This is a genomic window from Paenibacillus piri, assembly GCF_004354045.1.
Classification (GTDB): domain Bacteria; phylum Bacillota; class Bacilli; order Paenibacillales; family NBRC-103111; genus Paenibacillus_S; species Paenibacillus_S piri.
This window is the reverse complement of the sequence record NZ_SMRT01000001.1, coordinates 749,731-807,401: the sequence shown is the minus strand read 5'-3', so window position 1 is coordinate 807,401 and position 57,671 is coordinate 749,731. Positions and strand designations below refer to the sequence as shown.

The 57,671-nt window shown below is 53.5% G+C and carries 44 protein-coding genes and 1 pseudogene (1 of these 45 running past the window's edge); 14 read left to right on the top strand and 31 right to left on the bottom strand.

Annotated elements, in window-relative coordinates:
• Positions 1-128 precede the first annotated feature (128 nt).
• Complete coding sequence (locus tag E1757_RS03430) at positions 129-1,142, bottom strand: CobW family GTP-binding protein (RefSeq protein ID WP_133225400.1); 1,014 nt, start codon at positions 1,140-1,142, stop codon at positions 129-131.
• A 164-nt stretch (positions 1,143-1,306) separates the two neighbouring features.
• On the opposite strand from E1757_RS03430, the gene E1757_RS03425 reads away from it, so the two are divergent.
• Positions 1,307-1,663 (top strand): (2Fe-2S) ferredoxin domain-containing protein, encoded by a 357-nt coding sequence (locus E1757_RS03425; RefSeq protein ID WP_133225399.1) that lies wholly within the window; start codon positions 1,307-1,309, stop codon positions 1,661-1,663.
• A 452-nt stretch (positions 1,664-2,115) separates the two neighbouring features.
• On the opposite strand, the gene E1757_RS03420 is transcribed toward E1757_RS03425, so the two are convergent.
• Positions 2,116-2,997 carry a carbohydrate ABC transporter permease gene (locus E1757_RS03420; protein ID WP_133225398.1) on the bottom strand — a complete coding sequence of 294 codons (882 nt, stop codon included), beginning with the start codon at positions 2,995-2,997 and terminating at the stop codon, positions 2,116-2,118.
• 18 nt (positions 2,998-3,015) lie between these two features.
• Positions 3,016-3,990 (bottom strand): ABC transporter permease, encoded by a 975-nt coding sequence (locus E1757_RS03415; protein WP_133225397.1) that lies wholly within the window; start codon positions 3,988-3,990, stop codon positions 3,016-3,018.
• A gap of 62 nt (positions 3,991-4,052) precedes the next feature.
• Here E1757_RS03415 and E1757_RS35650 point away from each other — a divergent pair, with 62 nt between their 5' ends.
• Positions 4,053-4,199 (top strand): hypothetical protein, encoded by a 147-nt coding sequence (locus E1757_RS35650; RefSeq protein WP_165971938.1) that lies wholly within the window; start codon positions 4,053-4,055, stop codon positions 4,197-4,199.
• 19 nt (positions 4,200-4,218) lie between these two features.
• Here E1757_RS35650 and E1757_RS03410 read toward each other — a convergent pair whose 3' ends face one another.
• The 8 genes from E1757_RS03410 to E1757_RS03375 all read right to left on the bottom strand — a co-directional run bounded on the left by E1757_RS03410 (position 4,219) and on the right by E1757_RS03375 (position 19,702).
• Positions 4,219-7,002 carry a hypothetical protein gene (locus tag E1757_RS03410; protein WP_133225396.1) on the bottom strand — a complete coding sequence of 928 codons (2,784 nt, stop codon included), beginning with the start codon at positions 7,000-7,002 and terminating at the stop codon, positions 4,219-4,221.
• A gap of 20 nt (positions 7,003-7,022) precedes the next feature.
• Entirely contained in the window at positions 7,023-8,207 is a 1,185-nt protein-coding gene (locus E1757_RS03405) for an iron-containing alcohol dehydrogenase (RefSeq protein ID WP_133225395.1), read from the bottom strand.
• A 120-nt stretch (positions 8,208-8,327) separates the two neighbouring features.
• Positions 8,328-9,416, bottom strand: coding sequence for a mandelate racemase/muconate lactonizing enzyme family protein (locus tag E1757_RS03400; protein ID WP_133225394.1), 1,089 nt, complete (start codon positions 9,414-9,416; stop codon positions 8,328-8,330).
• Positions 9,417-9,465: 49 nt separating this feature from the next.
• On the bottom strand, positions 9,466-11,613 hold the full coding sequence (locus tag E1757_RS03395) for a beta-galactosidase (protein ID WP_133225393.1): 2,148 nt from the start codon (positions 11,611-11,613) through the stop codon (positions 9,466-9,468).
• Between the two features lie 52 nt (positions 11,614-11,665).
• Positions 11,666-13,231 carry a type 2 periplasmic-binding domain-containing protein gene (locus E1757_RS03390; protein WP_133225392.1) on the bottom strand — a complete coding sequence of 522 codons (1,566 nt, stop codon included), beginning with the start codon at positions 13,229-13,231 and terminating at the stop codon, positions 11,666-11,668.
• A gap of 169 nt (positions 13,232-13,400) precedes the next feature.
• The gene (locus E1757_RS03385) at positions 13,401-15,731 is read right to left on the bottom strand and encodes a helix-turn-helix domain-containing protein (RefSeq protein ID WP_133225391.1); all 2,331 of its coding nucleotides are present in this window, start codon (positions 15,729-15,731) and stop codon (positions 13,401-13,403) included.
• Between the two features lie 145 nt (positions 15,732-15,876).
• Positions 15,877-17,895: a beta-galactosidase trimerization domain-containing protein gene (locus E1757_RS03380; RefSeq protein WP_133225390.1), complete on the bottom strand. Its 2,019-nt coding sequence runs from the start codon at positions 17,893-17,895 to the stop codon at positions 15,877-15,879.
• A gap of 196 nt (positions 17,896-18,091) precedes the next feature.
• Positions 18,092-19,702 carry an extracellular solute-binding protein gene (locus tag E1757_RS03375; protein WP_165971937.1) on the bottom strand — a complete coding sequence of 537 codons (1,611 nt, stop codon included), beginning with the start codon at positions 19,700-19,702 and terminating at the stop codon, positions 18,092-18,094.
• A gap of 251 nt (positions 19,703-19,953) precedes the next feature.
• Between E1757_RS03375 and E1757_RS03370 the strand changes: the two genes are divergently transcribed.
• From E1757_RS03370 to E1757_RS03355, 4 genes are all read left to right on the top strand, one after another.
• Positions 19,954-22,161, top strand: a complete 2,208-nt coding sequence (locus tag E1757_RS03370) for a helix-turn-helix domain-containing protein (protein WP_133225388.1) — start codon at positions 19,954-19,956, stop codon at positions 22,159-22,161.
• A gap of 34 nt (positions 22,162-22,195) precedes the next feature.
• Positions 22,196-23,164, top strand: a complete 969-nt coding sequence (locus tag E1757_RS03365) for an ABC transporter permease (protein WP_133225387.1) — start codon at positions 22,196-22,198, stop codon at positions 23,162-23,164.
• A gap of 257 nt (positions 23,165-23,421) precedes the next feature.
• Positions 23,422-24,300, top strand: coding sequence for a carbohydrate ABC transporter permease (locus E1757_RS03360; RefSeq protein ID WP_133225386.1), 879 nt, complete (start codon positions 23,422-23,424; stop codon positions 24,298-24,300).
• Positions 24,301-24,337: 37 nt separating this feature from the next.
• Positions 24,338-25,345: a D-2-hydroxyacid dehydrogenase gene (locus E1757_RS03355; protein WP_133225385.1), complete on the top strand. Its 1,008-nt coding sequence runs from the start codon at positions 24,338-24,340 to the stop codon at positions 25,343-25,345.
• Between the two features lie 464 nt (positions 25,346-25,809).
• Here E1757_RS03355 and E1757_RS03350 read toward each other — a convergent pair whose 3' ends face one another.
• The 3 genes from E1757_RS03350 to E1757_RS03340 are packed head-to-tail and all read right to left on the bottom strand — an operon-like array spanning position 25,810 to position 29,981.
• On the bottom strand, positions 25,810-27,249 hold the full coding sequence (locus E1757_RS03350) for an FAD-linked oxidase C-terminal domain-containing protein (protein ID WP_133225384.1): 1,440 nt from the start codon (positions 27,247-27,249) through the stop codon (positions 25,810-25,812).
• Between the two features lie 4 nt (positions 27,250-27,253).
• Positions 27,254-28,618 carry a (Fe-S)-binding protein gene (locus tag E1757_RS03345; protein ID WP_246078992.1) on the bottom strand — a complete coding sequence of 455 codons (1,365 nt, stop codon included), beginning with the start codon at positions 28,616-28,618 and terminating at the stop codon, positions 27,254-27,256.
• A gap of 1 nt (position 28,619) precedes the next feature.
• A complete protein-coding gene (locus E1757_RS03340) occupies positions 28,620-29,981 on the bottom strand; it encodes an FAD-binding oxidoreductase (protein WP_165971936.1) in 1,362 nt (453 codons plus the stop codon).
• Positions 29,982-30,446: 465 nt separating this feature from the next.
• Here E1757_RS03340 and E1757_RS03335 point away from each other — a divergent pair, with 465 nt between their 5' ends.
• A complete protein-coding gene (locus E1757_RS03335) occupies positions 30,447-31,883 on the top strand; it encodes an MATE family efflux transporter (protein ID WP_133225382.1) in 1,437 nt (478 codons plus the stop codon).
• 260 nt (positions 31,884-32,143) lie between these two features.
• Here E1757_RS03335 and E1757_RS03330 read toward each other — a convergent pair whose 3' ends face one another.
• The 4 genes from E1757_RS03330 to E1757_RS03315 all read right to left on the bottom strand — a co-directional run bounded on the left by E1757_RS03330 (position 32,144) and on the right by E1757_RS03315 (position 36,124).
• A complete protein-coding gene (locus E1757_RS03330) occupies positions 32,144-33,025 on the bottom strand; it encodes a carbohydrate ABC transporter permease (protein ID WP_133225381.1) in 882 nt (293 codons plus the stop codon).
• Positions 33,026-33,099: 74 nt separating this feature from the next.
• Entirely contained in the window at positions 33,100-34,059 is a 960-nt protein-coding gene (locus tag E1757_RS03325; RefSeq protein WP_246078991.1) for an ABC transporter permease, read from the bottom strand.
• Positions 34,060-34,080: 21 nt separating this feature from the next.
• A complete protein-coding gene (locus E1757_RS03320; protein ID WP_133225380.1) occupies positions 34,081-35,604 on the bottom strand; it encodes a type 2 periplasmic-binding domain-containing protein in 1,524 nt (507 codons plus the stop codon).
• 181 nt (positions 35,605-35,785) lie between these two features.
• Positions 35,786-36,124, bottom strand: a complete 339-nt coding sequence (locus tag E1757_RS03315) for a YlbF/YmcA family competence regulator (RefSeq protein WP_133225379.1) — start codon at positions 36,122-36,124, stop codon at positions 35,786-35,788.
• A 220-nt stretch (positions 36,125-36,344) separates the two neighbouring features.
• Between E1757_RS03315 and E1757_RS03310 the strand changes: the two genes are divergently transcribed.
• The 5 genes from E1757_RS03310 to E1757_RS03290 all read left to right on the top strand — a co-directional run bounded on the left by E1757_RS03310 (position 36,345) and on the right by E1757_RS03290 (position 42,761).
• Entirely contained in the window at positions 36,345-37,709 is a 1,365-nt protein-coding gene (locus tag E1757_RS03310; RefSeq protein WP_133225378.1) for a YheC/YheD family endospore coat-associated protein, read from the top strand.
• A 16-nt stretch (positions 37,710-37,725) separates the two neighbouring features.
• Positions 37,726-38,907, top strand: a complete 1,182-nt coding sequence (locus tag E1757_RS03305) for a YheC/YheD family endospore coat-associated protein (protein ID WP_133225377.1) — start codon at positions 37,726-37,728, stop codon at positions 38,905-38,907.
• Positions 38,908-39,068: 161 nt separating this feature from the next.
• Positions 39,069-40,436, top strand: a complete 1,368-nt coding sequence (locus E1757_RS03300) for a YheC/YheD family endospore coat-associated protein (RefSeq protein ID WP_133225376.1) — start codon at positions 39,069-39,071, stop codon at positions 40,434-40,436.
• Positions 40,437-41,633, top strand: coding sequence for a YheC/YheD family endospore coat-associated protein (locus tag E1757_RS03295; RefSeq protein WP_133225375.1), 1,197 nt, complete (start codon positions 40,437-40,439; stop codon positions 41,631-41,633).
• Positions 41,634-41,648: 15 nt separating this feature from the next.
• Entirely contained in the window at positions 41,649-42,761 is a 1,113-nt protein-coding gene (locus E1757_RS03290) for a YheC/YheD family endospore coat-associated protein (protein ID WP_246078990.1), read from the top strand.
• Between the two features lie 188 nt (positions 42,762-42,949).
• Here E1757_RS03290 and E1757_RS03285 read toward each other — a convergent pair whose 3' ends face one another.
• The 5 genes from E1757_RS03285 to E1757_RS03265 form a co-directional block, all read right to left on the bottom strand.
• The gene (locus E1757_RS03285; RefSeq protein ID WP_133225686.1) at positions 42,950-43,597 is read right to left on the bottom strand and encodes an HAD family hydrolase; all 648 of its coding nucleotides are present in this window, start codon (positions 43,595-43,597) and stop codon (positions 42,950-42,952) included.
• Positions 43,598-43,779: 182 nt separating this feature from the next.
• Entirely contained in the window at positions 43,780-45,411 is a 1,632-nt protein-coding gene (locus E1757_RS03280) for an extracellular solute-binding protein (RefSeq protein ID WP_165971935.1), read from the bottom strand.
• Positions 45,412-45,473: 62 nt separating this feature from the next.
• Positions 45,474-46,349, bottom strand: a complete 876-nt coding sequence (locus E1757_RS03275; protein WP_133225373.1) for a carbohydrate ABC transporter permease — start codon at positions 46,347-46,349, stop codon at positions 45,474-45,476.
• 12 nt (positions 46,350-46,361) lie between these two features.
• A complete protein-coding gene (locus tag E1757_RS03270) occupies positions 46,362-47,315 on the bottom strand; it encodes an ABC transporter permease (RefSeq protein WP_133225372.1) in 954 nt (317 codons plus the stop codon).
• 239 nt (positions 47,316-47,554) lie between these two features.
• Positions 47,555-49,780, bottom strand: a complete 2,226-nt coding sequence (locus E1757_RS03265; RefSeq protein WP_133225371.1) for an AraC family transcriptional regulator — start codon at positions 49,778-49,780, stop codon at positions 47,555-47,557.
• A gap of 314 nt (positions 49,781-50,094) precedes the next feature.
• Here E1757_RS03265 and E1757_RS03260 point away from each other — a divergent pair, with 314 nt between their 5' ends.
• A complete protein-coding gene (locus tag E1757_RS03260) occupies positions 50,095-50,514 on the top strand; it encodes a DUF6526 family protein (protein WP_342774509.1) in 420 nt (139 codons plus the stop codon).
• 353 nt (positions 50,515-50,867) lie between these two features.
• Here E1757_RS03260 and E1757_RS03255 read toward each other — a convergent pair.
• Positions 50,868-51,029: pseudogene (locus E1757_RS03255) on the bottom strand (manganese catalase family protein); the annotation flags it as partial.
• A gap of 194 nt (positions 51,030-51,223) precedes the next feature.
• On the opposite strand from E1757_RS03255, the gene E1757_RS03250 reads away from it, so the two are divergent.
• Positions 51,224-51,943 (top strand): hypothetical protein, encoded by a 720-nt coding sequence (locus E1757_RS03250; protein WP_133225369.1) that lies wholly within the window; start codon positions 51,224-51,226, stop codon positions 51,941-51,943.
• A 59-nt stretch (positions 51,944-52,002) separates the two neighbouring features.
• On the opposite strand, the gene E1757_RS03245 is transcribed toward E1757_RS03250, so the two are convergent.
• From E1757_RS03245 to E1757_RS03215, 7 genes are all read right to left on the bottom strand, one after another.
• Complete coding sequence (locus E1757_RS03245) at positions 52,003-52,572, bottom strand: manganese catalase family protein (RefSeq protein ID WP_133225368.1); 570 nt, start codon at positions 52,570-52,572, stop codon at positions 52,003-52,005.
• Positions 52,573-52,615: 43 nt separating this feature from the next.
• Complete coding sequence (locus tag E1757_RS03240) at positions 52,616-52,918, bottom strand: spore coat protein CotJB (RefSeq protein WP_133225367.1); 303 nt, start codon at positions 52,916-52,918, stop codon at positions 52,616-52,618.
• Entirely contained in the window at positions 52,887-53,105 is a 219-nt protein-coding gene (locus E1757_RS03235; RefSeq protein ID WP_133225366.1) for a spore coat associated protein CotJA, read from the bottom strand. The genes E1757_RS03240 and E1757_RS03235 overlap by 32 nt, the downstream gene beginning before the upstream one ends.
• 155 nt (positions 53,106-53,260) lie before the next feature.
• Positions 53,261-54,304: a sporulation integral membrane protein YtvI gene (gene ytvI / locus E1757_RS03230; RefSeq protein ID WP_133225365.1), complete on the bottom strand. Its 1,044-nt coding sequence runs from the start codon at positions 54,302-54,304 to the stop codon at positions 53,261-53,263.
• Between the two features lie 16 nt (positions 54,305-54,320).
• Complete coding sequence (locus E1757_RS03225; protein WP_133225364.1) at positions 54,321-55,670, bottom strand: hemolysin family protein; 1,350 nt, start codon at positions 55,668-55,670, stop codon at positions 54,321-54,323.
• 94 nt (positions 55,671-55,764) lie between these two features.
• Positions 55,765-56,901, bottom strand: coding sequence for a radical SAM/CxCxxxxC motif protein YfkAB (gene yfkAB / locus E1757_RS03220; protein ID WP_133225363.1), 1,137 nt, complete (start codon positions 56,899-56,901; stop codon positions 55,765-55,767).
• 175 nt (positions 56,902-57,076) lie between these two features.
• On the bottom strand, positions 57,077-57,671 hold the 3' portion of the coding sequence (locus tag E1757_RS03215) for an HD-GYP domain-containing protein (RefSeq protein WP_133225362.1). Its footprint extends 509 nt past the window's final position; the window shows 595 of its 1,104 coding nt (coding positions 510-1,104); its start codon lies beyond the right edge, outside the window; the stop codon is at positions 57,077-57,079.

Here is a 57,671-nt window from a genome sequence, read left to right as displayed (position 1 = left end):
GTCTGTAACAAGCTTCGCAACAAAGGCTGCGCACTCCGTCCTATGGAGCTGCCGCAGCCTTCTTCTGTATTTATGGTAAAAGCCGGAAAGCTGTGAGCTTCGCCGGCCAAGCGATCTTTTACCCGTATTTATGTATTCGTCGTGACGGCCGCACAACCTGCGAACTGTCGGCGGAACCACGCTTCGTCCAAATTGCGGCCAATGACGACGAACTCGCTGACCGGCGTTTCATCCGGCTTCCAGTCCCGGTCGGGGTATGAGCTGAACAGCATATGAATGCCTTGGAAAACAACGCGCTTTTTGACCCCGTTAATATGCAAAACGCCTTTGTACCGAAACGTGTCTGTCCCGTGCTCCACGAGCCATTCATTGATGAAGCGCTCCAATTTGTCCAAATCGAGCGGCTGTGTTTCACGCAAAAAGACGGACGCCACTTCATCGTCATGATCATGAGCTTCTTCGACGAGAAATCCGGGATCAATTTCAAGCTTTTTGTCCAAATCAAAGGCGCCGATGCCCAAAATCTGATCCATCCGGATTCGGGATTGCTGTGTCCGGTACAGCTTGGCGGCAGAATTCATCGCTCGCAGGCGCTGCTCCAACTGCTGCAGCTCCTCAACGGGAACAAGATCCGTCTTATTCAAAAGAAGGACGTCCGCGAAGGCGACTTGTTCCTGTGCCTCATGGCCTTCATCCAAATGCTGGCCGGCATGTTTGGCATCCACAACCGTAACGATCGCATCCAGCCTATAAAACCCGGCAATTTCCTCATCTACGAAAAATGTCTGGGCTACCGGCGCAGGATCGGCCAAGCCGGTCGTTTCGATCAGCACCCGGTCGAAATCGGCTTTGCGACGGCTTCCTTTGCCCAGCTTGGCATCCATTAACTCACCAAGGATGCGGATGAGATCGCCCCTGACCGTGCAGCAAATGCAGCCGTTGTTCATTTCAAAAATTTCTTCGTCCGCTCCGACGACAAGCTGGTTGTCGATGCCGACTTCACCGAATTCGTTGACGATAACCGCTATTTTTTGTCCATGCTCCGCAGTCAGCACATGATTCAGCAAAGTCGTTTTGCCTGCGCCGAGAAAACCTGTAAGCACTGTAACGGGGATACGGGTATCGGCTTGCTGGTCTGGCATAAAATCACTCCTTGGGGTTGATTTATCGACGTGTTTAATTGTAATATTTACTATTATGAGTATAAATTTAAAGCGTCTGTTTGTCAAACGTCTATCCGTGCGAAAATAACCGTCGGTTTCCGGGGACATTTAACCCGAGACGGCACAGTAGGAGGAACATGTTAATGACTACATGGAATTTGCAAGAGACCCGGCTTCATTTGCTTATTTGCAACGGGGGCAGCTGTATGAAGCGGCAGGGAGAGGAAGTAACGCAGGCGATACGGCAAGAAATTGCCCGGCTTGGAGCGGAGCAATGGATCCATACATCCCGCACCCGATGCAACGGGAGATGCGCGGACGCTTGCGTCGTCATAGCGTATCCCGAAGGCGTATGGTACAAAGCTATCACACCCGAAACAGGTAAATTACTGGTTCGAAAACATCTGTCCGGAGAGCGATTGGAAACTCATCTCGTCTATTCGTTTCATGACCGGTTTGCGGCTTCCGGCCTCTCGGTCGAAGGGCAGCCTAAAGCGTAAATTTTTCCTTTACACACGAACGTATGTTTGGTATGATTTGGAATACAGCTCGTTGAAGGGATGGATCGCAGCCAATAAGCCGCAATCGCGATGAAGAGCTAGGGGCAATTACCGTATCGAACGAGAACTTGCAGAAATTGATCAGGGTGAGGTTTGACCGGGGCAACTATTTTACGCAGCGAAACAGAGGCTGGAGGAACGATATATAAGCACAACAGGCCCTATCCGACCGGTACATCCACCTATATACTGAACTGTTCAGCTTAACTGACCCGTGAGGCGTTGCTGCATCACAGCCGTCGGCAGTGCAACGAATAAGAGCGTTGTGTCGAATCGATTGGGGCGCGCGGCACCGGCGTCGCTTGACCGGGCATTGCGGCGCAAACTTCGGAGCCAGTAAGCCGCGGTCCATTCCGCTATATGCCTCGCACCCCCAACATCTTTCTCCATGCCTACCCTTTAACCGAGCCGAGCATAACGCCTTTGGCGAAATGTTTTTGCAGGAACGGGTAAACGACAAGAATCGGCGCCATTGACAGCATAATAGAAGCCATGCGGATCGTTTCCTGCGGCAGCACTCGGTCGTCTCCCCCGGCGCCCGCCTGACCGACGCCATTGGAGTCGGAATCGATGACGAGCGTTTTGACGAGCACCTGGAGCGTCCACTTTTTGGAATCGGAAATATAAATAAGCGCATTAAAGTAGGTGTTCCAGTGGGCTACCGCAAAAAACAGCGTAAACGCCGCGATAGCCGGCATGGACAAAGGAATGACAATCCGTAAAAACACGCCGAGGTCGGAGCAGCCGTCGATCCGCCCCGAATCTTCAAGCTCCGGCGGCAGCGATTCGAGAAAGCTTTTGATCACAATGAGGCTCCAGGCGCTCGTCAATCCCGACCAGATGAGAGACCAGTATGAATTGAGCAGTCCCAATGATTTTATCAAAATATAGCTCGGCACAATGCCCGCGTTAAACACCAGCGTGAAAATGACGGCGCTCATCATGATCGTGCGGCCGGGCATCGTTTTCTTCGTCAGCGCATAGGCCATCGAGAACGAAACGATCACGTTCAGCACGGTGCCGACGACCGTAATGAAGACGGTACTTTTCAAAGCGTTGATAAAGCTGTTGGTCGATAATATATACTTGTAGGCGGCGAGCGACCATTTTTCCGGGAATAAGTAAAATTGCAGCGGGATATAGGCTTTCGGATCGGTAAAAGAAACGCTGAAAACATAAATAAACGGAAAAATACAAACAAGCGATATGACCGCGAGCAGCGAATAGTTCACCCAATCAAACAGCGTCAGCCGTTTGCGCGCAACAAAGCTCATATCAGACTCCCCCTTTCCTTAGTAAATACCTTCGTGTCCGAGCTTTTTGACTACATAGTTAGATGCCAGGACCAATACGAGACCAACAACACCTTTAAACATGCCGACGGTAACCCCCGCGCTGATCTGTCCTTTTAAAATACCGTGCGTATAAGCATACGTGTCAAACACCTCCGATACCGACAGAACAAGCGGGTTTTGCATCAGCAGCACCTGCTCGAAGCCGACATCGGCCATATGCCCGAGCCTCAAAATGAGCAAAATGATGATCGTCGGACGAATCGCCGGCAGCGTGATGTGCCAGATTTGCCGCCAACGGTTCGCTCCGTCAACGACAGCCGCTTCATACCGCTGCGGATCGACGCCCGCCATTGCCGCCAGGAAGATGATCGTTCCCCAACCGGCTTCCTTCCACATGCTTTGCGCCGTTATGAGCCCCCAGAAATAGTTCGGGTTGGACAAAAACGCCACGCTCTCATGTCCTGCTCCCGTGATCAGCTTGTTGACGATGCCGACGTCGGTGGACAGGATGAAGAAGGTCATACTCGCCACCACCACCCACGATAAAAAATGCGGCAGATAGACGATGGACTGATTGAGCCGTTTAAACGCCTCATGCCTGACTTCATTCAGCATGAGCGCGAGCACGATCGGAACCGGAAACATAAAGACGAGTCCGATCAAATTGATCGCAAACGTATTGCGCAGCATCATATAAAAAGCGTTGTCGGTAAACAGCTCGTTAAAATGCTTCGCCCCGACCCACGGGCTGCCCCAAAAGCCGCCGAACGGGTTATAATCCTTAAATGCGATCAACAATCCCCACATCGGCGCAAATTTAAACAGGATGAAATAAATCAGGCCCGGCAAAACAAGCAAATACATATACTTATGCTGCAGCATTCGAATCCCGAGCCGGGACCAGTAACCGGTTGTCCGCCGGCCCTTGCTTGCGGGCTTCGCCTTGTTTGCCGCTGCTGCGGGTTCCAGCATGCCATGCACCTCACTTTTATGTTCATGTTTTTTAGCCGGCGGCTGACGGCAGGCTCCCGCAGATGGAGAGTCGACCGCGAGACGCCATCGGCTCTCGGAGAAAGAAAGACCGGAAAGACCGGTCGTCCGCCATTCCGCTCGGCGATGCGGAAAGCACGGCCGCCCGCCGCTTCCCGGCGCTGCGGCAAGGAACGGCGAGCGGGCCCTAGCTTCCGCTGCGGTACTACGTTACTGACAACGAAGCGAGTAGTACGGCTGGTTGGACAAATCCGTCCTCAGCCCAGGAGCCAGCCACGCGTTCCCGCTGCTGTCCCGCAGCTCGAAAAAGTAAACAAGCGGGTAATCGGAATCCGTATAGGATCCCGGTATGACTGCGGTAAAGCTCCCGGGCTGCCCGTCTGACGCGGCCATCGCCGCGGTCTCATAAGACTCTGCTTGGTGAGCATGTCTGTAGAGCAGGCTGATCTCCACTCCTGACGCAGCCCCGTCAAGCGTCACCTGCAGTTCAACGGGTTCGCCGCGGTTAAACGATGCGGGAGGGACGTGGAGGCAATCAGGGCGCGACTCAGCTTGAACCGAGCCGGGTACTGCGCCAGCGGAGGCCGTCTCCGGCGCCGCCTCATCGGTGACGGCGGCAGCACTACGGTATACCTGCTCCATCGCGGCGATATCTTCGTCAATCCCTGCCAGTCGATCGGCCCAGTGGCCTTTCATAAACGGCTTATAGCCGAAAGCTATGTCGTCACGGTACACGTCCCGGGTAGCTGCGACAATCTCCTCCCAGGCCGAGCGCGCCGAGCGGTAGCTCTGCAGGGCGTGCCTCAGCTGCTCCGGATTACCGGTACGTTCGAACAGGGCATACGCCGTACCCGCGCGCAGCTTGCGGGCGAAGAAATGGCCTATTCCTGCCTGGACGGCCGCATCGACGGCCCAGCGACGGTAAGCGGCGTCCTGCGGATCGCCGATTCGGGCGGCCGCCCGGGCCAGATGCCGTTCAGCTGCGTCCGCAAGTGCGTCCAGCCGGTCCGCCACTTCGAGCGGCGAATATTTGCCGCGCCGCTTGCCCTGCACGGAGTCGTCCGCGAACTCGTCAATCGCGTAAAACATGGCGGTGTCGAGCGGACTAACCGCGCCGAACGTATGCGGGGCGGGCGTATCGAATGCCGTCTCCGACAGCTTCTCCGTCTTCATAATCGCCAGATTGTTATACATTTCCGGCCAAAAATAATTGTTGGACGCCGACGGCAGATGAGCCGTTGTAATCAGCAGCAATATCCGGCTCGCGTAAGCAAGCGCCTGCCCGCAGTCCTCTCCGGCCGCCTGAAACTGCTGCCGCAAATAGCGATGCCATTGACCCGAATCCGCATCGGGGTTGTACATCGCCCTTCCCCATACGCGATACGTGTAGGCGTACTTTTGCCAGCCATGACCTCCCAGCTGCAGCGCAGCCTCCTTGTATAACTCCCGTCCGCCCGGCGTACCGCTCGTCTTCCGCGCTTTGAACGACATCGGCTCGCACAGCTCGACGCCGAGACTTCCGCAGAAGCTGCCGCTCCGCCCGTAACCGGCGGCAGTAACCGGATCGCCCCACAACAGCACCCGCTGCGTTCCGGGCCAAATCCGGTGCAGGACGCCGGTTTGGCGGTTTTCGTTCAAATAATCGGCGTAGCCGTAACGCGTGAAGCGCCTATAGGTGTTGGTCACGCCCATCAGCTCGGCGCGTTCCGTGGTGGCGACAGGCAGCTCTCTGGCGCGGATCGCCGCTTGATGATAGGGCAGCCCCATATGCTCGGCCCAAAATTTGGGCGATACGATGACCGGCATGCCGGTGCCGAGGGCAACCTCAAGCATTTGCGCGTCGACACCCTTCGGATGCATATCGATTTCCACCTTGCGTCCGCAGCCGGTCAATCCTTTCATCACCTCGCCCCAAAACAGGTGAGACGGCTCGGGAATACCACCCTCGTAATGGGTGCGGATCGTCACGCCGTCGATATCCGGGCACAATTTCAACAGCAGGCCGAGCGCATCCCGGCAATATACCGCATGGTTCGAACCGTCAACGCCTTCGACCGTATGCAGCTCGTTCGGGCTGTCCAGCATTTGGTAGGCATGATTCCACAATCCGAGCTGGAAATGAAGACCGCGCAGCTTAGCCTCCCGGCTAATATACTGCAGCATCTCCAAATTTCGCTCCCGTTCCCCGTCCGCCAGCTCGCGAACACGCACCTCATAACCCGGCACGGACACGAAGAACGGATAAGCGAAGCCGAAGTAGTTATCCCGCACATTCGGATCATGGCCGTAGTCGTACGATATGCCGAGCGTCAGATGGAGCCGGTTAAACCGGTGTGTCGCCAGCTCGGTCAAGTACTCCTCCCAGAACCGCTTGTCGTAAAACCATGGCTTATCTTCAATTTCGCTGCAAAACGAACGGCTAATGCTGCGGATTGTATTCGCCGGCTGTTCGCCGTACGTTTCGATACCTTTCAGCTCGGTCAACGGTTCGCCGCTGCAGCGAACCCGATCCGCCAGCTCCAGCACGCCGTAGATCAGGCCTCTCGCGTCGGCGCCGATAACGGCAACCGTCGCATGCTTGGAGGCGGCCGAAGATGCGGTTGCGTCACCGGCTTGCGTTCCTTCCAAGGTCATGGCAGGCACGCTCACGATGACGAACGACTCCGGAACGTCAGGCCTGAAGGCTGCGTCCTTCCCGTACGATTCCAACAGCTTCTTCGCCCCTTCGGAGTCACCTCCTGCAAGGACGATTCGCAGCGCCGAGCCCGCGTTTTTGCTTGCGGACGCTTCCCGCTCGCCGTCGGCTTCCTCCACGTCGATTCCATGCCGCTGCAACGCATCCGATAAGCGGGAAGCCGCCCACGCGGCCGAAGCTCCCGCAGACACGGCATCCGATAAACCGCGAACGATGATGACCGATTCCTCTCCTTGGCTGTTGCCGCCGTTGCCGTTAAGACCGTTTAAACTGCCGTTGCCGTCATGTACAGGTTTCATCCGTTAACATCTCCTTCGCTTTAGTTAAAATCATAATCGTAGCAGCGTTTATACAGCTCTATGATTTCCGTGCGATCCGGTATGGTCGGATTGTTGGCCGGGCTGCCGCTTTTAATCGCATCGTCCGCCATTCTGGGCAGCGCGCGGAGGAACGCTTCCCGCTCGATGCCCCATTGCCGCAAATTCGGAATTTGCATGGCCTTGCACAGCCGTTTAATTTCCGCAATGACCGCAGCTGCCCATTGCGCCTCGGTCGGCCGCTCAGCCGTCAGCTCGGGCAGCATCGCCCGGCCCAGCTCGGCCAATCGCGGCAGCGCGTCCCGGAGGCTGAATTCCAGCACAGCCGCAAACAGCATGGCGTTGGAGATGCCGTGCGGCACATGAAACTGCGCGCCGATCGGCCTTGACATCCCGTGGACAAGCGCTACGGATGCGTTGGAAAAAGCGGCCCCGGCTATCATGGCGCCGGTCATCATTTTTTCCCGCGCGGCCAGATCGCCGCCATGCTCATAAGCGCGCAGCATATTCGCGGACAGATCGCGGGCCGCTGCCAGCGCGAGCGCATCGGTTAGCGGATTCGCCTTCCGCGACAAGTACGCTTCGACCGCATGGCACAGCGCATCGATCCCCGTCGCGGCCGTCGTGGCCGGCGGGCAGGAGACGGTCAGCAGCGGATCGACCAGCGCCGTGTGCGGGAGCAGCTCCGGCTGGGCGATCATCATTTTTTCATCCGTCGCCGTGCTTGTGATGACGGTCACTTTCGTCACCTCGGAGCCGGTACCGGCAGTTGTCGGGATGGCGATAAGCGGCAGAGGCGGCTGCTCGAACCTCCGCTTTCCGCCCGCATAATCGCCGATATAGCCATCGTTATTAACCATCACGGCAACGGCCTTCGCCGTATCGAGACAGCTGCCTCCGCCTACAGCGACGATAAACCGGCATGCCTGCTCGCGGCATCGTTCAAGCCCTTCGGCCACATGCCGGTCCGTCGGCTCCGTATCTACGCCCGTATAGCTTGCGCTGGCTATGGACGCAGCTTCAAGCAGCTGCGCGCAGCGCCGTACGAGGCCCAGCTTTTCCATTACCGGATCGCTAATGATCAGCGCTTTGCTTCCCATTCCCGCTGCGCAAGCCCCAAGCCGTTCGAACGCATGGGCGCCGCATACGATCGTTTCCGGAAGCAGCAAACGGTTGAATAGGTTCATGGTTACATAATCCTCCTTGTTTCTGCCGCGACTTGCCTTCGATTGCAAGCAGCTGCCACGCCGCATATGCTGAAGCTTGCAGGCGTATTCGGTTGAGGCTTACGGCCCGGCAATTCCGGCTCAAACCTGAGAAATATGATATTCCGCCTTGTCCAGCCAATCCGGGTTGACCGTCACGCCCCAGCCCGGGCCGTCCGGCACGTTCACCTGGCCGTCTCGCACTTCCAGTCCGGTCGTAAACAAGCCTTCGGTCCATTTGTCGGATTCAATGGAAAATTCCATAAATGCTCCCGCATTCGGAATGGCGGCGACCATATGCAGGGTAAACACGGTAACCATCGAATGATTGGCTGCGTGAGGCATGCAGGTCATACCTGCATATTGCGCCAGTCGGGCCACCTCCATTGCCCGGCTGAAGCCTCCCGTATAGCATATATCCGGCTGTACGATATCAACCGCATGCATCGCAATCATCCGTTTCCATTGCGCAATGTCGGTATCCTGTTCGCCGCCTGTGACAGCCAAGTCCAGCGCATCGGTCACCTGCTTCGTCCACTCCAGCTCCGGATACGGGCACGGCTCCTCAAAGTGCACGACGCCGTACCGCTCCAGCATCCGCCCGACCTCGATCGCCCGGCGCGGGCTGAACCCGCTGTTCGCATCCACGAACAGGGCGGTGTGATCGCCGATCGCTCGGCGCACCGCCGGCACGACCTGCTCCGTCCGGCCCGGGTACACGTCGACGTCGCGTCCGAAGTTGTTGGCGATCCGGATTTTAAAGGCGCGGAAGCCGTAAGCTTCCTGAAGCTTTTTCAACCGTTCGGCTTCATCCTCAGGCGTTATATTTCTGCGCATGCTGGAGCCGTATACATCGACGGGGCGCGGTTTGCCGCCGAACAGCTCGCAGACGCTGCGGCCCGCGCGCTTGCCGTGCAAATCCCACAATGCCGTGTCGAGCCCGCCGACGGCCCGGCACACGTATGAGCCGGGAAACTTGTGCTCCCCCTCCACGCACCGCTCGACCAGATCGGCGATCCGCTCCGCATCGGCGCCCAGCGCATATGGAGCAATTTGCTGGTGCAGCACAAGCGCGGAAATGTTCGCGTGATACGTGGCGATCTGTCCGTAACCTTCGCCGCCGTCATCCGTTTTGACGCGAACGATGCTGATATTGCGGGTCGTAAACGTTTCGATGCTTTTAATTTTCATCCCGTCAGCCCTCTTCCTTCCTTTTCTCTTCCTGCTGCTTCGCTTTCGATTAATCCGGAGTACCGTCCATGCCCAGTACAAGAGCGTCCCGCCCCCGGACCGTGACGTGCAGCGCCGACCCCTCCTGCATAAACGTGCCGCCGTCCCAATACACGCGGCCCGCTCTTGACTGTCCCGGCTGCAGCGCGTCGGAAAAACGAATTTCCAAGCTTTTCTGCGACCGGTCCGGGTTCACAACCCACACAAACAGCGAGCCGTCCGCATGACGCGAGAAGCGCGCCTGCACGCTTGCATCGGATAAGCGCATATACGGAGTTATCCCCGCCCAAGCCAGCGCTTTGGCGATAAAAGCTTTATTGGACGGTGAGCCTGACTGAAAATAGCCGATGGAAGGGAATGTCCCCGCCAGAAGCGTCCTGCCCTGTCCGTATTTATGCTCTACGACCGCCGTACCGCCATCCTGCCTGTATTGTCCCCATGGGATGCCGCCGGCCGGCCTGTACGATTGCCGAAACCCGCCGCCGACCGCCAGCAGGCCGCTTTCGTCAAAGTCGAAGGCAATGCCATCAGCCCTATCGGGCATAAATTCCACATCCGCTTCGACAGCTCCGAAAACGGCATCGAAGCCATGGTTCGGCTGCTTCGCTCCAGCGCTGCCGCGATCGCCGAAATAGGCGGGGCAGCCTTCGCTGATCAACGTGCCGCCGGCTGCAACCCATTGCTTCAATGCTTCCGCATAGACGGAGCCGAGCATGATCGGATACGGCCAATAGAGCACACGATACTTGGCGATATCGTCGATATGCACCCAATCGGCCTGTACGCCCTGATCGAAAAAACAGCGGTAAGCGCCCCACATCGCCTGCGTATACAGCTCCAGCTTGCCTTCCCGGTTCAGCAAATAATCGAATATTTGCGTCTCGGGAACGACCAGAATGCCGATATCCCCTTGAACCGGCACCGCTTCGAGCAGCTTCCGCTGCTCCGGATCATTGGCCCATTTCGCGATCGCGCCGGCCATCGCCGAACGGTCGGTCCGCGACCCGTCCATCGCGTAAGGGCCGAATGCGCCGAACAGCGGGCCGTCCAGCAGCGGCCTCCAGCGCGGAAACAGCAGGCCGCGCGCTCCGCCGGCAAATGAGATCATCTGCCAGACCCGCATATCCTCCGGCTCGGTCACCCGGCCATCCTCCTTGGGACGGCCGATCACCTGCGGCTGCAGCCAAAGCGGGCCGCCCTGCGCTTCGGCATGCCAGAACGTTTTGCCGCGCGAGGCGGCTCGCGTCAAATCGACGGCATGCCATTGCTTCCAAGGCTCGCTGCCCTTGCGGGAGGCTACCCAGGTGAACCCGTACACGTCCACCTTGGACGCTGCGAGCCAATCGTCGGCGCCCATCGACGCCATCGCGCCGATGCTCCCAGCGATGCCGTGGGCGGCAATCAGGTTCCTGTCATCCAGGCTACGGATCAGCTCGACCCGCCACTGCATATGCTCATAGAAGTTGTCCTTGGTAAACTGCACCCAGTCGATACATTCGGGATACGGCCCCGTCTGACGCGGCGAACGCACTTGCTCCCATGACGTATAGCTATAACGGTTCCACGCCCGATTCAACGCCTGCAGGCCGCCGTACTTGGTCTGCAGCCAACTGCGGAACTTGGCGTTCGTATACCGGCAATGGCATACATGCGGAGAATAATTGCATTCATTCCATATATCGTAGCCCGCCGTTGCCGGATGGTCCTTGTAGCGCAGCACCAGCTCCCGCAAAAACCGGCCCGCCGCTTCCTTCACCTCGGCACAGTCCAGGCACAGCACGCCCTGCGAGCCTTCGCCGAAGCCTCCGGTCGCGCTGCTTACGCCCATCTGCGTCCGCAGAGCCGTACCGTCCGCTTTCACATGGACCGCATGCGAATAAGCTTCGGCCGCCCATTCCGGAACGGAAGTAATCATCTCGGCGATGATGGTTTGGATACCGTGCCCGGTCGCCAAATCCATCTGCCGGTCGTAATCTTCCCAATCGTAAACGCCCGGCGCCACCTCGATCGCGCCCCACATAAACCAGTGGCGGTTAAAGTTCATGCCATCCTCTTGGGCAATTGCGTAATCGCGTTCCCAGTCGTCGCGGGGCGGATTCGATTTGCGGAAATAAACCGCTCCATAAGGGAGCTGTGGCAATGTGCGCCCGGTTGTCATATGCACCCTCCTCCTTGGTTAACAGCAAGCCGTGACGCAAACCGCCATCCGGCTATTTCGCATTGCCGAAATATTCTTTATATGCTTTGGCGTATTCCTGATATGCCTTCTTAATATCCGCGTTGTCGTTCAGCTTATTTACATAGCTCTTGTACTCGTCCATCGAAATTTGTCCGACGATCGCTTTGGTTACCATCGCCTGCCATTCCTTCTCGTACTTCGGCCATACGGAAGTCCAAGTATCGGACGCAATGTTGCCGAACGGATTCATCTTGCCTTGTTGGCTGTAAATTTCCGTTTCCTTGATCTTCGCATCGTTGTACGCTTTGGGCGCAGCCGGATTGAGCACCTTCATCTTGTTATTGAACGCCATCGCAAATACCTGGTTAGCATTCGTCGTGACCTGTTTCACGCCCAGCTCCGTCAGCTGCGGCTGCCCGTCCACGACTTTATGATGCACGCCCTCGATGCCGTAATAGTTAAAATCGGTATACTCCATCGTAGTCGTCTTTTCCATATAATCGAGAATTTGCTTTACCTTCTCCTCAGGTACCTTCTTCGAAATATACATGCCGCCATAAGTCGGATTCGCCAGCGAAGCCGTGTAGCCGCCCGGTCCTTTCAGCGGAGGCAGTGTAATGACTTTGGCGTCGGGCTGAACCTTCTTGATATCCTGCTCCCATGTGTAATCGCGCCAAATATTGCGCACATATGAAACCGCGCGTCCGGTCGAGAACATTTCCTCGGCTTGCGTTTTCTTGATCGCCGAAAACTCCTTGGACAATATGCCGTCCGCATATTGCTGACGGAACCATTCTACCATTTGCGTATAATTAGGCGTTAGCCAGTTTCTGATCAGGCCGCCGTCCTTGTCGTAGACCGGATTCAGACCGCCAAATGCCGCGAGGAACGTGTCGTCGCCGTCCGCGAGCAGGAAGCCGTGGCCCAGAACGCCGACCGTATCGTTCTTGCCGTTGCCGTCCGGATCGCTCGTCACGATCTTTTTCAATGCTGCGGTATATTCATCCAGCGTTTGCGGCACAGGAATATTGTATTTATCCAGCCAATCTTTGCGGAACTTAATGCCCAGGTCGATCTGCGGGCGGTTGCGGGGTAAGCCATAAATTTTACCGTCTGATTTCATGAAGCTCCATACGTTCGGGCCGCTGTTGTTTTTCAAATTCGGATACTTGCTGAAATCGCCTAGAAACGGCGTCAAATCCCAGAAAGCTCCCTGCTTGATCGCATTGAGCAGCGTCGGGCGCGTGGTGCTGGTAGAAACGAGAATTTCAGGTAAATTGCCCGATGCGAGCACGAGGTCGAATTTGGTATCGTAGTCGCCCGACGGAACCCACTCGATATCCAGTTTCGTATTCGTTCTTTTTTGCCATTCGGTCCAATACTGATCATTCATGTCCGGAACGTCGGCAAACGATGGCACAAGAAACTGCATCTTAAGCGGTGCGTTCGCCTTCGCCCCTTGAGTATCGGCCGGTTTGGCGGAATCCGACTTCGCAGCCGGAGCCGGTTCGCCTCCTCCCGAGCAGCCGGCCAGCAGTCCTAACGAAACCGCGGTCGTCGTGATCCAACTGACATTTCTTACGAACAATGCTTTCATTTTTTTACCCCTCCTGAAAATTCGATGGAGCGCACTTGGCAGCGCTTTCAGTCAATATTGTATGCCGCATTTCAACGGCAAGTAAGTGACAATTCTTGACTGATGGGCTATGGATTTGAATTGGGCAATTTTTGTCTTGCCTGTTATAAAACCGTCTGCCCACCCCGGATTAACGGTGCTCCGCACGGAAAATGCTCGGGTTCATGCGGGTATGCCTTTGAAAAATGCGATTCAGGTTGCGCTCCGAATATCCGATCGCCGCAGCGATGTCGCTGACGTTCATATCCGTTTCCAACAGCAGCCGCTTCGCTTCTTCCACCTTGCATTCGACAACGAATTCGAGGAAGTTGACGCCCATCTCCTTTTTAAACAGCCGGCTCAAATAGGAAGGGCTCATTCCGATCATTTCTGCGCACTGCACAAGTGAAAGATCTTCGGTGCTGTGTTCCCGGATATATTTGGAGATTTGCAAAACGGCGGACTGGCCGGCCGAGCTGCGGTATTCTTCCGTCAGCTTGTGGTACAACGGAAATAAATTGTCATTAAACCAGTCAAAAATTTCCCGCGACGTCTGCTTCGTCTCCAACTGGCCGAATAAATTATATTCCAGCAGATCGAGAATGCTGCCTCCCTGCTTCTCCAACGATGTAATGATTGCCGAAAGCAGCACATGGTAGCTTTGGTAAATGAAATTGTATGACTGGGACGGACGGATCGATTCCGTGAATTGCACGAGCGATTGCCGCGCCTGCTCCAATTCCCCTTTGGCGAGCGCATCGACGATGCTGTTTTCCTGCTCGCGCGGGTAGCGGAACGACGCCTGCTTCCCGGAGCGGTTTTCCAAATCTTCGATATACATGACCGGCTCCGCCTCCTCGTAAATCCGGTATTGAAGAGCAAGCTCCGCCTCCCGGAACGAAACCGGCACATCGGCGATATGCGAATAGCTGCGACCGATGCCGATGGCGGCTTTGAAGCTCAGGTAGCTCATTAACGATTCGTTGACAGATTCGGCAAAGCTGCGCACGGCTTGACTTAGCCTGACGGGTCCCGCGTCGTTGTCCCACTGCAGCAGCGCCACGCCTTTTCCGTGATTGGCGAAAATATAACCGCTGAGCAGCTCGTTTTTTTGCAGCAGCTCCTGCATCACATTCGACACGGCAAAAGCGACGATCGGTTTGTCCTTTGGAAAAAAACGCTGCTCCTTAAACGCATTTTCCACCTCCACGACGATGACGCAGTAGGTCGAATGAATATCGATCCCGAAGCTCTCGCATTCTTGAATCAGCAGCTCGCTGCGCACATATTCCCCGTTCACCAGCTGCTGAAGGCATCTTTCGCGCAGCGTCGGCTGCACCTTTTCCATATAGCCTCCCAGCTTTTCCGCCTCGCTGCTTAAAAAATCGAGACAAGCGCTAATATAGGCGAACTCGTCCGCTTTGCTCTGAATCCGGCCTTCGCCGAGCTGCCGGCTGTGCTGAATCAGCTTGCCGATCGGGCTGTAAACCCGCTTCGTATTGAAATAAGTCAGCAGTATGCCGAGCAAAATAAAAAAGAGAACGGCGGAAAACGTAACGACACGAATCCATTGGATGCGTCCTGCGAGCATTTGCTCGGGAGTGACCGTAACGTACGTCCGGCCGAACATGCTTTTTACATAAGTGAACTGCGCCGGACGCCCGTCCGGTCCCGTTTCATAAAAACTGCCGATAGTGGAGTCCGCCGTCCGGAGCGTTTGCAACCCCTCCAAATTTTCCAGCCGCTTCATAAACCCTCCCTTCTCCTTCGCATCCAGCTTGAACAAGTCGGGATAACTGATCAGCACCATCTCCGAACCTTTCGTTAAAATCGTTGTATCCGCTTGCAGGAAACTGCTGATCAGGGACGTTTCGATCTCAAAGACAAGCACGCCCGACTTCCCGGAACCGACGACAGGCAGCTTTCTGGCGAATGTAATGTAGCCTTCTTTTTTCCCCGCCGGTAAAAACAGCCACTGCGAGCCGCTTGCCAGCTTCATGAGCTGATCGATTTCATCCTTATGCTTATAGGAATCCTTATCGATCGCCCCGTAGCGGTTCGTTAGCAGCAGATCCTCCTCATTATTGTAAAAATAAATTTCGTCGATGAAGCTGTTCGCATTTTTGACGAGCGTAATTTCCTGCAGCAATTGCTGATGCCAAATCAACGGAGCGTCCTCCATGCGGCCGGCAAAAAAATCGTTGATCCGCGGATCCAGCGACAGCTGCAGCGACTCCTGCTCGATGTTTTGCATAATTCGCTCCGCCCTGTCCTTCATCATGACCAGAGTTGATTTGTTTTCATCGAGAAATTGCTGCCGCACCCGATCCATCGAAAACTGGTAGTATATAATGCCGGCCAACAGGATAGGGATGCAAATCGAAATGCAGCTGATCCAAATTAAGCGATGTAAATATTTGCCTTGTGCAGCATGCTTTCCGATAAAGAAATTACGCAATTTTCGACCGATCTGACTAGCCATGGGACCTCCTCCATATTTCCGTATTAGATTCGCTCTTTACTTCTCACCTACTCATTCTATACGACAAAACAAAAAACCTTGCCGGAGGCAAAGTTTTTTGCGACTTTATATGGCGACAAGCATCGGAGCGCAATTCGGAAGGCGTTTAATTCGTTATTTTGACCGCTTCGAATAAGCCAAGCTTGTCGAGCGTTACGGTCAGTTGGCCGTTGTCGAAGGCGAACGGGCAGGCTTTACCCGTCACGAGGCTTCTGACCGAGCGGGGAGCGGCGGTGGCAGGAAGCTTCACTTCCAAATCGGAAATCGTGACCGGCTCGTAAAAGGTGACTCCGAAATGGCCGGTTCCGTTCACCAGATGAAGCAGCGACGCGTCTCTCCCCTTCTGCTCGAACCATGTTACCTCCACCATCGGCGGCACATTGCCCTGCAGCGGCTTCAGTCCGGCGGCGTGCTCCAGCAAATCGGCGGCAAAGTCGCTCGTATTCGTATAGCCTTGCCGGTGGAACAGCTCGCCCGGTTTCCACGGAATATAGATGCCCTGTCCTTTGCCGAAAGGATGTACCGTGAAGCCGGGGTGATCCGTGATCTGCGTATAGTAGCAGCGCTCCGGCGGCCCGTACATGTGGGGCGGGATCAGCCGGAAATACTTGCGCACCCTGTCGTTGTAGCCGGCGAATACGTAGTGGCCGTCCAAATAAACAAGCTCGGTGACCGGAAACCGCGGGAACTGCTCCTTATGATCCATTTTAAAATAAGAGGATCGGTTATCCTCGCGCACGGACAGCACTTGGTCAAGCCCCAGGCATTGAAGCGGCACATTGGCCCGCGGTTCGAACGCCTCGTTCTGGAAGCCGCTGCGGCATACCGAGATGACCGTCCCCCCGGCTTGGGCATAATTGTCGAGCCTTGCGTTGAATTCATCGCTGAGCGGCTGATAATCGGGAACGATGATCGCCTTGTACTTATCCCAAGGCAAATTCAGGGCATTTTGTATCATCAGCGTATCGAACGGGTAATGATTTTCGGTCAAGAAGCGGAACCAGCCCCGGAATTCCGATTGATTGGCCGAAGGACCGTTCAGTAAAGCGACCGTCGAACGCGATTCCAGGTTCAAATATTCATTCCCATGCTCTGCATGGTAATGAAATATTTGCTTGATGCCTTCATAGCCGGACTTATCCTCATGATTGTCGAGCCGTCCGATCAAGTAATAGTCGAGACCCCCGCCGTTGGCCAAATTTTGGGCCAGCCGCAGCTTTTGCTGGAACGGCGAAATGGCGACATGACGGTGGTGATAATCCGGAAAATCAACCGTCGTATTGCTGGATACCATTGCCGGATAGGAGCTGACGGCCCATTTCGTATTGTCCGAAGCGCTGTACTGCCAATGCGGCAGCGGCCGGTCCAGTGCGGTATTCGATTCCTGACGAATGAACCCTTCTTTTAATTCGAAATTGTTGGCAATGATAATATCCGGCCGGACGCCTAAAATGACCTGGTGCATTTTTTCCGCATAGGCTTTTAATGTTCTTTGCTTGAACACCATATACTTTTTAAACAGCGAATCATTCGGGTTTTCCTCCTTCGGCAGCGGAGCGCCGAACATGGCGGCGAATTTGCTCTGGCAGCTGTCGCAATGGCAGATGCCGTAATAATTGTAACTGTAGTCTTTCACCTGGTAGCCGCCCATATTGAAGAAAATGCCGTCGAAGTCAAGCTCGGTGATCGCTTCCTTAATAATTTCCGGAGCGTAGCGCTGCTGGTAATCGCCGTTAAGGCATACATGTACATCACCGTTGTAGTCGACGATTTGGCCTTTCGGGCTTACATATGCCCATTCGGGATGCATTTCGTAGATCGGCCGGCGCACCTTCGAGAAATCAGTTCTGGCGATCACCTTGATATCGGCTTTATGGCAGGCGGCGATAATATCGGCCAGACTGTCTCCCGTCAAATATGGGCTCTGGAAATGAAAGGGAAGCTTGGTCGGATAGCTGGCGATGATGCCCGCTGCGTTAATCATGACGACATTCGCCTTAAACTGCTGCAGCTCGGCCACAAACTGTTCCGCGTCAATGTCCTGCATGTCGATTTCCCGCAAATTCGTCTGGATCTCGCGCCATGGCCGGTTGATCCACCATTTGTTCGTTTCAGCTTGACTCATTCAGGATTCGCCTCCGCATATGAATTGGTTTTAGGTGTCCGTTGAATAGCCCGGACTATTGCATTCGCCGTTTTTCAATATCCACCTTACTATAAAGGGGACCGGCACCATACAGACCTTTTTTGCATTCTGCGATTTTCTTCCAAAGCCGGTCAAAAATTGACCAAGCCTGCCATCATTTTGAAAAAAGCGGGCATCATTTGCCGAACGTTTCTTTATAGTCCTTGGCGAATTCCTGATACGCTTTTTTGATATTGGGGTCGTCGTTAACTTTTTTTACGTATGCCTTGTAGTCATCCAGCGAAATTTGACCGACGATCGCTTTCACCGACATGGACGTCCATTCCTGCTGAAATTTGGGCCAGGTGGCCAGCCAAGTAGGCGAATCGATGACGCTGAACGGACTGATGATGCCTTTCTGAAAATAACCTTGCGCCTCGACTTGTTTAATTTTGGCATCGTTGTATTCTTTCGGGGCGGCCGGCGTCGTCAGCTTGCCGTATTTGTCGTAATAGAGAGCGATCGGCTGCCACGGCGACGTCGAGCCGACTTCTTTCTTATGCTGATCCGTCAACACAATCTCTCCGTTTACTTTGTTGAAATGAACGCCTTCAATCCCGTTGACCGTAAAATCGTAATATTCCTTGCTGTTGGTCAGCTCCAGGAAGTCGAGAATGCGCTTCACCTTTTCTTCCGGCACCTTTTTGGAGATCAGGAACGCCCCGTCGACGCCGGTCGAATATCTGACCGCATACCCGCCCGGCCCTTGCAGCGGCGGTACCGTATCGACAATCGCTTCCGGCTGCACCTTTTTAATATTGCCCATAAAAATGTAATCCCAGCGGAAGCTCTCGTTGACAAGCGAAGCCGCCTTACCGGCCTCGAACAGCTCCACGGCCTGCGTCGGCTTCATCACCGAAAATTCTTTGGCCAGTATGCCGTCCGCGTACAAGTCGCGCAGCCAGGCCACCAGCTCGGCATACTGCGGCGTCAGCGTTTCGTAGATCAGCCCGCCTTCCTGATTGAACGTCGGTTTCCCCATGCCGAACGCGTCGCCGAAGCCGCCGGCGCTTCCGGTGAACAGACTGGCCTTCGATACAAGGCCGATCGTATCCTTTTTGCCGTTGCCGTCAATATCGGCGTCAACGATCTTTTTCAGCGCGCTGCGGTATTCGTCGAGCGTCTGCGGCATCGGAATACCGAGCTTGTCGAGCCAGTCCTTGCGGATTTTCGGTCCGCCCGACAGCTGCGGACGATTTTTCGGAATAACGTAATTTTTTCCGAGAATGCGGCTCGTCACCCAAGCCTCGGGGGCGGAAAAATTTTTCAAATTCGGGTATTTGCTAAAGTCGCCCAGGAACGGAGTCAGGTCCCAAAACGCGCCGTTCTTCACGGCGTTCACAACCGGCGGATGTTTTAAATTGTTGATCACCAGCACTTCCGGAATGCTGCCGGAAGCCAGAATCAAATTGAGCTTGGTCGTGTAATCGCCATCCGGAATCCATTCGATATTCAGCTTCGTGTTCGTCCGTTTCATAAACTCTTTCCAATAAGCATTGTCCATATTGGGAACTTCCTCGAACAGCCGTGCCGTCATTTGAATTTCCAGCGGCTCCTGCGGCTTTCCGTCCGGCTGCTTGTTATCCGGCGGTTTGCTTTCCGGCTTGCCGCCGGGTGCAGACGTTCCCGCATCTCCGGCTGCCGAAGGACTTGAATTGCCCGAACAGCTTGCCGACAGCAGCAGCGCCAAGATCATTCCGACAGCCAGCACAGGCGTATACATGCGTCCCGATTTCCCGTGTCCCATTCGCTTGTTCATCCCCTTGTCATAATGATGGTATTGCCACGTCACCATCGTATAGCACGGCAGAGTCGGCACTCAATAGTCAACTTTTATCGTGACGCTGGCGGCTGCTTGTTCGGTCAATTTTAGAAATGCCCCGCCCGTCCAAAACAAGAATTGTCTATATCCGCCTCCGCCGCGCCTTGATATGATGGTTGCGACGGGAGCTCATTTCTTGCGATGAATCTATAGTGATCATTAGGGAGGTTCATGCGGTGAATGCTGTGAAAACTGCCTATTTCTATCGTCTCATCTGGCTGGGATGTCTCTCGGCTTGCCTGCCGATTATATTAGCGGGCGTGGCCTATTACCAGTTTGCCATGAAAGGGGGCATTGCAAGCTTTCAAACCGATAATCAGACGTCTCTTACAATGGTCGAACAATACACCGAAAAGGTGATGCGCGACATTGTCGACCGCTCATTTCAATTGGCGCTTGACCCGATGGTCGGCGAATCGTTCAATATCCGCAATTACGAGAACGACTATGTCAATCAGATGGAGCTGCTGAGCAAAATTTCTTTGGAAAAATACCAAAACAACCTGATCGGCAACATTTATTATTACAACCGCAGCGCGGGGCTGGTACTGTCCAACGATGCAGGCCATCAAAACATTGAAGATTTCAAATTTAAACAAGATATTCGCGAGCTCGAAACAAACGGCCAGGAAGGTCGCTGGATTTATTTGCCGGAAGGCTTGCGCAGCGGCTACATCTCCTTTGCGCTGACGCTGCCTACGCTATCCGCCGGCGAAGCGCAGGGGCTGCTCGTTACCCAGGTGGACATTAGCCAGATTAAAAAATATTTTGCCAATGTATCTTCCCTGGCGAAAAGCCAATCGATCATCGTGCTGGACGACCAGCGGAGAATACTGTTTCAAATGCAAAAGGAAGGCGATACGAAAGCTTATCTGAACGACCCTGTGCTGAGCAGCATCGGATCCGACAAAAGCCGAAGCAGCAGCTTCACGTTTCAAAACAGCGCCGGCGAAACGTATTTTTACTCGTTTAAAAAGTCGCTGACCGGCAATACCTACATATCCGTCATCCCGTACAGCTTTATTATCGGCGAGCTCGCCTGGATCCGCTGGCTGACGGTCGGCGCGGTGCTCGCTCTCTTGTCCGTCGGGGTGCTGCTGACCGTCATTACGCTCAGGAGCGCGTGCAATCCGATCCGGCAGCTGGTCGACATGCTGAACAAGCAGACCAAGACACTCGGCGAGCAGCTCGATCGATCCGTGCCGCCCCTGACAGAAAGATTGCTGCAGCAATGGCTGTCCGGCAATTACATCAACGGGCCTACGCTATACGACGAATGCGGAAAATACGGCATCCCGGTCGATCACACGTATGTAACGCTGCTCGTCAAGGTCGAAAATTTGTTCAAGCAAGACAGGTTCCGGCCGGAGGATAAGCCGATGCTTACGTTTGCCGTGACCAATGTGATGGAGGAGCTGTTGAGCAGCCATCCGTCATTGCGCGGAAATGTGCTGCATGATACGCAGGGGCAGGCCGCAGCAATTCTTCATTTCGACCGGAATATGTCCCAGGCGGCCATGGCGAGCCAAACCCGGCTGTTCGCGGAATCGGTGCAGACTGCGCTGCATACGTACCTGAAGCTTCAGGTTTCCGTCGGCATCGGGCGGTTCTATCCGCATCTGGCGGATATCCGCGTATCGTATAAGGAATCGAAGCAGGCGCTTCAATACCGCCTCTACCGCGAGGATGAATCCATCCTGTATATCGAGGATTTGGAGGCGAACCAGAAGCTGCCGGCATTCAGCTATCCGCGCTCCATCGAAACCGCAATCGTCGAGGCGCTGGCCGTCGGCGATGTACAGCAGGCGCGCAGTGCAATGGAGCAGTTCACCCTGGCGTTGCAATCGTCCGAATCTTATGCGATCAGCTCTCAAAGCTACTGTATGCTGCTTGCCTCGATTATTGCCTCGGTCGAGCATAAAGGCGGCGGCATCCCGGATATGCTCGAATTCGACCTGTTCGACCAGCTGCGGGCGCGGGAGACGAGAGCGGAAATGTGCGAATGGTTCACCGAGCAGTTATTTCCGCTGTATGAAAAAATGGCCGACGACAATTACAACAAAACCGGCAAGCTGATCGCCCAAAAGGCCCGCAAGCATGTGCTCGACCATGTATCGCGCGACATTTCATTGGCCGAATGCGCCGACCTGCTGCATATTACCCCGGCTTATTTAAGCCGGTTGTTCAAGAAAGAATACGGCGAATCGTTCCTCGATTATGTAACGGCCTGCAAAATGAGCGAAGCCCGCAGGCTGCTGACTGCGACCGACCAGAACATAAGCCAAATCGCCGAGGCTGTCGGATATTCGCACCGTACGTTTAACCGCGTCTTTCAACGCACACTGAAAATGTCGCCCAGCGATTACCGAACTATTTACCGGTGAACGCTTCGTTACGGGCAGGAAAGGAGCTTTTGCGATGCGTGCGCCATTCACATCGAATGAAACGGAGCTTTCTTTGTCCGCAGCAGCTCCGGCCGGCGGCCGAAGGCTGTGGAGAAGGCTTGCCGCCGGGCGATATATCTATGCGCTCATCCTTCCGGGCTTCGTTTACTTCGCCCTGTTCAAATATGTGCCGATGTGGGGAATCCTCATTGCCTTTCAAAACTACAACCCGTTCACCGGCATAAGCGGGAGCGAATGGGTCGGACTGGAGCATTTCGTTCAGTTATTTACGGACGATCATTTTTATATCCTGCTGCGCAATACGCTCTTGATCAATTTGATGAATCTGCTTTTTTTCTTTCCGGTGCCGATCATTCTTTCGGTCATGCTGAACGAAGTCAGGCATGAATGGTTTAAAAAGCTCAATCAATCCGTCGTCTACCTGCCGCATTTCTTATCGTGGGTCGTTGTCGCCAGCATGACCTTTTTCCTGCTATCGGTCGATGTCGGAATCATTAATAAGCTGCTCGTTGCGCTCGGTTTCGACAGCATTTCGTTCTTATCCGAGCCCCGCTACTTTTGGGCCTTGTTGACGCTGCAAAATATATGGAAGGAAACGGGCTGGGGCACGATCATTTTTTTGGCGGCGATTGCCGGTGTCGATCCTCAGCGATATGAAGCGGCCGTCGTGGACGGCGCGGGGCGCATGCGCCAAATTTGGCATATTACGCTGCCGGCCATCCGGCCTACGATCGTCATATTGCTTATTCTGAGGCTGGGGCATATGGCCGATGTCGGCTTCGAGCAGGTGCTGCTCATGATGAATCCGCTCGTCAACGACGTGGCCGACGTATTTGATACCTACGTCTATTTTCACGGCATTCAACAGGGTGAAATCAGCATCGGTACCGCCGTCGGCATGTTTAAAGGCGTCGTCGGGCTCGTCCTCGTTCTCGCCGCCAACGCCATAGTCAAAAAGCTCGGTCATGAAGGCATTTATTGAGGTTTTGCAGGCAGGCTTTAGTCCAATGAAAAACAGCGGAGAGGGCGGAATCATTCCGGAGAAGTGCCAGCGTTCGCCTTTGTCACCGGAGAGCAACCGCAAACTTGCTATCGCAAAACTCAGCGTATGCTTTCGATGCCAGTTTTGCTATCGCAAAACTCAGCGTATGCTTTCGATGCCAGTTTTGCTATCGCAAAACTCAGCGTATGCTTTCGATGCCAGTTTTGCTATCGCAAAACTCTGAGGAGGGGATCACCTTGAGCTTTATCCATCAAAAATCGTTGACGGCAGGGGATTGGTTAAATTACATGGTGCTCGGCTTGATCGCGCTCGCCAGTCTGTTTCCTTTTCTATATGTGGTCAGCCTGTCATTCACCGATCCTTCGACCTATACGCCGTTGAAATTTTATTTGCTTCCGGACAAATGGTCGCTGGCCTCCTACCGTTCCATTTTGTCGACCAACAGCTTTCTCGATTCCTTGAAAAGCACTGCCTTTATCACGCTGACAGGAACGGTGCTGAACTTGGCGGTTACGTTTACGATGGCCTATGGGCTGACGAAAAAATGGGTGCTGGGCCGCAACTTTTTTCTGGGTGTCGTACTGGTCACTTTGTTTTTCAATGCGGGTATCATTCCCCATTATTTGCTCGTCAAGCAAATGGGGCTGCTGAATTCGTATTGGTCGCTGATCTGGCCGAGCTTGACCAACGCCTGGAGTCTGATCGTCGTCAAAAGCTTCATGGAATCGATCCATCCCGAGCTGGAGGACTCCGCCAAAATTGACGGCTGCTCCGACCTCGGCGTTTTCGCCAAAATCGTATTGCCCTTGTCGATGCCGGCGGTTGCCGCCTTCACGCTGTTTTTCGCAGTGCAGCACTGGAATACGTATTTTAATGCGCTCATTTATATAAGCGACACGAAAAAATGGACGCTGCAAGTTTTGATCAAGCAATTGGTTATCGAGGCCGATGCTTCCGGCATCAGCCAATCGGGCAGCACCGATGAAACGATGGTTCCGCAGGAAACGATCCGCATGGCGTCGATCGTCCTGGCGATGCTGCCGATCCTGCTCGTCTATCCGTTCCTGCAAAAATATTTTGCAAAAGGCGTCATGCTCGGTTCCGTTAAGGGCTGAGACAAAAATAATACAATTAAGAAAAGGATGTGGAACGATGTCCCATGCAACCGAAATTAAAACCGTATTAGCCACCGTCGAATATGAAGGTGCGCATCTGCAGCGCCTGAAAGAAGCGTTCGCCCCAGCCGAAATGATTTTGCTGAACCGCCGGGACGAAGCCGGGATTGCCGCCGCTCTTCAAAAAGCGGATGTTGCCTTGCTGCATGGAGATTTGGACGAGCGCTTCTTCGACGCCCCCAACCTGCGATGGGTGCATTGCGACCACGCAGGCTTGAACAAGACAGCCCGGCCGGAAGTGTTTGAGAAAGGCTTGATCGTTACAAGCTCCGCGGGTCGCTCCGGCCCTGTGCTGGCTGAGCATGTGATGTATTTCGCTTTGGCGCTGACCTATCGGTTTCCGGCGTTCTACAAGGCTCAGCAGGACCATCAATGGGGTGTTCCCGGTCAAGAACAGCTGCGCGGATTGTATGGAAAAACAATGGGAATTCTCGGTTTGGGCAATACCGGCAAGGAGCTTGCCGTACGAGCCAAAGCATTCGGCATGCAGGTGCTCGGTTACCGGCGCAGCGTAACAACGCCTCCGCCTGGCGTTGACCGGCTGTACTGCAGCGACCGCGGAGATACGCCGGATGAGCTGCTGCAGGAAAGCGACGTCGTCGCTCTGGTGCTGCCACTGTCGGATGCTACGCATCATCTGATCGGCCAACGGGAGCTGCAGTTGATGAAACGCAGCGCCTATATCGTCAATCTCGCGCGCGGTGCGGTAATCGACGAGAGCGCGCTGCTGGACGCACTTCGGACAGGCACGATAGCAGGAGCCGGTCTCGACACGTTCGCTACGGAGCCGCTGCCTGCGGACAGCCCGCTCTGGGATGCGCCGAATACGCTGATTACGCCGCACTGCACCCCTGCCGTACCGGATAGAATAGGACGCTCGCTCGATATTATTTGCAGCAACGCGGAGGCTTACCGCACCGGCCAGCCAATGATAAACCTGCTGACGATCAAAGATATTTATACCAAGGGCTTGGCTCGCATCTAAAGCCTGCTAAGTTCGGATACTTTCGGGGGAGCCCCCGGCGAGTCGCGGAAACCGATGCGCATCATTTACCAAACAAAAAGACGCTTCCAGCCCGCTGCTTTAGCGGCATTGGAGGCGTCTTTGCACATGGTTCGAAGGCTCGGGAGGGCAGCTTCGCCACCACGGCCTATAGTATAACTTTTCAAAACTAACGCAAGCGCATGCCCGTCCAGTTCATCGAACGACACCATTAACTTTAATGGACACCGGAGCCCTTAATTGTGGCCAAACGAATGGTTTTCAAATGTAACGGACCGAGACGGCGCTATTTAGCGGCAAATGATGCAAATGAACGACTGGCGCGCCGTACAAAGTCTCGCGTGTCCGTTAGAATTTTAAAGGAAAGAAATTTGGACAAATAATGGCTCGCTCAGTCCGTTAGGCCGCTACCTCGTGCGGGCGCGTTCAGGCAGCTTAAAGCGGCTTCAGCTTTCCCGGCTGGAAGCGACATATTGCTTGACTTCCACGCAGCGTGCGGGCTTCGGGAAAATTTTGTCCGGGTTGCATAAGTTTTCGCCGTTAAACACTTGACGCAAGCCGATCTGCACCCGTATTTCCTCATCGCTCAATATGAAGCGCATATCCTCCATCTTCTCGATGCCGACCCCATGCTCGCCGGTTATGGAGCCGCCCACGTCCGCACAAGCTTTAAGCACCTCGGAACCGGCCTTCACCGCATTTTCCTTTTCGCCTGGCACCCGGGAATCGAACAAAATCAGCGGGTGCAGATTGCCGTCCCCGGCATGAAACACATTTGCGATGCGGAGGCCGTATTTCGCGCTGATTTCGCTTACTTTCGCCAGCACCTGCGGCAGCGTGCTGCGCGGAATGACGCCATCCTGCACCAAATAATCCGGAGAAATGGTGCCCATCGCGCCGAACGCCGTCTTGCGGTTGGCCCACCAGCGCGCCCTCTCCTGCGCATCCGCCGCCTGCCTTACTTCCCTGACGCCATACTTGCGGCAAACCTCCAGCACCTGATCGATTTGATGCTGCAGTCCCGCTTCGATCCCATCCACCTCAACGATCAGCACGGCGCCCAGGTCGCGGGGGTAGCCGACCGGATAGTTGCCGGACTCGACCCCCTCGATAGCCGTGTTATCCATCATTTCCAACGCGGCCGGCACGATTCCGGCGGCGATAATATCGGATACGGTCAAGCTGGCGTCATTGACATCGTCGTAAAGAGCAAGCACCGTCTTGACTCCCTGCGGCTTCTTCAGGATGCGGACGGTAATTTCCGTGACGATACCCATCGTGCCCTCCGAGCCGGTCAGCACGCCGAGCAGATCATAGCCGGGCGCATCCGGCACCCCGCCAAGACGGACGATTTCGCCGTTCGGCAGCACAAGCTCCAGTCCGAGCACATGATTGGTTGTGACGCCGTATTTTAAGCAGTGCGCCCCGCCCGCGTTCTCGCCTACGTTGCCGCCGATCGTGCACGATGCCTGGCTCGATGGGTCCGGTGCATAATAGTAGCCTTTCGTGGATATCGAATTGGACAGCTTCAGGTTGATGAAACCCGGCTGCACGACGGCTTTCCGGTTCAAGTAATCGACGGATAGCAGCTTGTTCATGCGTACAAGACTGATCACAACTTCCCCGTTCAAAGCCGTAGCCCCGCCGCTCAATCCGGTGCCGGCGCCGCGCGGAATAAACGGAATTTTATGCTTGTGCATATAGGCGACCGCTGCGGCCACCTCTCCCGTATTCGCCGGAAACAGCACGGCGCCGGGTATCCCTTTATGAATCGTATAGCCGTCGCATTCGTAAGCAAGCAAATCCTCATAGCGGTGCAGCACCGAGGCTTTGCCCATGATCGCCGTCATTGCGGCGACGAACGGCTCGCGTTGCTTCTCGTCCATGCAGTCAGCCCCCCTGTTCCATCGGGTTGATCTCTTTGTACGCCCAATCCAGCAGCTGGATCGTATGCAATATTTTCTCCGGACGGTTATGGCGGACAACGCCGACCTGGAACTGCATCATACAGCCGGGATTGCCCATGACGACCGCGTCGCAGCCGGCGGGGATATCGTCCAGCTTGCGCTCCAGCAGCTGTCCCGCCATCTCGGGATGCGTCAAATTGTAAATTCCGGCGCTGCCGCAGCAGCGGTCGGCATCCGGCAAAGGCACCGTCCTCAGGCCGGGGATCGACTCCAGCATTTTGCGCGGCTCGACGCGAATCTTCTGCGCATGGGCCAAGTGGCAGGCATCATGGTACGTAACCGTCAAATCGAGCCGGCCTTTTGGCGGAATGAGTCCCAGCCGGTCGAGAAAGCGCGACACATCCGTCACTTTTTCCGAGAACAGCTGCGCCTTCCCATGATAAGCTTCGTCATGCTTCAGCAGCTCCTCATATTCCTTCAAGGTTGAACCGCAGCCGGCGGCATTAATAATAATGGCATCGATATCCTCCGACAGAAATACGTCGATATTGCGCCGGGCCAGCGTCTTGGCCATATCCCGGTCGCCGGCATGCACATGCAGCGCGCCGCAGCAGCTTTGCTGCTGCGGGATCCACACCTCGCAGCCGTTCTGGCGCAGCACATGAACGGTTGCCTCGTTAATGTCGCTGTAGACGACATCCATCACGCAGCCTGTCAGCACCGCCACTTTCGCCCGTTTTGGACCGATGGGCGGCAAACTTTGAGGCAGCCTGTGCAGCACCGGCGAGGTCCGGATATCGGGCAGCGCCTGCTCCATTTCCCGCAAATGGGTAGGCAGGACGCGGAGCAGCTTCGTTTTTCGCGCTGCGAACCGCAAGCCTGATTTCTGGTATATTTTCAGCAGCTTCTGCACGGCGTGAAGCCGTTTCGGATACGGAAACAGCTTATGCAGGAACAGGTTATGCACCAGTCCCGAAACGCCGCTCGGCGGCTCCGCCTTGTACAATTGGCCGCGCGCCTCTTCAATTAACGCGCCTACCTGGACGCCCGACGGACAGGCCGTTTCACAAGCGCGGCAATCCAGACATGTTTCGACCGGATTAGCGAAATATTCGTTCAGGTCAAGTTTGCCTTCGGCTACCGACTTGATCAGGTATACCCTGCCGCGCGGCGAATGCGGCTCCAGTCCGGTCTGCTGGTAGGTCGGGCAAGCCTCCAGACAAATGCCGCAGTGAACGCATTGGGAAAACTTGGCCTCGTCCGGCGCATCCTCGTATTTATAGTTCGACTTGAGCAGCGAGATGTCATGGCAAGCAGCCGTCTGTTGTGTCTTCACCCCGGTTGACAATTCATATCCCTCCCACGAAACGGCCGCGGTTGAACAGATTGGCCGCATCAAACTGTTGTTTTATGCCTTGCATCAGCCCGTGATCCGACCGTTCCGTTCCCCAGGAGGCTACGGACGATCTCACCTGCTTAGGCGCGAAGGCGGCCACTGCGGTGCCATTCAGCTCCCCTAACGAGGCATACATTTGTTTCATCCATTGAACAACATCCTCCAGCTGCCACCAATCGCCATATACGGCAGCATGACTGATACCGGTATACAGACCGCCGCTAAACTGCAGCTGCAGACCCGCCCGTTCTGCGGACGCGGCTGCCAGTTCGGAGATGCCGGGCACATCCGTCAACGAGGACAGCAGCTTTAGAGCTGCTGCCAGCCGGCCGGAAGGCATCTCGTTTGAATTGGGCGTTACCGCACGCAGCCGTTCGACTACCGGTTCCGTCGCCTCAAAGCCCCGAAGCTCGGCCAGCGGCTTCAACCCCATTCCTGCCGCATACGATTTCACCCATTCGAGCTGGTAGCTTACCGATGCCTCCACATCCTCGAATAAAATTGCAAGCGCCGGTTCCGCCTTGCCGAACAGCTCGCCCGCCACAGCGGAACTGATCAGCTCGGCTGCGCATGGCTCCAGTTGGGAGTCCAGCAGCGTTTCGTGAAGCTGCCGGATTGCGCCTCCATTGCCCGGGCAATAAACAAGCATGCCCGACGAGACGGGCAGCGGACGAATTTTAAACGTTAATTCGGTCAAAATGCCGATCGTTCCCATAGAACCGACAAAAAGCTTGTTCATATCGTAGCCGGCTACATTTTTCACAACCTTGGCGCCGGTACGAATGACCGACCCGTCGGCCAGCACGACTCTGGACGCGATCAAATGGTCTCTGGCCGAACCGTAGAGCGCGCGCTTCGGACCCGAGCCGTTGGAGGCTATCATCCCGCCGATGGTGGACTGCTCCCCCCAGGCCGGGTCGATCGGCAAAAACTGCCCTTCACGGCGCAGTGCCTGCTGCAGCTCCGCAACGGTAGTGCCGGGAAGCGCCGTTACCATTAAATCGCTTACAGAGTGATGCAGAATGCCCGACATTTTTTTCATCGATACCAGAAGATCGGCTTTGCCCGTTACGCCGCCTTGCGCGTCTTTCGTAGCGCCTCCTTGCGGAACGATTCCGTAATCGTTCGCCGCCGCCAGCCGTACGAGTTTGGCTGTCTGCTCCTCGTTTTCCGGGTATACGGTTAATGCGGTTTGTATTTTGTAAGGAGAGCCGCTTGCTTCCACACTTATGGCATCCGTCAGACCGGGACCGACGTTCTCCCGAATCTGGATAAGCGCCTGCTGAACCGGGAACGCCGTTTCAGTACCGTCCATTGGTTGAATTCCTCCTTTAACGGGCTGTCTACAATTAGGTCGTCTTATGTTCATCTTACCTAATCCGGCTGCGGCAGCCTACAGACAGTTTTTGTTCTCTGTTTTACCCGAAACCGGTTCCATGCCAGGCGATCGCAGAATCGTCCGACAAATATTATCTATTGTCTGCTTATCGATGCATTTGTATATTGTACGTAATGATACCGTAAAACTTGACAAGGACAGACGGTTGCGTTGTCCTCGTATTCAACCAGGAATGGCTTAAAACCGTCTGTTTTTAAGGCAGCTTTAGTTTGTAATGCACATCCCGACATTAAAAAACGTATGTTCAAATAAAATGCAAAGAGCTCGTTTTGGGATAGAAAAAAGTGATCGGCAGTCCATCCTGCAGTTTGGTATCGTATAATAAATCATAGACTAGCGAAACTGTACCGTACATGATTCTTCGAAGAAAAGAGGAACATTATGACTCCATCCGCAGACGGGGAACAAGGCGAACGAAGCACGGAAAAAGTCAAAAGTCCCAAAAGACTGTTGGACCCTCAGCAGCTGCTAAGGCTGGAGACAGGAGGCAAGAAAGAAATCCGCAAGGTCATTCTGCAGTTGGCCGGACCTTCATTGGTCGAAAATATTATGCTTAATTTGCTGCAGATGGTCGTCATGATCATGGTCGGGCATGTCGGAGCGGAAGCGATCACGGCGGTCGGGCTGACGAATCAGCCGGTTTTCTTCGCGCTGGCGATCTTCATGGCGCTCAATATCGGCACGACGGCGATCATTGCCAGAGCGACGGGTGCAGGCGATATGCAGGAAGCGAACCGTACCGCCCAGCAAACCTTTATTTTGTCGCTGCTGCTCTCCGTCGTTATCATCACCTTGAGCTACATATATGCCGAGCAAATCCTGATCTGGCTCGGAGCGAGCAAGGAGGTGCTGCAGGAAGGCGTCAGCTATGCGCAGCTGATGTTTTTATCGCTTTCCTTCACTGTCATCTCGACGAGCCTGTCGGCCGTGTTGCGAGGAGCCGGCGATACCCGGACCCCGATGAAAATCAACGTGCTGTCCAACATCATCGTCGTTATGCTCGGCTATCCGCTTATTTACGGGATCGGCGATGTGCCCGGATTCGGCATTATGGGCGCGGCCATCGCTACCATCGTTGCCAGAGCGACCTCAACCGTATGGGTGATGTACACGCTGTTCGGCAAGCAGTCGATTATCCGGTTGTCCTGGCGGCAAATCTGGATGTTCGATGCTCCGCTGATCCGCCGAATTACGAAAATCGGCCTCCCGTCGGCCGGCGAACAATTCGCCCTGCGCATCGGCCAGCTCGTCTTTACGATAGTGGTTAGCGGGCTCGGCACTTCAGTTTTTGCAGCCCATACGATTTGCTTCAATATTATGGGACTGACGTTTATGCCGGGGATCGCGTTTTCGCTTGCGGCCAGCACGCTGGTCGGACAGGGGCTCGGCGCGGGCAAGCCGGATTTGGCGGAGCGGTTCGGGTGGGAGACGAGCCGTTTCGGACGCATTTTCGCCGGTCTGATGGGCATTGCGTTTATCGCGCTGGCGCCTTATATTATGATGCTGTATACGCATGATCCCGCCGTCATTAAACCGGGGGCAGACGCTTTACGAATTATCGGTCTGATCCAGACGTTTCAGGCGTCGCAATTTATACTGGCCGGCGCTTTGCGCGGAGCCGGGGATACGAGGTTCCCGCTTCTGTCCACATTCGTCGGCGTGTTTATTTTTCGGGCATTATTGTGTATGCTGTTCGTGCTCGTCTTCAAATGGGGCATTGTCGGCGCTTATCTATCGATTGCCGTCGACCAGATTGTCCGGACGGTCATCATTTTCTACCGGTATAAAAGCGGCAGATGGAAAACGGCGGCCGTGTAAAATCGCTAGTTGTCCGGTCTCCCCGGAGCCAGCGGAGCGGCAGTTCCATTGAGAACCTACCGTCAAAAATCAAACCTCCAAAACCGCATGCGCAATCATGCGGATTCGGAGGTTTATCCGATTACGACTTTATCGGGTTAAGACCCCCGCCTCTAAGGTGGGCCTTGAATCAGGTGGGGTAGAGTCCCCGTCTGATTCCCCGATGTTCAGCAATGCTGAACGAGTTCACTGGTGTCCGTGTAGCTGCCAAACGCAACGCATTACCCTTTGATCGAGCCCAACATAACGCCTTTCGTAAAATGCTTTTGAAGAAACGGATAGATCGCCAGAATCGGCGCGACAGCAACCACGATCGACGCCATCCGGATCGTTTCCAGCGGCGCTTGACCTCCCTCCCGCGCTACGCTTTCGCTCGCTACGCCATTGGACTGCGAATCGATGATCAATGTTTTGACAAGTACCTGCAGCGTCCATTTTTTCGTATCGCTAATATAAATGAGCGCATTAAAATACGTATTCCAGTGGGCAACGGCAAAAAACAGGGTGAACGCCGCAATCGCCGGCATCGACAGCGGGATGACGATTCTCACGAATACGCCGATGTCGGTGCAGCCGTCCATCTTCGCGGATTCCTCCAATTCGGCAGGCAGCGACTCCAGAAAGCTTTTGACGACAATCAGGCTCCAGGCATTGGTCAAAGCGGGCCAAATGAGCGCCCCGTATGAGTTAAGCAAGCCTAAATTTTTAACGAGCAAATAGTTGGGCACAATTCCCGCATGGAATACAAGGGTGAAAATAACGCCGCTCAATATGATGTTGCGGCCGTCCACATTTTTTTTGGTCAGCCCGTAGGCCATCGTAAACGTCACGATCAGATTAAGCAGGGTACCGACTAACGTAACGAAGGCCGTGCTCTTGATCGCATTGATAAAGCTGTTGGTCGACAAAATATAACGGTAGGAGGCCAGCGACCATTTGTCCGGAAACAAATAAAACTTTAGCGGCACATATGCGGAGGGATCGGTAAATGAAACGCTGAAAATGTAAATAAAAGGAAATACCGATGCCGCTGAAATGAGCAGCAGCATGAAATAATTGACCCAGTCTCCCAGTGTCAGCCTTTTTTTATGAACGAAGCTCATAGTTTCACCTCCTCATAGTTTTGCGAAGAACGATTCCGCCTCTCCGCTGCTGTTTCACCGAAATTGCGGGCACCTCAATATATGCCTTCATACCCCAGCTTTTTCACCGTATAATTGGCGGACAGGACGAGACACAGGCCGACGATACCCTTGAACATCCCCACCGCAACCCCGACGCTCGTCTGCCCGCGCAAAATGCCTTGATTGTATGCATACGTATCGAAAACGTCCGCCACCGAATTGACGAGCGGGTTCATCATGAGCAGCACCTGCTCGAAGCCGACATCCGCCATGCTGCCGAAGCGAAGAATAAATAAAATAATAATGGTCGGGCGGATCGCCGGCAGCGTAATATGCCAAATTTGCCGCCACCGGCTCGCTCCGTCGATGACGGCGGCCTCGTACCGTGCGGGGTCGACTCCGGCGATCGCCGCGAGAAAAATGATCGTGCCCCAGCCCGCGTCCTTCCAAATGTTTTGCGCCGTGAGCAGCGCCCAAAAAAATTGCGGCTGCGACAGGAAGGGGATCGGCTTGATCCCCATCGTATAGAGCAATTTGTTGACGAACCCGATATCCGTCGACAGGACGAAAAACGTAACGCTCGCCACAACGACCCACGATAAAAAATGCGGCATATAGACGATAGATTGATGAATCCGCTTATAAAACTCATGCCTGACCTCGTTCAGCATCAACGACAGTACGATCGGAAGCGGAAAATAAAAGATCAGGTTAAACAGGTTGATTAGCACCGTGTTGCGAAGCATCGTATAAAATTGCGCGCTTTGGAACATTTCCGCAAAATGCTTGAATCCAACCCATTCGCTGCCCCAAAATCCGGCAAACGGGCTGTAATTTTGAAACGATAGCAGCAGCCCCCATAGCGGACCGAACTTAAACACAATAAAAAATAAAATACCGGGGAGCATCATCAAATATATATACTTGTTCTGGTACATCCGTGCCGCTAGCCGGCCACTGCCCGTTTTTTTGCGCTGCCGTACCGTTTCCGTATTGAACGCGGTTGCTGCCATGCGAGCTCTCCTTTCAGATGGTTATTTGGCAGTCTTGCTTTTATAATCGTCGGCGAATTCTTTAAACGCCTTTTTAATTTGCGGTTCGTTGACGAGCTTATCCACGTATTTCTTGTAATCGTCCATCGAAATTTGGCCGACGACGGCTTTGATCATCATGCTCTTCATCTCGGCGTCGTATTTCGGCCACGTATCGATCCATGTCGGCGAATACAGCCAAGTGAACGGGTTGATTTTGCCGATTTTTTCGTAGATAGCCACCTCTTTTTCCTTGGCTTCGTTCTCAGCCCGCGATGCGCCCGCATAATCGACCTTGCCCCATTTCGTGTAGGCCGGAGTCAGCGGCGACAAATTCGTAACCGTAATTTGCTTCGTTCCAAGCTCGGTCATCACTCTTTCCCCATTATCCATTTTGAAATGGACGCCTTCCTTGCCGTAATAACCGAAGTTCGTAATTTCGTCCGACGCCGTGCGTTCGAAATATTGCATAATGCGCTCGACCTTTTCCTTCGGTACCTTCTTGCTAATATAAAACGCACCCCGCGTACCGATATCGAGCACGGCACCGACGCCGCCCGGCCCCTTCAACGGCTGCAGCGTAGTCAGCTTGCCGCCCGGCTGCACCTTCTGAATATCCTTCGTCCAGACAAAATCGTAATAAATGGAACCTTGGTACGAGGCTGCCCGCCCGTTGCGCAGCAGCTCCTTTTGCTGGGTATCGTTCAAGGTGGAAAATTCCTGGGGCATGAGCCCGTCGGCGTACAAGCCGTGGAACCATTCGACGACGCTTGTAAACTGCGGGGTCAGTATATCCCGCATCATGCCGCCCTCGCTGTTATAAATCGGATCGAGCGCGCCGAATGCCGCCATGATTGAGGACACCTGCGGACCGGTGGCGATAAGGCCGATCGTATCGTCCTTGCCGTTGCCGTCCGGGTCGCTTTTGACGATTTTTTTCAACGTTTCCTTATATTCGTCAATCGTCGTCGGAGCGGGAAGCTTCAGCTTATCCAGCCAATCCTGGCGAATCTTGATCCCCGGATCGACCATCGACCGGCTTCGCGGAACCCCCCATATTTTCCCGTCCAACTTCACATAATTCCAGGAGCCCGGCGTCATTTTGTCCCGCAGATTCGGATATTTGGAAAAGTCGCCGAGAAACGAGGTCAAATCCCAGAAGGCTCCCTGCTTAATCGCATTGACAAGCGTGGGGCGGATGTAATCGCGGGCGTTAATGACCTCGGGCAGCTGTCCCGACGCGATCATCAAATCGAATTTCGTATCGTAGTCGGCCCCGTCGGGAACCCAGGAAATATTCAGCTTTGTGTTCGTCAGCTTCTGGAGCTCGGTATAAAATTCGTTGTTCATGTCCGGAACCTCGTTCGTCAGCACGGTCATCATTTCGATCTCCAAAGGACCGTCGTTTGTCTTCGTCTGTCCTGTCCCGCCGTCTTTCCCGGGCTCGTTGCCCGGATCTGTGCACCCCCATACAAGCGTAAAGGAAAGCAATAAAGCCGCCCCCGCAGCCAGGTTGCTCCGCTTCATCCCAACATGCACCTCCGCCATCTTTGAATTCGCTTTCATTGATGATGATAAAGTACACCGGTCTGGACTCCAACAGACAATTTACTGAAAAGGCCGGCTTCGCGGACTGCATCATAAATTGACCAGCCGTGGCCGAACAGTCATATTGCGCCTAATTACAGTTTGGGGGCTTCCGCTTGGTTCAAGACTTCATGACATCCTGCAGCGGTTCGGATATAATGCGCTGCACATCCTCCATCACGACGCCCAGCCGGCGTTCCGCTTCGAACAAGCGGTGCAGCGCCGGATTCAGGTTGATGACCTCGTACAGCTTTTCCATTTTGTCCATATCATCCTTGGACGGCATATCGCCGGACATCATTTTTTGCTGCAGCTCCATTTGGCGTTGGCGGAAATCGTCGAGCATTCTTTTGCTTTGAGGCTCCGCTTTAATCTGGTCGTTAATCGCCTTTACTTCCTTCAGCTCGCTGCTTTCGCGAAGCGCTCTGGCCAAGTCGTAAGCTTTGTCATAAATATTCATCTGTCTCACATCTCCTTTTGATTTATAAGTAATACCATGCGGCAGTCTCCACGGACATTCCGGGAGCGCCCGTTCGGAAGCGGGTTGAACATGTAAGCATGCCTATTCTTTTCGCGGGCGGCTTCATCAGTTTCTTTTCACCAAGGGATTATCGCCCTCATATGATAAAAGTAGTTCATTTATGAATGTTGCAAGTCGGCGCTGGGAAGGAGTTACAAGAGTGAAAAGAAAGAAGGTCAGGATTCAGGTTCAGCAGACCGGCATGTTCTCCGACGATCGGATCGTCATGCTTAGCGATACACTGGTGAAAGCATGGAAAATCCCCGCCCAAACACCGATTACTCTGCGTTTTGGCTCCGCGAGTCAGGAAGTGAAGGTCGTTCCCGTCCACCAATCCGGCGTCCTTCGCGTCAATGAATCCCTAGCCGCCACATGGGGACTGCTGCCCGGCAGCCCGCTTTGCCTGAAATATAGACCCGTAAGCCGCGTACTTCGGATCGGCCCGTTAATCGGCGTCATGATCAGCCGGGCCAATTCGGCCAACCCGGAACGCCCGTTCGGAACGGTCACTGCATTTTGCCGTGAGCTTGACGTCGCTTGCAGATTGTACGGTGCCGCCGTTTATTTTGTGACCCCAGACGAACTGAGCGGTCAGGACGATATGGTTAAAGGCTGGCAATACGCAGGCCGATGGACCAATGGGTCGTTTCCTGTGCCCAACGTGATCTATAACCGGCTAACGTCCCGCAAGTTTGAAAACCGTCCCAACGTTCAGCAGTTTTTGCAGTACGCGAAGACGCAGCACCGTACGGTCATGTTCAATGAAATGTATTTGAATAAAAGCGATGTGTTCGATGCCCTGCGCAAAGTACCGGGACTTCATATGTATCTCCCGGAGTCGTATCTGTTAAAAAGTCAGGAAACGTTAAAATCGATGTGCGCCAAGTATTCCACCGTGTTTTTAAAGCCGATTACCGGCAGCCTGGGCAAAGGCATTATTCGCATCAGACGACACCCGGACCAATCGTATGTTTGTCATTTTACAAATTCCGGCGGCGCCCGTAAACAATCCTATGGAAGCCTGACCCAGCTGTGCGCCGCCCTCTCAGGCAAAATCAAGCAGCAGCGCTATCAGATTCAGCAGGGGCTCTCCCTTATTACGGTAGGCGGCCGGCCGGTTGATTTCCGGGCGCTGGTGCAGCGCAACGAACGCGGCGAATGGAATATTACTTCCATTGTAGCCAGAACTGCCGGAAATCATCACTTTGTTTCCAATTTGGCCAGAGGGGGCTCGCTGTCATCCGTTAAAGTGGCGCTGGCCCGTTCCAACTCGACAGCCAGCTTCGGCGGAGCGATCAAGCTGCGGCGCGCAGCGCTCGCGATTGCCAAAGGCATTGAATCGCAGGTAACAGGGCATTTTGCCGAATTGGGTGTTGATTTGGCTCTGGATGTTCAAGGGCGGGTCTGGCTGATCGAAGTAAACTCGAAGCCGTCCAAAGATGACAACACTCAATTATCGGATAAAAAATTGCGGCCTTCCGTAAAGCGAATCGTTCAATACTCCCGTTATGCGGCCAAATTTTAATAATTGAGGTGATCTCATGATGACATCGACATCCCGTCACGCATTGGGCATCATGACCACGCATATCGCTGCCAAACCGCCTTTTTTGAACCGGGCTTTTTACCGTCGGCTGACCCGCGAGGGAAGCAAAGCCGGATTGAGTGTATACGTGTTTTCACCGCAGTCCATTGATTGGACGTCCGAAACCGTCGAAGGCTACGCTTACGATGAGGAGGCCCGGCAATGGAAGTGCCTACGTTATCAGCTGCCGGATGCCGTGTACGACCGCTGCTTCTTTAGCAACAAGCAGCAGTATGCGCAGTATCGCGCCGCCGTCCGCCGGCTCCGTGGGCATCCGTCCGTCCTGTTTCTGGGCTACGGGCTCAAGGGCAAGGCGGAGGTTCAACACTTGCTTGAGCTGAACGGCAGGTTCGACGGCCATTTGCCGTTGACCAAGACGATGCGCAGCATGCGCTCAATCGTCAATTGGCTGCAGACGCACAGCGAAGTGCTGCTCAAGCCGCAGGCCGGCTCGCAGGGCCGTGGCGTGCTGCTCGTGCAGCGCGCCGACGCTGCCGCGGTTAAGCTGCAGGCAGCGGTGCACTCGCTGTCGGCCGCAGAGGCGCCGCAGGCGTTCGTCGTGCGCGGCCGCGACGCGCACAACCGCCGCATCGAGCGCGGCTTCGCCGACGCGCAGTCGCTGCTGCGCTGGCTTCGTCGCTTCACGGGGCAGCGCAGCTACCTGCTGCAGCAGTACTTGCTGCTGCAGACCGGTTCCGGCGAAGCGTACGACGTACGCTCGCTGGTGCAAAAGGACGGCACCGGCCTCTGGCAGGTGACCGGGATGGCGATTCGGCGAGGTCAAGGCGGCAGCCTGACCTCAAACCTGCACGGCGGCGGCTCCGCCGAGCCGCTGGAGCCGTTCCTGGTCCGCCAGTTCGGCGACGCGCAGGCGAGCGGCATCGTCAGCAAGCTTCACGAGCTTTCCGGGCAAATCCCGGCTGCCCTCGAGAATTACCATGGACGGCTAGCCGAGCTTGGAATCGACTTCGGCATCGATACCGAAGGCCGAATATGGATTTTGGAAGTAAATTCCAAGCCGGGCCGTTCGATCTTTACTTATTTACACGACCCGCAAACGCAAGTCCGAGCATTAACCAATCCTATCCGTTATGCCCGCTTTTTGCTTCAGCATAAACGCCGCTGGCCCAAAAAATAATCGGTTCCCATAATCGTACGGCAGCAGCGGATGCTCGATACCAGGCTGTAACACGGCATCTGCCCAAACCTAACCGCCGCCGTTATTCGGCTTTCCGGCGAAAACGCAGGCTATGCTTACGAACGCAAGCTTTTCTGCAAAAAGCTTTTAGGAGGAAAACCATGAGTTTGACAAATTGCACAATTCATGTGACACAGAGACAGGAAAGAACGATCTACCTGACCAGTGAATTGGCCAAAGAGCTCAATCTGTCGAATACCCGATCGGTTCACCTGCATCTCGGCGGCAAAAGTGTCATCACAGCCTTGCGTTTGTTAAAAAAGCAAGGCCATCATTTATACGTTCCGCTATCTGTCATGGCTCAGCTGCGCATTCCCCATTTGGGCTCGAGCATGATAACGTGCAGCAACGGCAAGGATCTCCGGATCGGTCCGTTAATCGGAATTCTTACAAGCGTCACGGGCAGCAACTCCGCCCCCTTCGGCTCAAGGACTTCGTTCCTTCGCGAGTTTATGCGGGTCGGCACCAACAAATCGTATTACTTCGGCTTTTCGCCGCGCGATGTAAACTGGACGCAGCAAACCGTTACCGGCGTGTTTCCGGGGAAGGAAGGCGGGTGGTACCGCAAAACCGTTCCGCTGCCCGACGTTGTCTATAACCGTCTGCCAAGCCGCAAGGCGGAGAAGCTCGTCTCCATGAACGCGTTCAAGCACCGTTTCGTACAACGGAAAATTCCGCTCTTCAACTGGGCGTTTTTTGAAAAATGGGATATTTACAACCTGCTCAAGGACAGCGAGACGTTCCGATACGTTCCGGAATCGCATATCAATCCGTCTTCCCAGCAAATCAAGGATATGCTTGAAAGACATCGATTCATTTATTTGAAACCGACGGGCGGCAGCCTCGGCATCGGCATTTACCGGTTGACCTACAGCCCCAAACGGGGCTACTTCGCCCGCTTCCGCAGATCGGGTAAAAACGTGCTCCTCCGGTTCAGCCAATTCCAGCAGCTTATGACGATGCTTCACCGCAACAGCGGACGGCTCCGGCATTATGTCGCCCAGCAGGGGATTCGCCTGATCGAAATCGACAATTGTCCGATCGATTTCCGTTTTCATTTGACGAAGAACAGCAGCAACGACTGGGTTGTCGCCGGCATCGGCGCGAAAAAAGCGGGCAGAGGCAGCATTACCACCCATGTCCGCACCGGCGGCCAGCTGATGACTCCGGAGCAGGTTCTGGAGGAAATTTTCGGATCCCGCGCCGATCAGGTGCTGGCCAACGCCAAAGAAGCCGCCATTAAGCTGGCAGAAACAATAGAACAAAACGGCAAGCATCTGCTGGGAGAGCTTGGATTCGATATCGGAATCGATCAAAACGAGCAAATCTGGATGTTCGAAGCCAATTCCAAGCCGGGACGTTCGATCTTCAAACATCCCGCACTTAAAAAAGAGGGGAAAGCCGCCTTGAAATATGTATATGATTATTGTTTATATTTAAGTCGATTTCGTGCAAGGAGGGACTCCTGAATGGCACTACTCCTACACGAGAAGCCGGAACGCACTACGTTGGCCATTCTCACGTACACGGATGCAAAACGCATTTTTCGAGGCAATCAAGAAAATTTTATCGATCTGATCCGTACCGGCGAAGAACGGGGTGTTCAAGTTTATGTCGTGACAACCGCCGATTTCAAGCTGACCGGCGATAAGGTAACCGGGTACACGTACCATTTTCAATCGAAACGCTGGAAAAAAGAGCAGCTGCCTTTGCCGGATGTTATATACAACCGCATTCCTTACCGGAAATTCGAGCAGCTTCCCGATGTGCAGCAAACAATTCAAGCGTGCTTGCGCCATGGGCATATCAGCTTTTTCAATCCTTCCTTTTTCAATAAATGGACACTGTTCGAATGGCTGAACAAATCGAAGGAGACGCAGGCCTTTATTCCGACTACGCAAAAGCTGACAAGCGGCGACGAGCTCGAACAGCTGCTGCAAAAGCACCCGAACTTATATTTGAAACCGGTGCGCGGCAAAGCTGGAAAAGGCATCATGAAGGTGAGCCGGGTGCCGGCAAAAGTATCCAAAACGCGGAAATATCAATTAAGCGTGCAGGAGAAAACAAGGAGCCATATTTCCCGCTATGCCACGATTCCTCAGCTGTGGGCGCAAATCCGGGAGATGGTCGGAACGAAAGATTATATTATGCAGCAGGGCATTACGCTGTCCAACTACAAACAGCGTCCTTTCGATCTTCGGGTGCTGGTGCAAAAAAACAGCAAAGGGCTATGGAGCATTGCCGGCGTTGGAGCCCGCCTCGCAGGCAAGCTCAGCATCACGACTCACGTTCCAAGGGGAGGCTCGATCGATGAGCCCGGCAAGCTGCTGGAAGCCGGCTTCGGAGCCGTCGGCAGTAAAAGGATTATTGCGAAAGCGAAAAAAGCCGCGCTCGTAATCGCCAAGCAAATCGAGAAAGCGAGCGGCAGTACGCTGGGGGAAATGTCGATGGATTTAGGCGTCGATACGGCCGGCCAAATCTGGTTTTTTGAAGCCAACTCCAAGCCGATGAAATTCGACGAGCCGCAGATCCGCAAAAAATCGTTAATCAACCTGATCCGCTACTCAATCCATCTGTCCAGGCAAGGCACCAAGAAAGAGACACAAATCGCTTCCACCGCAATGAGAAGAGCAGTGCTTCAAAAATCTGTCCAAAAAGCAAGATAAGCAGGTGAATTGCTGATGAGTTCCTATCAACTAGGCGTTCTGGCGATGTATTTACCGGGGAAAAGACTTGAAGAGCTGTCTTACTTTCGCAAGCTTAGCGTCTACGGGAAAAAGCTGGGACTGGAGGTGCTGGTATTTACTCCGGACGATTTGGATCACGTCAAAAACCGGGTGCAAGCCCTCGTCTATAATCATTCCTCCAGAAGATGGATGCGCAAGCGGACACCGGTTCCGGCCATTATCTATGACCGCTGCCGCTACCACGGAATCGAAAATTACCATAAAATCAGCAGATTCCGGGCCCGCAACAGCAAGCTCCGCTATTTGAGCCGGCCTTTGGCCAATAAATGGACGATGCATCAAATTTTATCCGAGAATGCTGAAATTGCCAAGCACCTGCCCGCGACCATTTTGTATAGCGGAAATAAGGAGTTCCTTAAATTTTTAAAAAAGCACAGGAGCGTTTATTTAAAACCGCGCAGCGGTACGGGCGGGCGCGGCATCGTCAGGCTGCAAAACACGACAGGTTCAACGTTTTTGATGCAGGGCCGCGACCAAGGGCGGCGCATCATTCCGACCCAAAAAATCAATGCGCAGCAAATTTCAACAAGATTAAGCACTTGGCGGCTGATCGGACGCTACATCGTCCAGCAGGGCATTCCGCTAACGCTGAAGGACGGCCGTGTTCACGATTTCCGTATGCTGGTGCAAAAGGACGGCAGCGGCGAATGGCAAATTACAGGCTGTGCCGGCAGAGTCGGGCCGGCGCATTCGGTCACATCCAATTTGCACGGCGGCGGCTCCGCCGTGCCAATGGATACATTGCTGCGCAACCGTTTTCCGGAGAAGCCGAAAGTCGATGCTATCAAGGAGAAGGCCTATACGCTCGGGATGGACACGGCCCGATTCGTGGAGGAAAAGTTCGGTTCGCAATGCGAAATAGGTATTGATCTCGCTATCGACCCGAAAGGCAAGGTTTGGCTTCTTGAAGTCAACCCGAAGCCGTCGAGGGAAGTGTTCTACCGGATCGGCGAACGCAGAACATACCGGAACGCAATCGTACGTCCGTTGGAATATGCGCTTTGGTTGTTGAAGAATGAAGTCGGCCACACAGCCGGTTTTTTATAATGGGATCGTTTCGATGAAAAAAGCTATTTTGGGATTTTCATCCCCCGCTCCGATATGAATTTGCATGTAAAAAGCCGCTTTCAGCTTCACTAATTTAGTGGTGTTGGCGGCGGCTTTGCATATTTTTTTGGGACTGTCTTACCGGTTGATACCGTTTCGGGACGGCCCCCTTACAGTTATCCGACAAGTTACCGTTCAATCAATTCCAATAGCTCGCCGAAGCGTTGGATTTTGGCATGCGCACCTTCCAGTTCCCCGCTGCCGCTCTTGAATTCCGCATAGTCGCAGCCGATGACGGTCAACCCGTTTTTCAGCCCGGCTTCCACATCGGACGAGCGGTCGCCTACCATCCAGGCGGAGCCGATGCCGTATTTCTCCAGCAGCATCCGGACCAAATCGACTTTGGAGCGGGTTTGAAACTCGCCTGCGCTGTACAGCGCTTCGAACAGTTCGTCTACGCCCTTATAGGCGACAACCTCTTTGACATACGATTCCAGGCCGTTGCTCGCGACAAACAAGCGGATTCCTTGCTCATGCAGCGCGGTCAAAGTATCTGCCACGCCGTCGTACAGCTTGCCTTCCCCTTTGACAAGACCTTGGATTTGATAATCCAGCAGCAGCACATCGGCACGTCGGCGGACGGCTTCATCCGACTCCGGCATCACGCGCTGCCATATATGCTCAAGCAGCATACCGAGGCTGCCCAGAATGGCACTTTCCGGCGGAGTCTCCCCGCTGTATAAATTTTCGGCGCGCAGCTGATCGAAGGTTGCATGATAAGCCGGCAGCAGCAGCGTTTCCGTTTGAAAAAGCGTTCCGTCAAGATCGAATATCATCGCTTCAGGCTTTTGAAAAGTAGGCAACAACCATAATCCCTCCCAATTTGACTCATCACTCTATACAAACATGATTTTCTGCGATTGTCAAACGGGGGAATGAAGAAAGCGGGCGCGCGCTTCCCCGCAATGCGGCGAGACGAATGCCCGGTATGATCCGTACTTTTTAAGACCGCTGCGGCCTACTCGAATTTCAGTTTCATGAAATCGTTGTTGCGCAGCGGCTTGTCTTTATTTTCCTGATACCATTTGTTATAGAAATCGTCGATTTGCTTGCCGCCCGACTTTTCCCACAGCGATTTCGCTTCTGCCAGCGCTTGTTCCGGCGTATATTTGTCGCCGCTCACAATCGCTTTTTTCCACAGATCGTTGATCGTGTCCGTATTTTTGTTAATGACAACGAGATCGGCAGGAAGCGAAGGAAGAACCGTCGCATCGTATTCGGTCGAGAACGGAAGGTTAGGATTCAAATATATTTTATCCGCCGTTTCGATGATATTAAGGAACTCTTTCTCCTGCGGAACCTCGGGATTCAGCTTAATTTCGTACTTCTCGCATTTGCCCATCAGCGCCATCGAGCTCAGCATCGCAATATCGTTGGTCATCGCCATTTCTTTCTTGTTTTTTTCCTTGTCGATCGGCTGGGCGCAGCCGTCTTTATCGGTCTGGTAATGCTGGCCCTCCAGCCCATTCTTGAGCGCGTTCATCGTCGGCTTGGATACGAGGAAGTCGACGTATTTCATGGCGGCTTTCGGGTCCTTCGTCTTCGCGTTAATGGCAGCCGTCATCTGAACCGGGAATTTGGAGTTCGGATTGAACTGGCCATACGGTCCCTTCGGCAGCTCGATCGGAATAACCTCAGCGTCCGGCACATTTTTCTTCAACGATTGGTAAATAGCGAACGTCGCGACCTGATCCGCGCCGCTGCTCTGCGCATACATGCCAAGCTTGCCGGTGATCCAGTCCTGCTTGGCCTTTTCGCCGTTTTTATCCGTCAAGAAATCTTTATCCACGAGTCCTTCCGTAAACAGTTGCTTTTTAAACGCCGTAGCTTCCTTGGCTTGTTCCCATGTTTTCTGCAGCTTGCCGTCCTTGGAATAAAGCCCCGTATTTTGAAACATCGAATTGATGACGGAGTCGGCCGTATAGCTGAGGTTGATCGCGTATGTATCCTTGAGGCCGTTGCCGTCCGGGTCCTGCTCGCGGAAAGCTTTGGCCACCTTATACAGCTCCTCCGTCGTTTTAGGCACTTCCAGATTCAGCTTTTTCAGCCAGTCCTTGCGGATAAACAGCAGGTCGTTGGTCTTCATCCCGAGCAAACGGCCAAATTGATATATTTTTCCATCCGGTTTTGTGCCCATTTCCTTCAGGATCGGATATTGGTCGGCAAGCTTTTTGTACTCGGTACTGTCATTTTTAATCAGATCGTCAAGCGGCAGCAGCTGCTTCTGTGCGTACAAATCGTTCATCAATCCGGCATCGTAATCGAACACCAGATCGGGAGCGCTGTCCGATGCGAAGAGCACGTTGAACTTCTGCTTGGACTCCGCTCTTGGAATCGGTACAAACTTCACATCTACCGGACCTTGCCCATTCAGCCATTTCGTCCAGCGGTTGTTGTCCACGGTTCCTTCCTCGGCTGGCACGTTCCCCCGGTCGTAAATCGAGGAGGAGATGCTCCCCCGCTTAGCCTCGCCCTTGGAGTCGCCTTTCGCCGAATCTCCGCTGTTGCCGCAGCCTGCAAGCAGGGCTCCTGTCGCAAGTACCGCGGCCAAACCTCCATAAGCTGTTTTTTTAACATAGACATGTTTCATTCGATGACCCTCTCCTTTTTCATTACACATTTTGAAAATTTTTCTTGCCGCCTCCGGACGGATTATCCTTTGATCGCACCGATCATAACGCCTTTGACAAAATATTTTTGCAAAAACGGGTACACAACGAGCATTGGCAGCAGCATGACAATCACTCCGGCCGCTTTGACCGTTTCCGGCGTTACATCCTTGATGTCGTCCGGCTGCACATTGTTGATTTCCTGAAGAATCGTCTGGCTCTGAATCATTTGCTGCACGAGCACCGCCAAATTCAGCTTGGTCGTATCCTGAATGTAAATCATGAGACTAAAAAACGAGTTCCAATAACCGACGCCATAAAAGAGCGTTAATGTCGCCATAACCGGCAAAGACAGCGGGATAACGATCTGGACAAGCAATCTCAGCTCGCTGCAGCCGTCCATTTTCGCCGCCTCGATGAGCTCCTCCGGAATATTTTCAAAAAACGTTTTCATAATGAGCATGTTGAATGTGCTGATTAAGCCCGGCAGCCAAAGCGCCCCGTACGTATTTAACAGTCCCAGCGACTTGACTACAAGAAATGTCGGAATCAAGCCCCCGCTGAACAGCATCGTGAACACAATCGCCAGCGTCCAGGAACGTCGGGCATAGAAATGGCTGCGGGATAGCGGATAGGCGGCCAGCACGGTAAACAGCATGCTTAAAGCTACGCCGACCACTGTAATGACGATGCTGTTCCAAAACGCTCCCAGTACCCGCGTCCCGTTAAACAGCACGCCGTACGTTTCCCATGTAAAGCCGATCGGCCATAACGTGACATCCCCCGACATGACCGCATGCGGATCGCTGAACGACAGCGAAAACAGATGGACCAGCGGAACCAGACAGCTTAGACCCGCAAGTGAAAGAATTGCGTAATTGCAGAAGTAGAATATATTTTCGCCCCATGAAGCTTTCACCCGGGTTCCTCCTTACCAAAGACTTTGATTAAACCTCCGCGCCAACATATTGGCCGCAAATACGAGAATGAAGCCGACGAACGATTCAAACAGCCCCATGGCCGAGGTCAGGCTGAACTGGCCGCCCTGTACGCCGACACGGTAAATGTATGTGCTGATAACTTCGGCTATATTGAGGACGCTGGCATTTTGCAGCACGTAGATTTGATCGAAGCCGACCTCCAGAATCCGGCCGAGCGAAAGAATAAATACGACGACAATCGTTGAGCTGATGCCCGGCAGCGTAATGTTCCAAATTTGTCTGAACTTGTTTGCGCCATCCATGCTGGCCGCTTCGTACAACGACGGATCGATCGAGCTCATCGCCGCCAAAAAAATAATGGTGCTGAAGCCCGCTTCCTTCCAAATGCTTGACCCTACGAAAATGGCGACCCACGAAAATTCGTCATAGAGAAAACTGAACGTTGTTCCGCCCAGCTTCTGGATCATAAAATTGACCGCTCCGGACTGCTCGGCGAACAGCGCCACAACCAGCCCTCCTACAATGACCCAGGAGAAAAAATGCGGCAAATAGACTAATGTTTGAACCGCCTTTTTAAACCACTGCTTACGCGCCTCGTTCAATAAAATCGCCAGCACGATCGGAACCGGAAACCCGGCAACGATACTTAACAAGCTCAGCAGCAGCGTATTGCGGATAATGTTCAAGGTCTGGGGATTGCTGAACAAGATTTGAAAGTTTTTGAATCCTACCCAGGGGCTGTGCCAAATTCCATCCGCAAAGTTATAGCTTTTAAAAGCCATCACGGCCCCGAACATCGGAGCATATTTGAAGATAGCGTAATAGGCCACAACGGGTAGGAACATAAGTAAGAGCGGAAGGTTTTGCTTAAGTCTTCGCTTTGCATTCAAGCGATAAACCGCCGCCGGTTGCGAATGAAGTCCGGTCTCTCCCGTAGTGTTCATATGGGCTCCTTTCAATCCATGATTTGTGCGCACCTTGGATAGCCCTTACTATAGCGGGGAACGGCAAATACGGCAATCGCCGTCTTTCATTCGATCCGCATATTTCCGAAACCGGCGCTGCCGCTTGAAATATACAAAAATCCGGCGATTGATGGAATTCCGCAGCGGCTGGCGCAATAAGGAAAAAACCCGCTCCACCAAGCCATATAGCTCCGAAGGAACGGGATTTCACAGAGTGCTTACCCTTTGCGGTATTCGCCGGGCGTCGTACCCGTCGTTTTCTTGAAAGCGCGAATGAAGGTCATGGCGTTCGTATAACCGACCCGCAAAGCGATGTCCTGAACGGGCAGCGTCGACTGCTTCAGCAGCTCCTTCGCCCGGGTTAAACGGACATTCGCCAAATAATCGATAAATTTCTCGCCCATCTCATCGCGGAACAGCTGGCTGATATATTTGCCGTTGACCTTGAAGGCATCCTCCAAATGCGACAGGGACAAATCCGGATTATTATAATTCGCCTCGATATATTTGCGTACGCCTTGAATAAAATCATGATGGCTGCGATGTTCCCGGATCCGGGATAGCTTGCGCCCCGTATCGTCCAGGACGCCGAGCACCCGCTGCTCCAGCTCCCCGATCGTTTCGAAGCTGTCGAGCAGTTCATTCAGCGCCGGAATCGCTTCCGCCTTCCACAGCTCCTGCAGCTCGGGCTGCAGCTCCATCATTTCCTTGTACAGATTGTATAGCAAATAATTGAGCAAATGCCGGATTTCTTCGCGCTTATACAAGCCGCTGCCGATTTCTTGAAAAAAGTCGGCCGCGTGATCCTTCCATCTATCGTCGCCCAGCCTGAATGCATGCGCGAGGGAATGGACGTAATCCAGACTTTTATATGCTTCCCCCTGCTTCATCGGGGTATGGCCGCGGTCGATCACCCGGCCGGTGCCTAGCATCGTTTTATAGCTTAAAGCTTCCAATGCGGATTGATGGCTCTGTATGATATCCGACGGCTCCTCCATCGTAAATCCTACGCCTATCGTGACCGTAAAGTCCAGATGCTCCTGCACCCAGCCGATAACTTGGCCGCACAGCCCGGCGACCGGATCATCGGACTCGAGATCTTCCCGGTACTGCAGCAGGACGCCGAGCCGGTGTCCCGACGTCCATTCCGCCCATGTAATCAGGCGATGCGTTTCCCCCAGTTCATTGATCACGCTGCTGAGTACAAATTTGAGCAAATACTGGTCGCGGGTCGAATAAGTTTGACAAAAGTCCGGGTACTTGTCGATTTCCAGCACGGCCAGCCCGATCCGGCCACCATGGCCCGGCAGCTGCAGCCTGTCCATCTCCTGCTTCCACTGCTCACGGCTGTAAATCCGGTTGCCCTCGACAAGCTCTGCAAAGAATAACCGTCTTTTATAGAGCAGCCCCTCCTCGGAGCCCTGCTGAAACTCATTTGCCTGCTCAATCAGTTTGTCGATCGCATGCTCGATGAATTTAAGCGCATCCTTGTCGAAATCGCTCCAGATTAATTGGTTTTTCTTCTTGGAATACGAATTCAGCCTGCTCAGGATGGATTCGATCGGACGATAGCTGCGGCGGGTAATGAAGACGATCCAGATCGTACCGGCGATGACGAGCAGGACGGCGACAATCAGCGCCGTATTATAGACCGCATTGCCCGCCTCGTACCAGTTGCCGTTAATGAGGCCCGTATGAATCGTAAAGCCGCTGTACTCCGACGTGAGCCGAACAAGCTCGACGCCGCTCTTCACCTCGGGCGTGTCCAGCAGCATCTGACCGTCCGTGCCGCTGATTTCGGCGTAGCTGACGTTCGCATTCGACATTTCCATGACTAGCTCGTGCAGCTTTTTCGTTTTGACATTGACGACAAATACCATTTCTACCCCGGAGCGCAGCGGGATTTTCCGCACGAGAGTAATGACGGGGACGGCAGCGTCCGTCCCGGGTATTTCCTTGTAGATGCGCTTGGACGTCCACGGATGCTCGCGCATCGCGTCATATTCCGGCCTGGCCGCCTCTATCGCAAACGCCCCGTCTCCGAACTGTTCGATCGGACGAATGAAATTGTCCGAGACGACCTTGCGCTCCTCCGGACGAAAGATGTAGATCGAATCGATCAGCGAGCTGCTGTTGTGCATCCGCTTGATTTCGTTGGTCACCTCGTATTCGACAAAATGGTCGTTCATCGAAGGCGCGTCGTAAATAAACTGGCTCAGCTTATGGTTGTTGTACATTTCGTTGACGAGCATTTTTTCAATATTTTGCAAATCATAATCGATCGCCTGCAGTACATGCTTGGCAAATACTTCGTTGGCGCTGCGGGCCGAAGCTTTGGATTGGTGGTTCAGCGTGTAGGTCATCAATAATGACAGCAAAATAATGACTATAAAAAAGACAGGCAAATAATAAAGCAGTTGTCGGTACAGCCATGGTTTTTTCATAAGATCCCCAATTTGTCAGAATGAAAGCAGCCGATGCGGCTGCGGCGGGCTTAAAGCCCGGCCGTTCCGCCGGCCTTGCAAAGCAGCCGCCTCTACGAAGTCATGCTTGCCTTTTGATTTTATTTCATGACAGGGACAATCCGCAACAACGAAAAATAAAGTAAGATAAATTTTACAGTGAAGCTTGTGTTCCACACACTAAGCCGCTACAAGCCGTCACGATCCTCCCTAAGCCGTCCAGGCCGTCCCATTGCCCATCCATCCATAAAATGCCATAATAAGATTATTATTATATCGATTGGGGGATTGGCCTGATGCAGCAAAACTATGGCAATCATAAAAAAATAGACCCGCTTTACCATTACGTGCTCGCCTTGCTTACTCTGCTCGTATTGGTCGGCTCGGTCTGGTTCTTAATCGCTTCCGGGGGCGGTCTCGAAGGGCTGCTCTTGCTGGTCATCGCGCTGGCGATGGTGATCATCGTTGTATTGGTGCGCAGCTATGCGTTAAAGGCGCAGGACCGCGCGATCCGCGCCGAAGAAAACATGCGCCATTACATGCTGACCGGCAAGCCGCATGATCCGAGGCTAACGATAGGCCAAATTATCGCCTTGCGATTCGCCGGGGATGAGGAATTTGCCGATTTGTCCCGCCGAGCCGCGGAAGAGCGGCTGCAGCCGAACGACATCAAAAAAGCCGTCACCCAATGGAGGGCGGATCATAACCGGCTGTAGCTTGTCCGATTGGCATAACTTTCCTCCCCGCGAATAGGGGGAATACGCCGCCCGTGCGTCGAATGAAGTCTGGATAGGAATACAGCGCATTCATTCAAGCGGGAGGCGTAGTTCATGCTGTTTCTCGATCAAATTTATAACAACCGGCTGTTTAGAAAAATGGTGTTCGGCCTGATCGCCGTTGACACTGGAATTATCGTCGGTCTTATCGGTCGATAAGGAAGCGAAGCAACGCGCGGCGCAAATAAAAATCCCCGATTGACTACACCGCGTGCTCGCGGGGCAGCCGGGGATTTTTTAGCGTCCGTTTTACCGTCCTTAAAGACGTGCGCGTTTGTTAAAGTTGGCAAAGTAAAGTATACAACCTGTGCTTTACAACCTAAAAAAACTTCGCCTGCTCCGCCTAAGCGAAGCGAATGGACGACCTCACGTTCCCGCAAATATTTCAAACCGTCTTGCAAATCCACATCATCCGTCATATCGATAAGCCACTGATAAGCAGCCCTCACATTCTCCACCAGCATCCATAGGTAAGCTGGTTCTTTGATTTCTAGTAATTTTTATCTAAAAAACCCGAAAAATCAACAAATATTCATTCGTCCAATTACATATATCGCCAAATTTTTAAATATATTGTATGATTTAGTAGATCATAAGAACTACAGCAAATCCTCCAGCCTATGGAGAAAATTTATTGGGGTTGTCAATAATGTGGGCATTACTAGGGTTCATGAGTTTTCTTGGATCTATTGGTTGCTTAGTAGGAGCAATAATAGAGCTAATTCGAAAGAGAGGGTTGCACAAAAGATACTTTATACTTTCCGGTTCATTATTCGTCTTGTTTATTGTTGCTATAATCGGTACACCTAAAACCCCGGCAACAGAAAATCCTTCCGAATCGGTTTTTGTGAGTTCGTCTACCCCGGCTACTGGTGGTATAGTCAAAACAGAGGCGAAGGTAAGCGAAGAAGATCAGAAAAAAGCAATTCAAGATGCTGTACTGGAATTCGAAAAGTCAGCTTATGCTTTGGAAGAATCCATTAAGCCGGTAATGGATAGATACACAGAAGTGATTAATAACCTAGGGAATGGTAAATATACGATTAATGATGCGTATGAAGCAACCACAAATATTAAAAAAACAGTAAAGCCTTACAATACCAAATTTAATGATTTGCCTATTCCAAAAAACTTACCACCGGAAGTCGAAAAACTTTTGACTAGTTCGCGCAGCGACTTATCTACCGCTTATTATGTAAAAGATAAAGCTTTTGACGCGGCATTAAAATACTTGGATAACCAGAAGCCAAGTGATCTGCAAAAGTTTAAAGAAGAGAACGATTCCGCTCAACGATTCATTATTAGTGGAGTAAGAAAACTTCTGGAAGCTAAAGAAAAGGTTGGTCTTGAATTTGCTCCCAATAAATAACAGTTTTTCCCAAATAAAGCCCTCGTTCCAAAGAACGAGGGCTTCCCGTATTTGCAAGCTTAAAAAAACTTTTTCGCCTCCTGCTCCGACTTCAAAATTTCGACCGCCTCGCGGAAGCGAAGCGAATGAACGACCTCGCGTTCCCGCAAAAATTTCAGACTGTCCTGCAAATCCACATCGTCCGTCATATCAATCAGCCACTGATATGTAGCCCGCGCCTTTTCCTCCGCCGCAATATCCTCGTACAGGTCGGCTATCGGATCCCCTTTTGCCTGAATATAAGCCGCGGTCCACGGTACCCCGGAAGCGTTATTGTAAAACAGCGCCCGGTCATGCGAAACGTAATGGTCGTCCAACCCCGCAGCCTTCAGCTGCTCTATGGATGCATCCTTGGTAAGCTTGTAAACCATCGTCGCGATCATTTCGAGGTGAGCGAATTCCTCGGTCGATATATCCGTCAGCAAGCCGACCACCTTATCGGGAATCGCATAACGCTGGTTCATATAACGAAGCGCCGCCGCCAGCTCGCCGTCCGCTCCCCCGTACTGCTCCATCAGCAGCTTTGCCATCCGCGGGTCGCATTTGCAGACGCGCACCGGATACTGCAGCTTTTTCTCGTAAATCCACATGCTCCTTGCTCCTCCCTTCGCGTTTCATATTAGGATGCGCGACTTACACCTGCCACGGCCAAGGCGTTTCCACCCACTGCCATGGATGCCGGGAATAGCTGCGTCCGTAGCTTTGCAAAGGCCCGAATTCCATTTCAAACTGATGGGCGAGATGCATTCGTTTTTGCGCGCATTGATTGTACTGCTGAAGAGCCTGGCCATCGAGCGGATGGGTGTCCAAATATAAAGTCAGTTCGACCAATACAAAATCAATGGCCTGCAGTTCCTGCAGCATCGAATAATAATGCTCGGGCAACTGATATTTCAAAGCAAGCTCACTCCTTCCAGGTCTGATATTTCGATTCATATGGACTGTACAGCATCGGCCACAGCGTTCCCTTCATTAAAGCTTCCTGCGGAGTGAATTGAGGCAAATTCATCGGTTGAAACGGAATATACAGCTGAGGCGGCGTACTATATGTTTTTATGCGAATCGGGGGACAAGGATCAAACGGACTGACATAGGGATACCACGCCTTGACTTGAGAATACACACTCAATACCTCCTTCTTCGGTAACAGAACCGCTATCCTTATGTATAGCGGCTTATCTCGTCCATTATGAATGAAAAAAACCTGGCGACACCCGCCAGGTTTGGTTGTTCAGCGCGGTACGGCCCAGGACGACGTCCCGGCCGGCAGCCACAGCTTCACAGCTTAATATTCATTTGCAGCAAGCCTACGCGGCGCAGCGCCTGGTACACGATAATAAGCACCGGGCCGAGTATCAGCCCGATCACGCCGACAAGCTTGAATCCGATGTACATCCCGACCAACGCAGCTAACGCGTTGATTCCTACCGCTTCCCCGATTATTTTGGGCTCGATCAGCCGGCGGAACAGCATAAGAATCACTAATAAAATAAGAAGTCCTATACCAAGAAACATGTTGCCCGCCAGCATGCAATACAACGCCCATGGAATCAGCACCGCGCTCGCCCCCAGCACCGGCAGCAAATCCACGACGATAATGAGCAATGCGACCGCAAGCGGATAATCTACCCGCAGCAGGAATAGTCCGATCAATGTAACGATATATGTAAGCAAGCTAATCAGCAGCTGGGCGAACACGAAGCCGAGAAGCGCGCGCCGCAAATCATGCAGCACGCTCGTCACCTTATGCCGCGACTTCGTCTCGAACAATTGCATAAAAGATTGGCTCAGCGCGGGCAAACCGAACGAAATCAAGTACAAGCCGATCACGAACACGATAAAAAAGACGAACAGGTTCGGAATCGTCTTGGCAATATCGAGGAAATATCCGGATACCGCGGTGATAATATCTTTAATGTTTTCCGTAATCGTGTTGATCCCCGTCTCCACCAAGCTCTGCATCTGCTCGGCCAATCCGTCCGGAAGCGTGGAGTAAAACAGCCGGGTCTTTTCCGAGGTGTCGTCAAAAAAACGCTGCGCATTGTTCAAATAATCCGGCGCATTATTCCAGAACTGGACAAGCTCCGAAACCATCTTCTGCCCGACCATGTAAAAAAACCCGAGAATCGCGCCCGTAAACAATGTGCATATCGCCGCTGCTGCCAGTCCTCTGTTTAGCCGGGCGTACTTCGTCAGCCATAGGATCGGCCGTTCCAGGAAAATTGCCGCCACCAATGCCATCAGAAAAGGAAAACCGATCGTAAACAGCCCGTAAATCAGTACTACGCCTATCGCGCAAAAGAATATCGTTCTGACTGACATGCACCGGCAGCCCCCTCTATTCCGTCGTTGAATTGCTTAGACGCGCCTGCGGATTGCGGCGGGTTATCGACACTCGCATAATCCGCAGTCTTCGGACCTCCGTTATTTCAAATACAAAATCGCCGTACTCCAGTTTTTTACCTTTGGATACAATCCCCTCAAACCGAGTAAACAGCCAGCCGCCGATCGAATCGACGTCTTCGTCCACGATGCCGAGCGACAGCATGTCGTCCAATTCCTCCAGCAGCACGCGCCCGTCGACGGAATAAACGTCGCCCCGCTTCTCGACGCTCGGCCGTTCGAACTCGTCAAATTCATCATGGAGTTCTCCGACGATTTCCTCCAGTATATCGTCAGTCGTCAGCATGCCGGCCGTTCCGCCGTATTCGTCGACGACAATGGCGAGCTGCGAATGCCTCCGCTGCATCAGCCTCAGCACGTTGCTGATTTCGGCGGACTCCGCAACCATCAGCACCGGACGTAAAAAATCGGCAAGATCGTAAACCTCTTCCGGATCGGCGGTCAGCAGGTCGGTAATATGAACGAAGCCGATAATATGATCCTTGTCCTCCGTCGCCACGGGATACCGGGTATGCTTCGTTCTATAAACAAGCTTTAAATTTTCCGCGAACGGGCTTTCCAGAAACAAACAGTCCATATCGGTCCGCGGCAGCATAATTTCCCTTGCCACCCGGTCGGAAAATTCAAATATATGTTCAAACAACGCCAGCTCGTCCTTGTCGATATGGCCGCTTCTCGCGCTTTGATTCATCAGGATGCGGATTTCTTCCTCCGTATGCGCCGCTTCATGCTCCGAGGCGGGTTCGACCCCGATCATCCGCAGCAGCCGGTTGGCCGCATGGTTCAAAACCCAGATGGCCGGAAAAAACAGCTTGTAGAAGTAGAGTAGCGGCGCCGAGAGCCACAAGGAGGTTTGCTCCGATTTTTGAATCGCCAGCGATTTGGGCGCAAGCTCCCCCAATACGATATGCAGAAACGTAATGGTCACAAAACCGATAAAAACGGAAAGCGCGGAGCTGTACCAGGCCGTTTCCAAATGTAGCAGACGGAACAGCGGGTCTACGATCAAATGGGAGATCGCCGGTTCGCCGACCCAGCCCAGACCGAGCGAAGCCAGCGTGATGCCCAACTGGGTGGCCGATAAGTACGCATCCAGCTTTTGCGTAACCGCCAGCGCATATTTGGCCTTGCCGACGCCTTCGTTTTGCAGCTGCTGCAGCCGGGATTGTCGCACCTTGACCAAAGCGAATTCAGCTGCGACGAAAAAACCGTTCAACAGGACAAGCAACAAAACAATGCACACGTAGAGAGCGATCAAGCTCCAATTAAAGCCGCTATCATTCAATTATATTCAGACTCCTTTTCGCTTTTGACATCTATTTTGAATATGTCGCCATCGCGATCAGCCTTTCAGCGGAGCTTGAACCCATGGATTCCCGTCAGGATGCCGAATCTTCCACAGCTTTTCGGGTCGTAAAATCAACATCCTTATAGTAGGAATCGACAACCAGCAGATTAGGCCCGCAGCATTGGGCCGCAGGGCAATAGCAGTCGACGGAACCGTTCAGCGGATGCGTCTTCCATTTTTCGAATACCTGCTCCAGCGTATCCGTATGAATGCTGCCTTGGGCGGGAACATCGGAAAAGTCGGTTACATAGACATCGCCTGTGAACAGATTCACATTCAGACGGTTGCGGCCGTCGGGATCGTTGCGCACCGTAACGTTGCGCTCCCGGCGCAGCCTGCCGAGCAGACGCCGATCCTCTTCGAGGCTGCTGCAGGCATAAAACGGCAGCGTACCGAACAGCATCCAGATGTCGGGATCGCGGCTGTCCAACAGCCGATGGATGGAGGCGCGGAAATCGTTCAGCGAGAGCAGCGGCAGGTCGGCGGCAAACGAGCTCGGATACATCGGGTGCACCTCATGACGTCTGCAGCCCATCTCCGCGATAATCCGGTGTATATCCGGCAGCCGCTCGTGCGTACGGTAATTAATCATCGATTCGGCCGATACGAACATGCCGCCGCGGCTGAGCGCAGCCGTATTTTCCATCATCCGCTCGTACAGCTTCTCCGAGGTCTCGCGCTGAACCGGACGGCCCGCACGGACAAAGCCAACCCGATGAAAGTCTTCCGCCGATGTGTAATTAAAAGAAATATGCATCACATCCAAATAGGGCGCCATCATTTCATAGCGGGTCAGGTCCAACGTCAAATTGGAATTCAGCTGTGAGCGAACGCCACGCTCCCTGGCATATTTTAACAGCGGGACGATATAATCCCGCACCGTTGCTTCATGAAAGCTCGGCTCGCCGCCGGTAATGCTGATCGTCTCCAACCGATCGACCTGATCGAGCCGTTTCATCACCTGGGCGAGCGGGATACGCGGTCCTTCCGTCATCGTTAACGTTTCCCCTACCGCACAATGCTCGCAGCGCATATTGCACAGATTCGTCACGGTCAGCTCGACACTCGTAAGAACGTGCTTCCCGTGCCGCTGCAGCGAACGGATCGGATCCCACGGATCGTTCTGAGGGGTAATGGCTGTAGCCTCGGGATTTATTTTATGTATCATCTAGTATTTCACACCTGACTCTTAAGTTATTTTTACCACCTATTGTAGCTTATGACGCCTAAAAATGAAAATGAAACTGAAATCGCAGCCAAAGCAAATCGCCGCTTCCCTCCTGTTCAGGCGGTCGGCGGCGATTGAACGATATGAATGATGGAATTACGGCGATATACATGATTCAGAACGATACCATTTCGGACTCGTTCACACCGGTGATCATCAGCGACAGCCTTCTGGACAAATCGACGTCCTGCGGCGAGCTGATCTCTTCTCCGGCTTCATTTGTCAGCAGCCGTACAATCGGCCGCTGCGGAACGATATTGTTCAAACCGACAACGGTTCCGGATTCCCCGGTATTGAGCGTAACGGTCAGCCCGATCGGATAAATCGCGATTTTATCGCGAAACAATTCGATCTTGCTTATATCGTAAAGCGATTCCGTGCCGGTAAATATAACCTCCATCGCTTGATGAGGCAGCATCGCTTTGCGGTATACCCGGTGCGTGGTCATCGCGTCGTAGGAATCGACCAGCCCGATCCAGCGCGCATAGTCATGGATTTCAGAGCCTTTCAGTCCGCGCGGGTACCCGCTCCCGTTCAGCCGTTCATGATGCTGGAACGCGCAGTGCGCGGCGAGAAGCGGAATATTAGGCTCGTCCTTCAACAGCAGGTAGCCGTATTCGGCATGCTTCTTGATGCAGGCGAACTCGTCCTCGGTCAGCTTCGCATTTTTGCGCAGCAGCTCAATCGGAATTTGCGTTTTGCCGATATCA

Excerpts from the sequence above, each read along its gene's own strand:
- E1757_RS03375 (WP_165971937.1), bottom strand. The coding sequence starts at position 19,702 with ATGGGACACGGGAAATCGGGACGCATGTATACGCCTGTGCTGGCTGTC.
- E1757_RS03285 (WP_133225686.1), bottom strand. The coding sequence starts at position 43,597 with ATGATATTCGATCTTGACGGAACGCTTTTTCAAACGGAAACGCTGCTG.
- E1757_RS03295 (WP_133225375.1), top strand. The coding sequence starts at position 40,437 with ATGGCACTACTCCTACACGAGAAGCCGGAACGCACTACGTTGGCCATT.
- E1757_RS03240 (WP_133225367.1), bottom strand. The coding sequence starts at position 52,918 with ATGAATCGAAATATCAGACCTGGAAGGAGTGAGCTTGCTTTGAAATAT.
- E1757_RS03400 (WP_133225394.1), bottom strand. The coding sequence starts at position 9,416 with ATGAAAATTAAAAGCATCGAAACGTTTACGACCCGCAATATCAGCATC.
- E1757_RS03340 (WP_165971936.1), bottom strand. The coding sequence starts at position 29,981 with ATGGACGGTACTGAAACGGCGTTCCCGGTTCAGCAGGCGCTTATCCAG.
- E1757_RS03265 (WP_133225371.1), bottom strand. The coding sequence starts at position 49,780 with ATGAAAAAACCATGGCTGTACCGACAACTGCTTTATTATTTGCCTGTC.
- E1757_RS03260 (WP_342774509.1), top strand. The coding sequence starts at position 50,095 with ATGCAGCAAAACTATGGCAATCATAAAAAAATAGACCCGCTTTACCAT.
- E1757_RS03365 (WP_133225387.1), top strand. The coding sequence starts at position 22,196 with ATGCGTGCGCCATTCACATCGAATGAAACGGAGCTTTCTTTGTCCGCA.
- E1757_RS03280 (WP_165971935.1), bottom strand. The coding sequence starts at position 45,411 with ATGAAACATGTCTATGTTAAAAAAACAGCTTATGGAGGTTTGGCCGCG.
- E1757_RS03300 (WP_133225376.1), top strand. The coding sequence starts at position 39,069 with ATGAGTTTGACAAATTGCACAATTCATGTGACACAGAGACAGGAAAGA.
- E1757_RS03385 (WP_133225391.1), bottom strand. The coding sequence starts at position 15,731 with ATGGCTAGTCAGATCGGTCGAAAATTGCGTAATTTCTTTATCGGAAAG.
- E1757_RS03420 (WP_133225398.1), bottom strand. The coding sequence starts at position 2,997 with ATGAGCTTTGTTGCGCGCAAACGGCTGACGCTGTTTGATTGGGTGAAC.
- E1757_RS03355 (WP_133225385.1), top strand. The coding sequence starts at position 24,338 with ATGTCCCATGCAACCGAAATTAAAACCGTATTAGCCACCGTCGAATAT.
- E1757_RS03425 (WP_133225399.1), top strand. The coding sequence starts at position 1,307 with ATGACTACATGGAATTTGCAAGAGACCCGGCTTCATTTGCTTATTTGC.
- E1757_RS03270 (WP_133225372.1), bottom strand. The coding sequence starts at position 47,315 with ATGAACACTACGGGAGAGACCGGACTTCATTCGCAACCGGCGGCGGTT.
- E1757_RS03395 (WP_133225393.1), bottom strand. The coding sequence starts at position 11,613 with ATGACAACCGGGCGCACATTGCCACAGCTCCCTTATGGAGCGGTTTAT.
- E1757_RS35650 (WP_165971938.1), top strand. The coding sequence starts at position 4,053 with ATGGAGAGTCGACCGCGAGACGCCATCGGCTCTCGGAGAAAGAAAGAC.
- E1757_RS03430 (WP_133225400.1), bottom strand. The coding sequence starts at position 1,142 with ATGCCAGACCAGCAAGCCGATACCCGTATCCCCGTTACAGTGCTTACA.
- E1757_RS03335 (WP_133225382.1), top strand. The coding sequence starts at position 30,447 with ATGACTCCATCCGCAGACGGGGAACAAGGCGAACGAAGCACGGAAAAA.
- E1757_RS03330 (WP_133225381.1), bottom strand. The coding sequence starts at position 33,025 with ATGAGCTTCGTTCATAAAAAAAGGCTGACACTGGGAGACTGGGTCAAT.
- E1757_RS03390 (WP_133225392.1), bottom strand. The coding sequence starts at position 13,231 with ATGAAAGCATTGTTCGTAAGAAATGTCAGTTGGATCACGACGACCGCG.
- E1757_RS03250 (WP_133225369.1), top strand. The coding sequence starts at position 51,224 with ATGTGGGCATTACTAGGGTTCATGAGTTTTCTTGGATCTATTGGTTGC.
- E1757_RS03320 (WP_133225380.1), bottom strand. The coding sequence starts at position 35,604 with ATGAAGCGGAGCAACCTGGCTGCGGGGGCGGCTTTATTGCTTTCCTTT.
- yfkAB (WP_133225363.1), bottom strand. The coding sequence starts at position 56,901 with ATGATACATAAAATAAATCCCGAGGCTACAGCCATTACCCCTCAGAAC.
- E1757_RS03350 (WP_133225384.1), bottom strand. The coding sequence starts at position 27,249 with ATGGACGAGAAGCAACGCGAGCCGTTCGTCGCCGCAATGACGGCGATC.
- E1757_RS03290 (WP_246078990.1), top strand. The coding sequence starts at position 41,649 with ATGAGTTCCTATCAACTAGGCGTTCTGGCGATGTATTTACCGGGGAAA.
- E1757_RS03305 (WP_133225377.1), top strand. The coding sequence starts at position 37,726 with ATGATGACATCGACATCCCGTCACGCATTGGGCATCATGACCACGCAT.
- E1757_RS03245 (WP_133225368.1), bottom strand. The coding sequence starts at position 52,572 with ATGTGGATTTACGAGAAAAAGCTGCAGTATCCGGTGCGCGTCTGCAAA.
- E1757_RS03410 (WP_133225396.1), bottom strand. The coding sequence starts at position 7,002 with ATGAAACCTGTACATGACGGCAACGGCAGTTTAAACGGTCTTAACGGC.
- E1757_RS03315 (WP_133225379.1), bottom strand. The coding sequence starts at position 36,124 with ATGAATATTTATGACAAAGCTTACGACTTGGCCAGAGCGCTTCGCGAA.
- E1757_RS03380 (WP_133225390.1), bottom strand. The coding sequence starts at position 17,895 with ATGAGTCAAGCTGAAACGAACAAATGGTGGATCAACCGGCCATGGCGC.
- E1757_RS03415 (WP_133225397.1), bottom strand. The coding sequence starts at position 3,990 with ATGCTGGAACCCGCAGCAGCGGCAAACAAGGCGAAGCCCGCAAGCAAG.
- E1757_RS03405 (WP_133225395.1), bottom strand. The coding sequence starts at position 8,207 with ATGAACCTATTCAACCGTTTGCTGCTTCCGGAAACGATCGTATGCGGC.
- ytvI (WP_133225365.1), bottom strand. The coding sequence starts at position 54,304 with ATGTCAGTCAGAACGATATTCTTTTGCGCGATAGGCGTAGTACTGATT.
- E1757_RS03325 (WP_246078991.1), bottom strand. The coding sequence starts at position 34,059 with ATGGCAGCAACCGCGTTCAATACGGAAACGGTACGGCAGCGCAAAAAA.